The sequence below is a fragment of the Gemmatimonadota bacterium genome (assembly GCA_022560615.1).
Taxonomy (GTDB): Bacteria; Gemmatimonadota; Gemmatimonadetes; order Longimicrobiales; family Gaopeijiaceae; genus UBA1138.
Genome location: JADFSR010000007.1, coordinates 55,693 through 113,363, shown reverse-complemented (window position 1 = coordinate 113,363; position 57,671 = coordinate 55,693). Strand labels below are relative to the sequence as shown.

Sequence of the window (57,671 nt, the reverse complement as noted above, 5' to 3'; positions counted from 1 at the left end):
CGGGGTGGGTCCCGGAGCCGGCCTGGTAATAGCCCCGCAGCGGGGTGGTGTAGTCGGCGTACCCGACCGTGGGCCGCATGCAAAAGAGCTGATGCAGCGAGAGCTCGCCGTGAAAGATATTGCCGTCCGTGAGCCCCATGTCCCGATCGATGTCCCAGGGCGTCAGCACCTGCCGGTGCAGAATCGCGTCCGGGAGGTTGGGGGCGTACTGGGCGAGCGTGTCGACGACCGCGTCTCCGAATGCCTCACGCTTGGTCTCGTCCCAACCGCCGCGCAGATCCGACGGCGCGTACTGCACGAAGATCGACATGACGTGCTTGCCCGGAGGCGCCATGCCAGCGTCGATCATGGAGGGGATGATGATGTCCATGTACGGACGGCTGGAGAAGTCACCGTACTTGGCCTCGTCGTACGCGCGCTCCAGATAGTCGACGCTCGGGCTGATCGAGATCGCGCCCTTGTGCAGCGGGCCCACGCCCGGCTTGCACGTGAAGTTCGGGAGCTCGCTGAGCGACAGGTTCACTTTGCCGGAAGAGCCGCGAATCTTGAAGCGCTCGATGTCGCGAACGAAGTCGTCGGGCAGGTGTCTCGCGTCGACTAGGCCCAGGAACGTGCGCTTCGGGTCCAGGGCCGAGACTACGACAGAGGTGGCATACTCCCTACCGTCGTCCAGAACGACACCCGTCGCCTTACCGTTCTTCACCGTGACGTGAGCGACCCCGGCTTCGGTGATGATCTCCGCGCCGTGCGATCGAGCCGCGCTCGCGATCGACTCGCTCACGGCACCGGTCCCACCCTTGGGGAAGCCCCAGGCGCGCATCGCTCCGTCGATCTCACCCATGTAGTGGTGGAGGAGCACGTACGCGGTGCCGGGTGACCGCGGCCCGAGGAAGGTGCCGATGATCCCACTCGACGACATCGTCGCTTTCAACGCCTCGGTCTCGAACCACTCGTCCAGATAGTCCGCCGAGCTCATGGTCATGAGTTTGTACAGCACGTGGAACTGCTCGTGGCCGAGGCCCCGGAAGTGCTTCCCGAGCCTGAGGAATCCCATGAGGTCCTTGGGACTCATCGACGTCGGATCGGGGGGTACCATGGCGAGGATCGGCTTCACCGCCACCGCGAGCTGATACATCAGCTTGCCGAAGTCGTCGTACGCGTCGGCGTCCCGCGCAGAGTGCCGGTAGATCTCCCGCCGCGTCAGATCGTGATCCCCCCAACGCACGAGATAGTCGTCGTTCGGAAGCGGCGTGAAGGTGCTCTCGAGCGGCAATATCCGCAGCCCGTGCTTCGGCAACTCGAGGTCACGGATGATCTCGGGTCGCAGCAGGCTCACCACATAGGAGCACACCGAGTACTTGAACCCCGGATAGATCTCCTCCGTGACCGCGGCGCCCCCGAGCACGTGCCGCTTCTCCAACACCAGCACCTTCTTGCCCGCCCGCGCGAGGTAGGCCGCGGTGACCAAGCCGTTGTGACCACCCCCGACGATGATCGCGTCGTACCGGCTCGCGCTCATCCTGACACCTCCCCTCCCACCTTCGGGGTGCCGCGTTTCCGCTCCGGGTTGAAGAACTGTGACTCGACCACCCGAGCCATCGCCTTCTTCCGGTAGTGCTCGACGGTGACCTCCATGTGCAGGTCGGTGCCGACGCCGGCGTACCTGGTCTGAATGTGCGCGAGCGCGATGTACTTCTTGAGCAGTGGGGACCAGCAACCGCTCGTGGCGTACCCGACCTGCGTGCTGCCGCTATAGACCGGAACGCTCGTCCGCCAGCCCTCGGAGGGAAGCTGGGGCGGAAGGCCGACCTCTCCGTACAGCGCTTCGAGAGAATCCCAACTGACGTCGAGCCCCCGGAACTCCCACTCGGGCCCCCGCTCCTTCTCGGCGATCAGCGCAGCGCGTCCGACGAACCCCGCTTTGTCGAGCTTGACCGTCCAGCCGAGTCCCAGCTCGAAGGGAGACGACTTCCGGTCCTCGATGATCGCGCGATGCGCGGGCACGTAGTCGACGCCGATCAGAACCAGGCCCGCCTCGACGCGGGCGATGTCGAGCGCGAGCATGCCCGCGGGGAGAATGCGATGCGCGTCCCCTGCCTCGATCAGCCCATCCCAGAGCGCTTCCGCGTTGGCGGGCTCGGTCCAGATCTCGTAGCCGAGGTCACCTGTGTACCCGGTTCGCGTGATCTCGACGGGCACACCCCCGATCTCACCTTTCGTGAGTCGGAAGAAGCGCAGGTCATCCGCCACTCCATTCGCGGCGTCGTGCAGAATCCGACGGGCGTTGGGACCCTGGAGCGCCAGCGCGGCCAGATCGTCCGAGATGTCCCGAATCGAGACGTGCATACCGAGGGCATTGTCCTGCAGCCAGCGCAGGTTCGGTTCGGCCGAAGTGAGCCGGAACGAGTCGTCGGCGAGCCGAGCCAGCGTGCCGTCGTCCATCACCTTTCCGTCCTCGTCACACCAGGGTGTATAGAGCACCTGATGCAGCTTGCATTTGGTGACGTCGCGGGTCACGACGCGGTCCAGAAGTCGCTCGGCGTCCGGCCCCTCGATCCGGTACTTGTAGAGCGGCGAGACGTCGATCAGCGCGGCCGAATTACGGATCGCCCAGTACTCGCGGTCGTGGTGGAGCTCGTACGAGCTCGCCGCGAGATACCCCGACCAGCGGCGCCAATTCTGCGCCTGGATCAGGCGTGCCGTACGCGAATGGAACGGGGTGGTTCTCAACATGGCTGCGGAGTCTATGCCGCTTCTGTGACGTCGGAAAGGCCGGTAATTTCCGCGAGGTTGCCGCACCACCCACGTGCTCAGGACACGCCATGTCGACCCGCACCGCCCAGGGCGCGAAGACCCTCGCGCGAAGGTACTACACCGGTCAGGAGGTCTATGAGACCGAGACCCGGAACGTCTTCTTCGAGCGCTGGATCTACGCTGGACGCGCGAGTTCGCTCGCGGGTCCGGGCAGCTACTTCCTGTGCGAGATCGAGTCGGAGAGCGTCATCGTGCTCAAAGACTCCGAGGGCGAGCTCCGGGCGCACCACAACGTGTGCCGGCACCGCGGGACGCGCCTGCTCACCGAGCCTGAGGGCCAGCTCCCGAAATCCATTCGGTGCCCGTACCACGCCTGGACGTACGCGCTCGATGGCACGCTCATCGGTGCGCCATTCATGGACGAAGTGGACTCGTTCTGCGCAGACGACTACCCACTCAACTCCGTGTCGGTGGCCGTCTGGGAGGGCTGCGTCTTCATCAGTCTCGCCAAGAAGCCCGAGCCCTTCGAGCAGGCGTTCGCGCCGCTCATCGACAGATTCGGCTCGTGGACGATGGACGAGCTGGAGATCGCGCACAGCATCAGCTACGACATCCCCGCGAACTGGAAGTTGATCTTCCAGAACTACTCGGAGTGCTATCACTGTCCGAGCCTCCATCCGGTCCTGAACAAGCTCACGCCGTTCAGGAACTCCTCGAACGACCTGGTGGAAGGACCGTTTCTCGGTGGCCCCATGCGGATGTCGATCGACGGCGGCAGCATGACCATGAGCGGACAGACGTGCGCACCGTCACTCGGCAACCTCGATGGCGAGGCACTCAACTGCGTCCAGTACTACACGGTTTATCCGAACATGCTGTTGAGCCTGTTTCCCGACTACGTGCTCATCCACCGTATCGAGCGCTTGGCGCCGGACCAGTCGCGCGTGATCTGCGACTGGCTCTTCCATCCCGAAGCGATGGCGGCTCCGGGCTTCGACCCGAGCGGCGCGATCGACTTCTGGAGCATGACCAACGAACAGGACTGGGGCGTGAGCGGCCTAGCGCAGAAGGGCATCTCGTCACAGGCCTACACTCCCGGCCCCTACTCCGAGCTGGAGAGCATGGTAGCGGCCTGGGACCGGGAGTATCTGCGGTCGATAGCCTAGCAGCCTAGCGACCGTCCCCGACCGTCTCCTTCTGCTCCAGCCAGGGAATCTCCTGATCGATCCAGCGCGCGGCCTCCTCACCCTTCAGGTAGTGGTCGAACCACTCGAGGATGCGGCGTTGGTAGTCGGCCTGGTTCTCCTCCTGGCTGAGACCGTGGTCTTCACCGTGGTAGACGAGCATCGTGAGCGTCTTTTCCGCGCGACGCGCGACGTTGTACAACTCGATGCTCTGACGCCAATCGACGTTCTGGTCGGAATCACCCACCTCCAAGAGCAGGGGCGTGTTGAGCGATTCGATGTTGAACACGGCTGAGTTCCGCATGAAGGCTTCGGGATCGACGTAGTAGGGCACTTCCATGCGCTCCTGACCGACCTCGATGTGCTCCGACTCGGGAGCCCCCGCGACCCAGAAGATCGAGCCGTACATCGTGACCAGGTTGCTGATGCCCGCTCCCGCCACCGACGCGGCGAATACATCGGTATACGTCGGCACGAACTGCGCCTGGTAGCCGCCCCAGGAGTGACCCACGAGGCCAACCTTCTCGGGGTCGACCATGCCGGTCTCCACCACCGCCGCAACCGCACGCTCGAGCGTCTTCGCGGACGAGACACCCGGATCCCGCGAGTCGAAGAGGATGTCGGGCTGCAGGACGAAGTAGCCTTCGGCCGTCCAAACCGACGAGTTGTAGTAGCTCCGATGCGTCGGGACCGAGTACAGCTTGGCGTTCCGGGACCGAAATTCGTAGATGTACACGATCATCGGATACGTCCGCGATGGGTCGTAGTTCGCCGGATAGAAGAGCGCGCCGTGGAGTCGAACACCGTTGTGGTTCGTGTACGGGATCAGCTCCGTGTACCCCCAGGCGTAGTCTGCTTGGAACGGGTTGGTGCGGGTCACCTGGTGAGCCTCGGCGAAGTCGTCCCCCACGAAGTAGTCGGGTGAGTCGTCGAAGTCCTGCGCGACGTACGCGTACACGTCGGCACTCTTGGCCTTGGTGAGTCGCGCGACGTTGTCGTCCTGGTAGATCAGGCGCTCGACCCGGTCTCCGCGCAGACGGGCGACACCGTGGTACAGGGTCCATTTGCCACGGAGCGTGAGATATACGCCTTCGTCGAGGTCCACCGGATCCGCGTCCGGATCCAGACGCGCGATGCGGTGCACGATCTCCTCGTCGCGCCCGTCGGTGAGACGCCCGGGCATCCCCTCGACCGGCAGCTCCCACACGTCGAACTCATCGTAGACGAGAAGGGACGCGTCCCCGTCGGTCCAACCGCTCACACCGTACGAGGGCAACTCGGGCACGGGGTGATCATCTGCCATGTTCGCGAAGGTCCTGCCCGCGTGGGCCGACAGCGCGATCGTCGACCCGCCTTCGCGGTCGAAGGCGTAGAAGTGACCATCCCGGTAGTAGTGCACGTATCGTCCCATGTGGCTGGCCCCGTAGAGAGAGCCGATCTTCTGCGCGGCAAGCTGGCGCTCGCCGGTGTCTGGGTCGATTGCGTACAGGTCCACCCGTCCCCGGCCGAACATGCCGTCGAACGAGTAGGCGTCATCGTTGGTCGCGAGCACGAGTCGGCCATCGGCAACGACGCGGGGCCGGTCGAGTGTCTCGTCCGTCAGGCGCAGCGTGCGCGCCGAATCGAGATGCCACACGAAGAGGTCGTTCTGCCGCTCGTCGTCCTCCTCGTCACGCTTTTGAGTAGGCAGCGTCCGCTCGTCGCTGGAGCGCCAAATCTCCATCTCCGCGGGGTCGAGGCCGAGACCGTCCGAATCGTCGTCATCGTCGGTGTCCCCTCCGTCTTCCTCGTCGTTCTGGGCCCCTTCTTCTTCTTCTTCTTCGTCGTCGTCGGCATCGGAGTCCGAATCGGCATCGGAGTCCGAGTCGGTCTCGTCCTCGGAAAGCTCCCATTCCTTCACGCCGAAGAAGATCGATCGGCCGTCTTCGGCCCAAGTCAGCGAGCGGAAAGCGACGATGCGTTCGTCGAGCCCGATGGACTCGTGACCCGCCGGGTCGAGCTCGAAGCTCGCCGCCGATCCCGCGAGGTCACGCCACGCTAGCAGTACGTGGCCCGCTTCGTCGTGGTCTTCGTCCTCGAACTCGCGCAGCACCGCCAGGTCGGACGAATCGTCCCTCCAGGTCAGTTGCGCGTACTCGGACTCGCTCGAGTCGAGGCTCCTCACGCGGCCCTCGGAGGCGTCATAGAGCTGAACGCCGTTCCCTACCCCGTCGGCTCCGTGGACCGTAAACACCAGCAGCGCACCGTCATCCTGCCAAGCCCAAGAATCCACGCCCCCGAAGCTGACCCGGTCACCCGCGGTCAGCCCCTCTACGACGATCGTCCGAGTGTCTTCCGCCGGATAGCGCGCCATAGCCAGATGCGTGCCTCCGCCTCCGAATGCGAAGCTCTCGATCTCGGCGATCGTGCGCTGCTCGCTGGTGGCCAGGTTCAGGAGACCCAGATCGTCCCGCACTTCCCCGTCGCCGTCCTCGATCTCCTCCTCTTCCTGCTCGGACTTACCGATCGCGTAGGCCACCCACTGCCCGTCCTCCGAGAAGGCGGGCCGAGCACCGTACGCTACGACGATGACGGAGTCGGAGTTCGTCCGGTGGATACGGAGCTCGTTCTCTCGATTCACGCGGGAAATCGGTACCGCAAGCCACTCTCCGTTCGGGGACAGCGTACCGGAGCCCAGGGACTCCCACTGCCCGTAGTCCTCAGGCTGGACGGGGTCCCGGTCCTGAGCGTGGAGCGGAACCGCTAGCCCAGCGATCAAGAACGAATAGCGCAGCGCTGTGAAAGTGCTCGTCATCATCGTCGTTCGCACCCCTATGTCCGTATGTCCCGTGGTCCTTCGAGTGGCCGCCGTGTGGATGATCGCGGTTCGTCCGGGAAGCCGCCACGATCCCCCACGCTTGTGACCCCACCGACCCGACCGCATGTTGGCGGGACACGATCCAGAGGTCGTCCCCTCCCGCAGGAGCTCGTCATGAAGCCGTCACCGTCCCGCGCGCGCCAGCGGCGTTCCGCCCGGGCTCTCATGTCGGTGGTGGCAGCGTTCACTCTGTCGGCTTGCTCGACGCCCGCTCCCACTGGAGTTGCCGGCATCGCTCCTATGCCCTTGCCCCGACCCGCGAACCCAGCGCCGGAGACGGAGTGGACGACCCACGGCCTCGACCTCGCCGAGACGCGCTTCAGTCCGCTCGATCAGATCGACTCCGACAACGTAGACCGTCTCGGCGTCGCCTGGAGCTGGCGGATACCGAGAACCGGAGCGCGGCTCGAGGCCACGCCGCTGATATCGGATGGTGTCATGTACGCCACGGGACCCATGAGCTTCGTCTACGCGCTCGATGCCCGAACAGGGGAAGAGATCTGGCACTGGGATCCCGCCATCCCCGACGAGCCGGAGGGTGGGCCGAGCGTGTGTTGTGGGAACGTCAACCGTGGCGTCGCGCTTTACGGTGACAAGGTGATCGTGGGACTTCTCGACGGCCGTCTGGTGGCGCTCAATAAAATGGACGGCGCCGTCGAATGGGTCCAGCAAACCACTCCTCCTGGGGACTACAGCATCACCGGAGCACCGCGCGTGGCTCGCGGCAAGGTCATCATCGGGAATGGCGGGGCCGAGTACGGAGTGCGTGGCTACGTAACGGCGTACGACGCCGACACGGGTGAGCAACTCTGGCGCACTTATACCGTTCCCGGGAACCCCGCGGATGGTTTCGAGAGCGAAGCGATGCGGGTGGCGGCAGAGACCTGGAATGGCGAGTGGTGGATCATCGGCGGTGGCGGCACCGCCTGGGACGCGATGGTCTACGACGGCACCGCCAACCTGCTCTATGTCGGCACCGGAAACGGCGCCCCGTGGAACCGTGACATCCGGAGTCCCGGGGGCGGCGACAACCTCTACCTCTCGTCGATCATCGCGCTGAACGCCGACGACGGAGAGATGGTCTGGTACTACCAGACGACTCCGGGGGACGACTGGGATTACACGGCGACCCAGCCGCTGATGCTGCTCGACCTGACGATCGACGGACTCGAGCGCCAGGTCATCGTGCAGGCACCCAAGAACGGATTCTTCTACGTGCTCGATCGCCTTACGGGGGAGCTCCTATCCGCGGAGGCGTTCGCAGACGACCTGACGTGGGCGACGGAGGTCGACCCCGAGTCCGGACGCCCGATCGAGACCCCCGAGGCGCGCTACGGAATGAACCAGAAGGGCGCCTACCTGTCTCCGGGCCCCACTGGCTCTCACAACTGGCGACCGATGGCATGGAATGCCAACACCGGCCTCGTCTACCTACCCGCTCAGAACAACAGCTCGTACTACGAGATGGTGGAGTCGCTCGAATACACGCCGGGTCGGTGGAATACAGGGACGACGATCCGCCAGCGCGCGACGGAAGGGCGACCCGAGCGTCCCGCGCTGACCGGACCGCCGAGACTGTTGCTCGCTTGGGATCCGGTCACGAACAGCGAGGTGTGGCGCGTGCCGGGTAAGGGAGGGAACGGAGGCACGCTGTCCACCGCTGGGAATCTGGTCTTCTGGGGCACAGGGAGCATGATTGTCGCCTACGACGCGCAGAACGGCGAAGAGCTGTGGTCCGCCGAGATCGGCAACGGTACCGCGACACCGGCCACCTACGTGCTCGACGGACGTCAATATGTGACGATCGCAGGCGGAGTCGGGGGCAGAGGCGATCCCCCTCGTGTGTGGACGTTCACGCTCGACGCTCCGAGGGAAACTGACACGGGGAACTGACCCGGAGATCGGCTACGACCCGCCGGCCGGCCAGCTCCCCCGGATGGGGATGCGTGGCGCACACGATGGACGTGGCCGCACCGCAAGTGCCCGACGTGGCACCTCAATCCGTCCCCGGACCCTGGCGCTCGCGCGACAGACTCTCGACTATGCTCAGGGGCGACATCACATACCTCGAAGCTCTGTCCCACCCGGGGCATCGCAGACGTCGCCAAGGAGCACAATTCGATGCCAGAGCAACGCATCGTCCGGCCGATCACGACGCTCGCTGGACTGTTCGCCCTTCTGACGCTCTCGGCGGCGGACGTCGCCGCCCAGCGGTTTGTCCGTGCGGACTCCCTTCGACAAATCCAGTCCGTCGTACCGATGAGCGGCCCCCCGGGCACGCAGATCTCGGTCCGCTCGGACAACCTTCCGCTAGCCGCACGAGTGCACATTGCGGTTGGCATGCTCCACGCCGGCTTCGAGACGATCGGGCTGGCGGCACAAGGGGAGTGGGGGGAGATCAGCGCGTCGGTCCAGATCCCGGCGGGCGCGACGTGGGACCGGCCCCTCTACGTGATCGCTCTCGACGGCGTGTTCAGTCCGATCGGCATCTCGGATCCGTTCCACGTCACCGACGCCAACGGCATGATACGGCGCACGGGGCGCGTCACCGACGAGGGCGGGCCGTGTCTGACGCTACGAGACGAAAACGACCTGCTCTACGCCCTCTCCGGCGAGCTCGGGGCCTTCCGGGCGGGCGACGAAGTGGTGGTGGACGGTACGTACTCGGGAGCGAGCAGCTGTCGGGACGGCAGCACCATCGCGGTAGCGCGCATCGTGGCGAGGGACCGTCGCTGACGTCATCTCCGTCAGAATCCCCCACCGCGTCGTCCGTGACCCTCTGATATTCGGCCTCTGTTCATCGGCAGAGGATGCTGACGCCCGTTTCTATCTGCAACCACGGGGGCCATCACGGCGTCAAAGAAAGACGAGGCACGTCGCAGTATGCACGGGCCGAAGAGCGTACACGAGGTGGGGAAAGCAGGATGCCTGACGATCGACTCGCCACTGTAGCCAAGTCACTCGGGATGTCGCGGACGCTGGAGAGCATGGAGGCGCTGCGTCGAGACATCCGCACGGAGCTCGGTGACCTCCACCCGGACCGAAACGGAGGCGACTTCGCCAGCACCGAATCTCGGGAGCGCTACAACGAGCTCTCGGACGCGCTCGCGGAGCTCGACGGGGATACGGGCACGACGGCGCTGGTTCCAGTCGAGACAGTCGCCCCCATGGTTGCCGCGATTCTCGAGGCGCTCAACAGCTCGGGCCAGCTCGATGCCCGCAAGCCTTCTTCGGTCGCCAAGGGCGACGCGATTCGGGCCGAGGCCAAAGAAGAGGCCGCGTATCGTTTTCGGCTGTCACGCTACACGTCGGGCGTCGTCGGCATGCTCGCCTCGACGATCTGGCTCTTCCCCACGATGGTCAGCGCCTTCGGCGGCGAGGACGCGTCGACCGTGCTCGAGGCGTCGATCCTCGCGCCGATGTTCGCACACGCGCTTTTCGAGCCCATCTCGTTCGGAATCGGCCTCTACGCGTGGATGTTCTTCGCGCTCACATGGTTCATGGAGCAAAACGACCGCTCTCGCATCGATTGGGTCACGACCGACGCGGCGCGCAGCGCCCTCATGCGACGGGCGATCTCGCTCGCGCGAGCCCGCGGTGAGCACGACTCGATCACCAAGGCAGATCTGAGGGACGCCGTGGGTAGTCGTTTCCGCCCGATCTTCGCGCTACGCGCGCTCGGCGTGCGCGACGTGACCGCCTCGTTCCTCGATCGGGTCGTGGGCCACCACATCACCGAGCTCACCGCACAGGGTGCGCTCACGCCCTCGGAGTCGGCATCGCTCAGCCCGCGCTACACGATCGCCGAGTCCGTGACGAGCGAGCTCAACGCCGGAGTCCAATAGAGACTCTGCCTAGAAGATGTTCGCTTCCACGGCCACATCTTCTGTGAAGCGTCCGTGGCGGAAGGCACCCACATCCACGGTATGTGCCTCGCCATCGGCGACCAACTCCGAGACCGCCATCCCCGTCGCCGGTGCGTGCATGATTCCGTGCCCCGAAAAGCCACACGCGTCGATCCACGCGTGGGCACCGGGGTGGAAGCCGATGATTGGGCTGTTGTCCGGGCTCACGCCGTAGTAGCCCCACCAACTGCCTTTCAGATCGATCCCGAGATCTCCCCACCAGGGGAAGCGATCGACACCGGTGAGCAGCACGTGCTCCAACCATTCCTCTTCGACCCCCTCGGTGAAGCCATATTCCTGCTCGAGGTCGTCGAGCCCGAAGAGCACGCGCTTGCCCTCGCTGCGCAGGTAGACGCCCGTGGTGAGATCGATGGTCAACGGGTAGGTGCGGGTGTCCTGGATGGGGGCGCTCAGGAAGATCTGGATGCGCTTCGGGCCCACTGGCACTCCCAGACCGACCAATGAAGCGACGCCCCCGGACCATGCGCCACTCGCGTTGACCACATGGCCGCAGTGGAAGAACTCGTCTCCGCTGCGCAACTCCCACCCCGAGCCACGGGGAGCGATTTCCGTGACTGGCGTCGCGAGTCGATACGCCACACCGAGCTCCTTTCCCATCGTCACCCATGCGTGCGTGGCCAAGTGGGGATCGATCACGCCGTCCCATGGGCCGTACGTCGCACCCGCGAGGTCCTCCGCATTGAAGTCGACATAGCGCTGGGCCTCGTCGGTGTCGAGCACGTCGACCGGAGCACCAAGACTGCGTTGCAAAGCAACCGACTCCAGATGCCGGTCCCATCTGTCGTGCGGTACGAGCAGGAGGTATCCGATGTCCTGGTACCCGATTCTGTGGCCGTGCCTCTGCTCGAACTCCCTGTACACCGGCAGCGAGTGCATCGACAGCCGGATGTTGGCCTCCGTCGTGAATTGCACGCGCACACCGGCCGCGCTCCTCCCGGTCGAGCCCATCGCGGGAGCGACATCCTTCTCCAACACGATGACGCTGAGGCCCCGCGAAGCGAGGTGCCAGGCGCTCGAGGCACCGATGATGCCCGCGCCGATGACGACAACGTCAGCGGTGTTGGTGCTCAGTCCGTCCCCCCCAGCACTCCGAAACGTTGCAGCAGCGGCATCCCGCGCTCGAAGTCGTAGAACGTGAGCTGTTGGATGCGGAGGAGCGAGCGCCGCCATCCGAGGTAGGCGTCCAGGAAGTTGTTCGCGGTGTCGACCTGTCGCCGAAAGCTCTGAAGCAGGTCGAGCGCCGTGATCGAGCCCTGCCGGTAGAGCTCCAGGCTCGACGCGGACAGCTCGGTCGCCAACAGGAGATTTTGCTCCATCGCGACCGCTCGGTCCTCGAACTCTCCGGCGTTGCGCACCTGGTTCTGCACGTCGGACCGGATCGACTGTTCGGCCTGCTCGATGCGCAGCCTCGTCTGATCGAGCCCGATGCGAGACGCATTGATACGGGAGCTGCGCTCCCCCCAATCCCAGATGGGGAGGTAGGCGTTCACGTCGACGGTGTACGTGTTCGTGGGATCGGCCCAAATCTGATCGAAGATCGGGTCCTGCATCTCGCGGCCGTAGCTGAACGCCAGATTCATGCGGAAACCACGCCTACCCTTCGTTTCCTCGAGCCTGATCTCGTTCTCGCGAAAGTCGATGTTGAGTTGGCGTATGCGCGGGGTCAGCTCCATCGCGAACTGCGTCGCCTGCGCGGCATCGATCGTCACCGGCCGCACCGAGATGAGGGGGTCGAGCGTGATCGAATCCGTCTCGGAAAGGTTCAGCCGTGTGCGCAGGCTCGCCGCGTTCAGCCGGAACTCGCTCTCGGACTGCCGCACCTGCTCGGAGGCGTTAGCCAACTCGACCTGGATCTGACCCACCTCGATGGCCCGCGTCGAATCGGTGGCGGCGAGCGTTCGAGATGCGGCAACCGCCGCGGTCAGGTCGTCGACATGGCTGCGGTCGATGAGCTCCTCATACGCGATCTCGAAGAGCTCGAAGTAGTCGTCGGAGAGGTCGTCGACGAGCTCGACCACGTCGCGGTAGAAGCGCAACTGGGTGTCCTCGAGATCCAGCTCCGCGCTCTCGATATCGTTCTTGAGCCCGTTCGGCTGGAAGAGCGGCTGCGTGTAGCGGACGAAGTAGCGGTTGTAGTAACGCAGATCACTATTGCCGTCATTGTCGATCTGGCTGTAGCGGTAGATCCTGTTGTTCAGCGACAGGTAGCCGTCCGTCGGATATCCGAAGAGGATCACGGGCTGACGGATCGAGATCTCGGCCTCGAAGCGACGCGAGTTCTCGTGGATGATCTCCTCTCGTTGTAGCGTCGAGTTCCAACGCGGTGCGGCGACCGATTGGAAGTCCGGCGCCGACACGTTCAAGTCGATCCGCGACTTCAGCCGGGCGCGTTGCGCCTGCAGACTGAGGCGGGTCCGGTCGATGCTCATGTTCAGCTGCCTCACCTGGAAGCTGTTGCTGAGCGCGAGATCGACCATCCGGTCCAGCGTCAAGCGAACGACGTTCGCCTCCTGCGCTGCACTAGGTGTGGTGCCCGTGAAGAAGGCGACCGTGACGAGCACGGTCGTGAAGGTCCGAATACAGCGCGCGCTCAGCTCCATCATCCCAGTCCCCCTGTGTCGGATTGCCGTAACCCACAACGGTCGTTCTTTCGCGGCTCGAGGTGAAGCTCTCGACGACCCTATTGGGACATCTGGCCAATTAGGATGGGGGCGCGGGGGGTCAGTAGTGAACCACGGCCACGTCGGTACGCCCGAAGTCGTCACCCTTGAAGAGCATGGGCTGTCGTTCGGCCATGGCCACGCCGTAGGCCAAGCAGTCCCCATAGTTCAGCACCGCTGGATCGCCGACCCCCTTCCCGAAGCGGGCGTAAGCGAGTCGCGCCAGCTTGGCCGCGGGGATCGACATCTCGACCACGCGGACATTCATTCGCTCGAGCAGCGCATCGAGCGCCACTTCTCCGCCCGGCCCCTTCTTGGCGACCATGACGGCGGCGGCCTCCACCAGCGTTGGAGCTCCCACCAGGCGGACATCGTCGCCGGCTATCGCCCGCACCATCGGTGCCGCCTCCGGCTCTGCAAGGAGGATCGCCACCAGTGCCGACGTATCGAGCACCACGACTAGCCCGGCAGCCCGGTGACACCGTAGCCTAGGATCTCCTCGTTTGTCCGAGGATCCCGATCGGGCAGATCAGATACGAAGAGCTGAAGCTCTTCCACCTCTCTCAGCAAGAGATCGGGCCCAATCACTCGCGTTTCCGCGCTGAGCGTCCGCCGGAGGGCCGTGGTAACGGCATCAGTCAGCGACGAACCGGTCGCCTCCGCGAGCTCTCGAGCAAGACGGTGAGCCTCGTCGCTCTTGATGTTCAGTGCCATGAGTCCCCATCGGAGGTAGATAGGAGGAATATATTCCACCCTTCTACCTTCGGCAATGAACACGTAGGTATGCAATGAACAGGGTATGGAGCCGACCGGCCGCTTCCAAACACGGCACTCCGCTCGTCCCCCGGAGTACCGACTCGGATGAGGAAGCGAACTGGCTCGATCACTCTCGCGGTAGCCTGGCTCGGCGTTGCCTTGTCGGTTGGTCCTTTGCGCGCCGGCGTCCAGCAGACGCTCGCCGACGCCACCGCCACCCCTGAGGCGACCGCCGAGCTCTTCCTCCGCTCCGTACGGCTCATACGCTGGAGCACCGCTGCTCAATTCATCCACCCGGAGACGCTCGACCGATTCCATCAGACCGTCACGATGATCGCCGACTCAGACTCGACCGGCACCGTGCGCGAGTATTTCACAGCCACGGACTCCGCGGCGTATGCCGCGCTCGATCACGCCACCGTCTTCGACCGCGCCATCGGCACGATGATCGACGACATGCCCGGACTCATGCACGCGATCTACGACCGAGATGACGAAGTGATTGGGCATGTCGTGGAAGAGTCGGGCGAGGCGCACGTGGTCTACCGAACCACGGCTCGCATCAGCGGCGCCGTCTCCGAAGTGAAGGTCATGCAGCTGGACCGCGTCCCGGACGGATGGCGCGTCTCTTGGAGCGATGAGCTCGAGGTGCTCGACACCGCGCTGCGGGGCGCGGCGCGGAATCGGCGGCCGCCGGGGCCGTAGAAAGGAGAGAGAAGTATGGCCAAGAAAGCCTCGTTCGACATCACCACCGGCGTCGATCTGCAGGAGGTCGACAACGCAGTGAACATGGCCAGCAAGGAGATCGCCACTCGGTACGACTTCAAGGGCGCGAGCTGCACGCTCGAGTTCGATCGAGCCGCCGCGGTGGTCCGGCTCGATGCCGACGACGCATACCGGATGGAGGCTCTGCTGGGTGTGCTCCGCGAGAAGCTCGCACGCCGCAAGGTGCCGTTGAAGAACATCGACGAGGGCAAGATCGAGATGGGGTCGCTCGGCCGCGCGCGCATAACCGTCGGGCTCAAGCAGGGGATCGATCAGGAGACCGCGAAGAAGATCTCAAAGGACATCCGGGACCACGGCTTCAAGAAGGTCCAGGTCTCGATTCAGGGCGACGAGCTCCGGGTGACCGCCGGGTCGCGCGACACGCTGCAGGAGGTGATCGCGCTCGTTCGCGCCGGGGACTACGGCATGGAGCTGTCGTTCGGGAACTATCGCTAACGCCCGAACCCGCTCGCGACCTGACCAGCCACGAGACCACGCCGTGTTCAGGTGCGCGCTGTTACAAAGCCCCTACGTCGGTAGGTCGCGATCGGTACGCCGCATGACGGAGCGCGACGGCCCCCTCCCCTGAGCGATGCTTTCTGCCGAGGACGCGAACGTCGCGTTCGCAGGCTCGGAGGGAGAGAAGACGATGGGAACAAGACGGGAGACGCGCCCTAGGCTCGTGGACGACTGGGTCAGTCATCCGCCGGGCGGCGCGACGCTCTGGTGCCAACCCACTCCGCTACCGCGGACGAGCGGTGACGAGGGCGGAGTCGAGCGCGAAACAGCTGCCGCGGACGTTACCCCGGAAGACGAAGCGAGAGATGAAGGTGGTCCGCCGTCCCCACATGGCGGAGCGAGTGAAAGCCCAGTGCCCAGAAGGCCATTTCGACCGCTCGGTTCCTCCATTCCGGACGACCATTCGTTCTGAGGTCGAGCGCGTGAACGAAGCCGTCCTCCTGCTCGAAGTGGAGCGACGCTTCGTTCACGGGCAGGCCCATCGCGTAGTAGTCCTCGACGGAACGCCCCGCGTCGGTGATGACGGCACTCGGATCCACGAGGATCAGCGAGCTGGCGGCGACGCGCAGCAGCGGGTGGATCGCCGCGTACTGCGCCTGGATATCCTCGGACTTCACGTTGGCGCTCGCGACGTAGACGAGCGCGTATCCCGAGTACGCGATCGCGATCGCAATGGCGCCTCTCGTGAGCACCCAACGCATGCCCTTTCCCGCTCCGACCTTCCGGCTGAAGGCCCAGGCGTAGCCCACGAGAAGGAGCGTGGTGACGGTCACCGCCAACGCGAGCGCCGGCCAGGTTCCCAGCGCCCATTCGCGGTACGCGAAAACGCCACCACGTATGAGGACCGCAAACGGAAGGACCGCCAGTACCACGAGGCCCACGGCCCACTTCAGCGTCACGAACGGGAGCCTGCGCAGCCGGCTCCGCCGCGCTTTGCGCTGCCCCGACTGCTTCCGCTCCTCGTCCACCAGGCCGGTCAAATCGCCGTAGTCGATTCGCAGATCGCTCATCGGGACATCAGCCGCCCACTGGTGGCACGGCCTCCATCAGCATCTCGAACGCGGCGTTGAGCGCACGTCCGCCGGAGCGACTCGCGCTGTACTTGCCTAGACGCACGACCACCAGGTCGTGTGTCGGAATGATCGTCGTGCTCTGGCCACCCGCGCCACGCATGCCGAAGGCACTCGTCGGCAGCGGCCAGCCTCCATTGCCGTTCACCCACATGAACGCGCCTCCGTACTGGGGCCTTCCGTCTGTGACCCAGGTGGGCGCGAGTGTGCGCGCATACTCCACGTATCCCTCGGGCAAAATGCGCTCTCCGTTCCACATGCCATCCTGTAGATACAGGTTCGCCAGCCGCGCCCAATCGCGGGCCGGCAAGTACTCGTAGCCTTGGGCCAGGAAGTTGCCATAGGGGTCGGTCTCCAGGATCGCGTCACGGATTCCGATCTTGTCGAAGAGGTTGCGCTGCGGGAACGAGTGGTACTCCTCTCCCCTAGCTTCGACGGCCAAACGGATCAGATAGTTGGTCAGCACCGGATCGCTGTTCCGGTACCGCCCCACCGTATTCGGCTCCCACTCCTGTGGTCGCGTCGCAGCCCACGTGAAGGAGTTCGCCGTCCCGGTGTAGAGGTACACGTGGTCGGGATAGCCGAGCGTCGCGTCGTAGTCGGGGTCCTGCGGCGCCCGGATCCGGATGCCGGACGACATGCGCATGATGTCGCCGATGCGGATCGCCTGACGCGGATCTCCTTCGGACTGCCACTCGGGGACCGGCGCGGACTGCCACAGTTCGTAGACGCCCTGCTGAATGAGCACACCCATCAGCGAGCCGGTCAGGCTCTTGCCCATCGACCAGCTCTCGAGCGGGGTGTGCATGTCGATCCCCTCGCCGTAGCGCTCCCCGAGGATGCGGCCCTTGTAGGTCACGACGAGACCGAGCGTCATCGCCTCCGGAGGTCCGAACCCGACGTCGAGTGCCTGCTCGACTTTCGCCATGTCGACCTCGTCCGGCCACGGCTCGTCGGAGAGCAAGTCGCCCATGGGCCACGGCGTGGTCGCGGCTGGCGGGAGGTTCCGCGCTACGTCGGTCGGCGTGAAGTGGACCGAGTCCTCACCGATCGGCGACGTCACGCAGCCCTGGTTCTTGTACTTCTTCGCGGTGCGGGTGACGCCGTCGGGAAGAGTGAGCGAGACGCGCTGCGACGAGAAGTCGACGACCGTGTCGACGACGTGCGCCCGCTCGCTGAACGGGCTCGTAAAGCCCCCCACGTTGGCTGCCGCGTCTGCCGGATCTAGACCCGTGATGAAGACGGCCGAGCAGAGAATCTTCGCGAAGCCGGATGTGTGGTGGTGCAGGGCCTCCCCGGGCGGAGGACTGTACTCGGTGTCGAGCTCGAGTGCCGTCGCGCGGGCGATCAGTCCCTCGGTGGATCCATCCGAGACGGGCACCTCGGGTGCGTCGGCCGAGTTACAAGCCGCCGATAAGCAAGTAAGCGTGGCGAGCGTCGCGGCCGCGAGCAGAGATTGGCGCATTGGGACCTCCTCGTCGTGACGGTGCGACCGTCAACCTGCGGCGACCCGCGGAGCCAGACAAGCGTTTCGCGCGCACGCTCGACCGCCCGTGGTGAGTCGGCCCCAGAAGCCCTATCATGCGCGCCTGGACCGGCGGCGAGGTCGCCGCAGACCGTACTTCGGAGAGACTCATGATCTCGAGACGCCACTTCCTTGGAGCCTCCGCGGCCGCGGCAGCGGGCGCCGCGCTCACTCAGCCCGAAGCGCTGCTCGGGGCCGAGACTCCTCCGCAGGTTATGCCGCCGTCGATCGCACGCCTGAGCTCGTGGGCGGACCGGGCACACCCCATCACGACCGCGGAGCGGGCGGCTCGAGTCGAGAAGGCCAAGCGCCTCATGCGGGAGCACGGCCTCGACGCGCTCGTGCTCACCGGTGGCACGTCGATGGTCTACTTCACCAACGTGAGCTGGGGCGGCGGAGAACGCCTGTTCACAGTCGTCATCCCCGTGCGCGGCGACGCTTTCGTGGTCTGTCCCGCCTTCGAGGAAGAACGCGCACGGGAACAACTCGCTCTCGGACCCTTGGGCGGCTCCGGCGTCTATACCTGGGAAGAGCACGAGAGCCCCTATGAGCTCGTTGCCCAGGGTCTACGTGACCGCGGCATCACGACCGGCAAGGTCGGTGCGGAAGAGACGATGCAGTTCCGTTTCAGCGACGGCATCGCACGCGCTGCGCCGGCGCTCACGGTCGCAGACGCCACTCCGGTCAGCGCAGGCTGCCGCGGCGTGAAGGACGAGCACGAGCTCGCGCTGATGAAGCTCGCAAACGAGCTGACACTCACGGCCTACAAGGCGGCGTATCTCGCGATGGACGAGGGCATGACCCAGCGCGAGTTCGCCGGACTCGTCTCAATGGCTCACCAGCGACTCGGGTTCGCCGGCGGGGCGGGCGTCCAGACCGGTGAATGGTCCGCGCTCCCTCACGGCTCGATCACGCCTCAGGTCATCCGTGAGGGCACTATCCTGCTCATCGACGGTGGGTGCGCCATCGAGGGCTACCGCTCCGACATCAGCCGGACCTTCGTGCTCGGCACCCCGACCGACAAGATGAAACGCGTCTACGACATCGAGTATCGGGCTCAGACCGCAGCGTTCGAAGCAGCGGCCCCCGGAGTGCCCGCCGAAGATGTCGACGCAGCTGCTCGGAAGGTCATCGAGGACGCCGGATACGGTCCGGGGTACAAATTCTTCACGCACCGCGTCGGCCACGGCATCGGCATGGACGGGCACGAGTGGCCGTATCTCGTGAAGGGCAACAAGGTGCCCCTCGCGGTGGGCAATACGTTCAGTGACGAGCCCGGGATCTACATCCCCGGCGAGTTCGGCGTGCGCCTCGAGGACGACATGGTCATCACCCAGGACGGGGCCGAGCTGTTCACACCCCAGAGTCCGTCGCTCGAAGAGCCGTTCGCGAACTGGGAGCACTGATCTAGGATCCAGCTCAGGGCGATCAAACCTCTCGGACGACGCCCGCTCCCCGGGTGACGTCGGCCACGGCGCCTCGAAACGTGTCCAGTGCGGAGGCCGGGACGCCACACGAGTACCGTACCTCTGCTCCGTACTCCTCGGCTTCGACCGTTACGTCCGACTCTTCCATCAGCCGCTGCAGCGCATCGACGTCCGCGTAGCTGACGGTTACCTCAACGAAGGATCGCTCCACCCTCTCCTCGACGGGCAGGGAATCCAACAAGAGCTTCACCCCGCCCGAGTAGGCCCTGGAGAGCCCCCCAGTGCCGAGCTTCACGCCGCCGAAGTAGCGCGTGCTCACCGAGACGATCTCGCCAACGCCTCCGTGGAGGAGCGCGGTGAGCATAGGGCGCCCGGCCGTGCCGTGTGGCTCACCGTCGTCGCTCATGCCGATGTGGGCCGTGCTGCCGGGAGGACCCGCTACGAAAGCCCAACAGTTGTGAGTAGCGTCGGGAAACTCGTCGCGGACGCGCTGGATGAAGGCGTGCGCAGCGTCCGCGTCGGGAGCATGCGCGCCGGACGTGATGAAACGGCTCCTCTGGATCGTCTGCTCGACGCGGTGGACCCGCGCCGGAATCGCATGTCGAGAGGAGTCGGGCGACAACGCTATCGAGGCCTACCGGCGGCTCACCCCGCCGACATCCGGTCGAGGAATTGGCGTTCCGAGACCGTGAGGCTCGCCGCTCCATCGGCGTCGACCTTGCTCAGCAGGCGCACGACCTCTTCGCGGTTCAGCTCGTGCAGCCCGTCGACTGAGATGCCTTTCCATCGGGCCGCCGCGAGCCGGTCACCCACCATGCCCGTAGGCGTGGCGTTCGGGTTGAACTTCGCCTGGAAGGCGCGCTGCGCCGCCCCCTTGTTCCACTCCGACCACTTCAGGAACCCGAATGCGAAGGCGAGGCCACCGAGGTGGGCGAAGTGCGCCGTGTTCGACCCCGCCGACGGGTTGATGCCCGAGTAGAGCGACGCGATCACGAGGATGGTGGCGAGCAACCACGCCTCCACGGGCAGGATCATCCACAGGTAGATCTTCTCCCGCGGCCAGTACATGGCGAAGCCGAGCAGGACGCCATATACGCCGGCCGACGCACCCACCACCAGCGCCAGGGGCGAAAAGATCAGGCTGAACAGCGCCCCCCCGATTCCGGAGAGGAAATACAGCCAAAGAAATACTTTGGCTCCGAGCCGGTCCTCGAGACGCGGCCCAAAGAAGTACAGCCCGATCATGTTGAAGATCAGATGGCGCATACCGCCGTGCAGGAACATGTAGGTCACCAGTGACCAAGGCCGGATCAATACCTCCGGTGGGTACAGGACCATCATCCGGTACACCATCGGCACCGACGCCGACACGAAGTACATCGCGATGTTCGCGATGAGAAGGCGCTTCACCCACGTGGTCATTGGAAACATGCGACCCTCTACCCCACCCGACCCTCAAAGAGTTTCATTCGCGGCCCGACTTCAGGCTCGCACGAGTCAACCCATCCTTGCCGCGGCCGGCAAAGAATAGCGAATAGAGGACTTCGCCACCGAGGGGTCGAACACCGTATCCCTTTGTCCTGTCCTGACTTAAGGACACTAGAATTCGCAACCGTGGGCCGGCCCATCGCTTGCTGTAGAAGCTGACGGAGAACTGCGCCACTACTCCCGCATCAGATGACGACGAACAAGCTCAGACGTCTGGTCTATTCAACCGGCGCGATCGGCGCTCTCGGGGTGCTCGTATCGATTTCGGCGCTCGACCGAGTCATCGAGGCCACGGCGCGAGGGGACGCGGCGATCGAGGTCGGGATGCCCGCGAACGATGAATCGAGTCGCGCGACCCTCCTTCTCGGACTGTCCGCGACGCTGACGCCGCTGCTGATCTTTCTGAACGTCCTTAGCTTCGCGGTCTCCACTGAGGGCGAGCCGACCCACTACCGGGTCCGGCGCGATAACCGCGAAAAGCAGGCGAAGGACAACCGCGGTGTCTCCACCAAGGGCCGGCCCCGCTCTCAGTTCCCCTCACCCTCACCCTCCTCCCCAGGCTCACCCTCATCCTCATCCTCATCCTCGGCCGGTGCGGTCCAGAACTCGTCGTTGTCCGGGGCCTCCGCGGCGACCTCACGCGAGTAGAGCACCGCGTTGAAGAGCAGCTTGAAGGTACCGAACGGCTGAGCCCGCCACTGTGGCTTCAGACCGAGCAGAACGACCCGGCCGTCTCCGTATTTCACGTCGAGCGCCGCCGCGTACCCCTGCACGTGCTCCTCACCGAGGAAGTATCCGGAGAGGAGTGGTGACCCGTTCTCGGGGTACTTCGCGAGCACGTGCCCGTCGAAGTCCTCTGTGGTCGTGAAGACCGGGCTACCGCCGACGAATACTTTCGAGCGCTCGCTCATGCCGCTCATGACGGGGTGGGAGGGATCCACGAGCAACTCCACGATCGCCCCGCCGGCGAAGTACTCGGCCCGCGGCACGTCCTGGATCACGTTCTCGACCGGCAGATGCAGCTCGTCGATCACGAAACCGCTCGAGCGATTGATCGCGACGAGCGTGCCCCCGCTGCGGACGAACGCGTCGAGCTCCCGCACCCCTTCCGGCCCGATGCCTCCCACGTACCGGGGCGGTACGGAGCCGTTCGCGAACCCGTCGACGATCTGCCCGCCGCGCATGTCGGCGAGCACGATCACGTCGTAGCGGGAGCCCAGGTCGCCCGCTCTCACGTCCGCGCTGTAGAGGCTCGTGAACGGGATGCCGTACATCTCGAGGAGCCAGCGTGTCCAGCCTTCGTCCATGCTCGCGTTCCACGAGCGGTACAGACCGATTCGTGGCTGGCTCACCACCACACCTGCCGAACCGCCGCGCGAGGCACGTAGAGCGTACCGGCTTACGAGAGCATTCTGTGCGTTGCCCGACAGACCGGTGATGATCCAGCGGCCGCTCGAGCCGCCCGCACCCTCGGCCCCCGGGGAGCCAGGCTGAAAGCGGGCGCTGCCCCCGTTCCGCCACACCTCGGCAAGCGCCTTGTACGAGTTGTTCTGCGCAGGGTCGAGGAGCAGGGCCCCGCCGCCACCGGTCGCTACGCCCGGCGGCGGCACGATCGCGCGCGCGACCGGGTGGCTGTCGAAACCCACACCGGGAGGCGTGTCCCACGCCTGCGCATCGCCTGGCGCATCCCACGGCAGCGGGTCTGCGCGTACCTCGGCCATAGCGCTGCGCACCTCGTCACCCAACGGCGTACGAGCCTCGACGACCCTCACGTCGAACTGATATGGCAGCGTCCAGCCGGACACGTCGTACGGCTGTTCCGGGGGGCCCTCCGGATACTCGCGCAGATCGGGATAGTCCTGCACCGCAAAGAGTTGGTGCACGAAGTTCGCGTTCGCCTGGTCCATGACGATGACCCAGGTGCCGGCGGGATGGCTGACGCCGTCCACGGTGACCGAGCTGGAGAGCTGCCTGACGTCGATGCCGTTGAACGCGAGTCGACGCAGCATCTCGACGGCCGCCACGGGGTCGCGCTGGTCTTGGGAGATGAAATAGGCGTACGGGGGGCCGGCCCGGTACTTTTCGATGACGTCTCTGGCCGCCTGGAAGCGGTTGAAGAGCAGGTCGTTCTTGTACTTCGCCGCCACGTCGAGCACCGACACCGAAGCGGTCAGCATGTAGTCGACGGCGTCCCTGATGCGCCACCAGCCGCCCTCCCAGGGACTCGCGTACAGCGACTGCGGACGAAGATCGCGCTGATCCTCCGGGAAGTCGTTGATGGTGTAGAAATGAGGCGTCGCGTAGCGGTACAGACCTGTCTCGGTCATAAACGACGCGATGTTGTGGAAGTTGTTCGCGTGGTCCAAGAAGCCGGGGTACCAGGCGTCGAATCCACTCATGTGCACGGCGCCCTTCTGACCACGCTCCTCGAGCGCCTGCGCCATCGCCATCCCGATCAGGTTGACGGTGCGCCACATGAGAGGATGCACATTCGGGCTGATCGGCTCCGCGAAGGGCGGAATCCAGATGCGCGCCGGGAAGGGAGCCGTCTGGTGGTGGTTGTAGATGATCTGCGGCTCCCAATACCGATCCACGCGCGTCACCACCCGCGACTCGATCTGGTTGATCATGTAGCCGTCGCGGTTGTTGTCGTGCCCGATGTACTTCTGATACAGGAACGGCGTGCCCGCGACCTCGTACGGCGTGCCGAGGTTCTCGTAGTACCAATCCGACACCATCGTCTGGCCGTCCGGGTTGATACTGAACCACAGCACGAGGATGACGTTGTCGAGGATCGCGGCGATCTCCGGATCGTCGTCGCCCGTCACGAGGTCGTATGCGAGCTGTATCGTGTGCTGCGCGTGCGCGACCTCGGTGGCGTGCAGCCCCCCGTCGATGTGCACGATCGCCTTGCCCTCTTCGGCGAGCGCTCGCGCGTCGGCCGCGGTCAGGTCGTCGGTGGGGTACGCGAGCTGGTGCGCGATTTCCCGGTAACGCTCTGCGTTCCTGAGATTCTCGGCCGACGAGATCAGCGCGAGGTGCCACGGACGGCCAAAGCTCGTCCGGCCGATCTCGCGTAACTCGACGCGGTCAGAAGCGGCGGCGAGCCGCTGAAAGTACTCCAGCGATTGCTCGTAGTTGGCCAGCTCGAAATCAGAGCCGACCGAATATCCGAGCACCGACTCAGGCGTGGGGATCTGGGTGGCGATGGGAGCGGGAAGCGCCAGCAGGCACGCACCGGCGACGACAGTTAGGACCCGCATTTGGCTTTCCTGCGCTGAGGTCTCGTTCGAGGAGGCAGCAAAGTGTCCTCTCTGCCCGGGAGAAGCTACCTGCAGCAACCGCCCGCCGTGCACGAATTCGACTGAGCCCCAGCAGCCCGTGGCCGATAGCAGCCGCTACTCGTCCTCCTGGTCGTCCACTTCGTCTTCGTCGTCATCATCCCATTCGTCATCATCCCATTCGTCATCGTCCCAATCTTCGTCGTCCTCACAATCTTCGTCGTCCTCACAATCTTCGCCGTCATCGGGCCGGCCCTCGTGGTCATCCTCATCCGCCTCGAGCCTCCCCGGCGCGACATGCTCTTTGCAGATCACCTCGCTCTCTCCTCGGTCGGTATCTGGTATAGCTTGCGCATTTCGATCTGGAAAGTCACGTGACCGATCCCATGGCCCGCCACGAGCTTTCGAACCTTGTTCAGCACACGACTGTGATCGGTGGGATCATCGATCACGCCGTGCGCCGAGATCGCGACGAAGCCGCTCGTCAGGGTCCACACGTGCACGTCGTGTACTTCGTCGAGACCGTAGATGCCGGCGAGCGATGATGACGGCTTGCTGACGACCTCTGACCACTATCCGGGTCGCCCGGCATGCATACCTTGTCCCGCACCCCAGACGTGCTCGACGTCCCCACACCTATGACGCACTCGCCCAACCCACTGCTCTCGGCCGAGTTCAGGATTCCCTTCCACCTGATCAAGGCGGAGCACGTAGAGTCCGGAATTCGCCAGGCTCTCGCGGCGGCGCAGACCGAGATCGATGCTCTCGCTCGGCAGACCGGCACCGCGACCTGGCAGAACACGATCGAACGCCTCGACGAGATCTCGGAGCGGCTGAGTCGATGCATCGTGCCCGCCAGCCATCTCGTCTCCGTTGTCGAGACCCCCGAATTGCGTGAAGCGTACAACGCGGTGTTGCCCGAGATGTCGGCCTTCTGGTCCAGCCTGCCCCTGAACGCTGCACTGTGGAAGCGAGTCAAGACGTTCGCTGAGACGAGCGAGGCATTCGAGTTGACCGGCACGCGAAAGCGCCACCTGACAAAGACGGTTCGCGACTTCCGCCGAGCGGGAGCCGATCTCGGCGCGGAGGACAAAGAGCGTCTGCAAGAGCTGACGGTCGAGCTCGCCAAGCTGCAACAGAAATTCAGTGAAAACGTGCTCGACGCGACGGCGGCGTACGAGCTCAACATCACGGACGAGGGCCGTCTGGCGGGCGTTCCGGACGCGGCGTTGAGGCGGGCACGGGCGAAGGCCGAGGAAGACGGACTCAGCGGGTGGCTTCTCACGCTCGACTACCCTTCGGTAGAGCCGATCCTCAAGCATTGCCAGGACCGGGAGCTTCGCCTCGAGATCCACAACGCGTTCGTCACGCGATGCCGCGAAGGCGAGTTCGACAATCGACCTCTCCTGGCACGCATCCTGCGGCTGCGCGATGAGGTCGCTGAGATCCTCGGCTACACGAGTTTCCCCGACTACGTACTCGAGGACCGCATGGCCGGGAAGGGTGAGCGCGCCATCGAGTTCGAGCGTGAGCTCGTGGGCCGCACGCGGCCGTATTGGCAGCGCGACGTCGATCAGTTGCGCAGCTTCGCCGCTACGCTGGGCATCGACGAAGTGGAGCCGTGGGACGCCAGCTTCGTGATGGAGAGGCTTCGGAAGTCGCGCTTCGACATCGACGACGAGGTGTTGCGCCCGTACTTCCCACTCGACCAGGTACTCGACGGCCTGTTCGCCGTTGTCCGCCGTACCTTCGGATTCCGGGTCGAGAAGCGTGAGATCGAGGAGCTCTGGCACCCGGACGTTGACTACTACGAGATCTTCGACGAGTCCGACGAGCAGCTGGGGGCGTTCTACACGGACTGGTTCCCACGAAAGGAAAAGCGTCCGGGCGCCTGGATGAACGACTTCATCACGGGCGGGCCTCGAGAGGGCGGTTTTTCGCCACATCTCGGAGCGATCTGTGGAAACTTCACGCCGTCCGATGGCGACGGACCCGCGCTGCTGACGCACCGCGAGGTGGAGACCATCTTCCACGAGTTCGGACACCTCCTGCACCACTGCACGTCTCGGGTGGAGGTTTCGGGCCGCGCGGGCATCCACGTCGCTTGGGACTGGGTGGAGCTACCGAGCCAGCTCATGGAAAACTGGACCTGGGAGCGCGAGGCTCTCGATCTCTTCGCTCGGCACCACGAGAACGGTGATCTCCTGCCTGAAGAGTTGTTCGATCGCATGGTTGCGGCACGCCGCTACATGGGCGGCTGGGCGCAGATGCGGCAATTGTCGCTGGGCACGGTCGACCTAGCGCTGCACAACGAGCTGGCGCCGAAGCTGCGCGCGGACGCGGCCGGTGCCCCCAACGAAGCGGTCGACGAGAACCAGGGTCATGAGGTGATGGCATTCGGGGAGTCCCGTTTCGCGGACTTCGCGGTGCAGCCGCGTTTCGCAGAGCTGCACGGCCTTACCACGTTCACACACCTCTTCGCCGGGGAATATGCGGCCGGCTACTACAGCTACCTCTGGTCCGAGGTCTTGGATGCGGATGCGTTCACGCGCTTCAAACAGGAGGGAGTCTTCAACCGCGAGACCGGACGCAGCTACGTCGACTCCATTCTGAGCCGGGGAGATTCTGCCGATCCCGAGGACCTGTTCCGCGAGTTCATGGGACGCGACCCGGACTCCGGAGCTCTCCTGGAGCGGAACCTCGGTCCCCTGGGCGCTTAGAAACAAGCATGAAAAGACTGACGACGGTCGGAGTCCTCGCGCTCCTCGCGATCGGGGCGGCGGCGTGTGACACCAGCGGCATCGCGTACGGCGACGTGAACACCATCATCGCAGTGATGAGTCCGGAGCTGTGGAGCGAGGTGGAGGACGACGTCTACGGGGCTCTAGAGCCCACCATCCGCACGGTACGTGACGAGAAGACGTTCACAGTCACCTACCAGCAGCCCTTCGCGGAGTTCTGGAGGGATCTGCGGCGCTTCCGCCAGATCCTGCTCGTGGGGAGCGCTACCGATGCGGTAGTGGTCGAGGCGCTGGATCGCGCGCACGAGCGGATCAGCCAACCGGGCGTACATCAGCTCGGCGACGTCTGGGCTCACGGCCAGTCGATCACGCTCGTCTTGCTCCCGGAGGGTGGAGGAGCGGACGATCTGCGTCCACATCTCGCGGACGTGAACGAGCTGCTCGATGGTCAGTACCGCCAGTGGGTGCGCAACCGCATGTATATGTCCGGCGTGGACTCGGCGCTCGCGGACACGCTGCATGCCGAGGCCGGCTTCGCGCTACTGCTTCCCGAGGTGTACCGATGGAGCAGTGCTGATTCGGTCTATGTCTTCCGCAACGACAACCCCGATCCCGCCGAGCTCATCCGGGAGATCGTCGTGACGTGGCGGACACCCATCCCCTCGGACCTGCAACCAGAGGACATCCTCGAGTGGCGGGAGCAGGTCGTCGCCGGCTACTACTCGGAGCCACAGGTGAACGCGCTGGACAACGCACATGCGGAACCCTTTGAGTACCGCGGACGCTACGCGTATCAGATCCATGCCGAGTGGACGAATCCACCCGACCGCGGCTGGCCCGCAGGAGGCCCGTTCATCACGCGCGCGGTGCTGTGCGAGAACCAGAACCGCATGTACCTGATCGATTCTTGGCTCTACGCGCCGGGCAAGAAGAAGTACGAGTATATGATCCAACTCGAGACGATTCTGGACACGTTCCGGTGCGGAGCCGCCTGACGGGTCGACGATGTGGTCGTGCCGCCCAGATCGAGGTCGCGCGATGACCCAAGTGGCCCAAGCCCCTTCATCCTGGTCGCCGCCCGCCCTGCTCAGCCTGTTGGCCGCGCTCTCCCTGCCCCTCGGCGCTGCGGCTCAGAGCGCGAGCACATCAGCGATCCGGGGCACGGTCCGGACTGCGGACGGCGCCGCGGTCGTGGGCGCAGAGGTCCAGTTGACGCTCGAGTCTACGGGGCGCGCGCTACGAACGGCTGACAGGCGCTGACGGGCGCTTCGCGCTCCGACTGCTCCCGCCGGGCGGGCCGTACTTGCTTACGGTTTCGGGACTCGGATTCGGAACGGTTCAGGAGGGGGACATCCGGCTGCGGCTAGGAGAGATCCTCGACCTCGATATCACCGTCCAGCAGCAAGCGATCCCATTGGCGGGGCTGCGCGTCGAACTGGAGCGCGATGCAGTCTTCCGCATACCCCAGATCGGTCCGGCGACCTTCGTCGACCGGAGAACGGTCACGTCGCTGCCGCTCCTTTCGCGGGACCTGACCGAGCTCTCCGTGCTGTCTCCACTCGTAAGGACCTCGGACGGCGGCTTCAGCGTAGCCGGTCAGAACGACCGCTACAACGCGGTCCTCATCGACGGCTCGCTCACGAAGGACGTGTTCGGTCTGACGGCCGCGGGGACGCCCGGCGGACGAGCGGGCGCGCGCTTGATTCCGCTAGAGGCGGTCGCGCAGTACGAGGTTCTCGTCGCGCCGTTCGATACCCGATTCTCCGGTTTCACCGGTGGAGTCATGAACGCCGTGACACACACGGGAACCAACCGATGGGAGGCCGCAGGATTCGCGTATCTGCGCAACCCCGCGCTCACGGGCGACCTGACGGTCCCGGGTTTCACCGTTGAGCCGTCCGGAGTGTCGCGCGACCTGTACGGCTTCAGCCTCGGCGGGCCCCTCATCCGTGACCGGCTCCATCTCTTCGTCGCCGGCGAGCTCGAACAGCGCGGCCAGCCACCGAACGGATTCAATCTTGGCCGGGACAACCCGATCTTGACCCGCGTCAGCCAAAGCACCATCGACTCACTCAGTTTCGCGTTCGGCTCCACGTACGGGCTCGACATCGGTGACGCAAGCGACTATGTCCTGGAGCGGACGCTCGGCAATCTCTTTGCGCGCCTGGATTGGCGGATCAACCCTCAGCACCGGGTCAGTGTACGTCACATCTTCGCCGGTGCGGACGATGACGGGGCGCCCAACCGAACGGCGTTCGAGTCGTACGAACTCTCTTCGAACACCGTCGAGCTCTCATCGCGCAGCTACGCGACCACGTTGCAGGCGCTGTCCACGTTCGGACGGTGGTCGAACGAGGCGCATGCCACAGTGCAAAGGGTCACGGACGCGAGCGCTCCCCTCGCGAACTGGCCGCAGGTCGAGGTTGAGACACACTCGGCCTTCGACGGCATCGGTGTGAATCGAGCGGTGCGCGTCGGGTCCCGCTACTTCAGTCAGGCTGACGACCTGAAGCAGACGATGCTCCAACTCAGCGACAACCTCTCCGCCGAGTGGGGTGACCACACCGTGACGTTCGGCGTCGCGGCAGCGCGCTTTTCGATCGACCAGCTCTACCTGCCCGGCTCCGCAGGCTACTACCGCTTCGGGACGATCACCGACGTCGTGAACAACACGCCGCTCTACTACGAGCGCACTTTGCTCGAGAGCGGCGAGCCGTCACGTGTCGCGTTCGACGTCTGGGAACTGGCAGGGCACGTGCAAGACGAACTGCAGGCGACCCGCAACCTCACGCTCTCGTATGGGCTCAGGCTCGACATACCTGTCATGCCGGTGCGGCCCGACGAGAATATCGAGGTGCAGAGACTCTTCGGGAAAAGCACGAACGTGGTGCCCACGCGACAGTTGCTCTTCAGCCCCAGGGTCGGCTTTCGCTGGCAGAGCGACGGCGACCGCGTAACACAGCTACGCGGTGGCTTGGGACTGTTCGTGGGACGTCCACCTTTTGTGTGGGTGGCCAACGCCTACGCGAACACCCACTTGCGCACGGCGACGCTCGTCTGCGACGGGGGTCCGAACATCGAGGACAACCTAGGCGACAACCGCGCGCCGGCCTTCGACCCCGGTGCGCCCCCCTCGTCTTGCGTGGCAGGCACGCCGGGCTCGCTCCGCCGCACCGTCACTCTCTTCGACGAGAACTTCCAGTTCCCCCAGGACATCAAGGTCTCGCTCGGCATCGATCGGCAGATCACCGACCGCCTGAGCGCGACCGTGGGCTTCATCTTCTCGCGCGCGCTCAATCAGGTCTTCGTCGAGGACATCAACATCGGCCCGGCCGTCGTGGATCAACAGCACCCCGCATACACGCTCGGCTACGGCGGGCGCCCGAACTTCGGGACTCCGAGCGCGCTTGGGTACACACCGACACGGATCAACCCGGAGTTCGCGCAGGTCCTACACGTCACTAACCGCTCCGACGACTACGCATACTCGTTCTTGGGAGAGGTGCGCGGGCAGGTCACGGACCGCATCCGTTTCCAGGCCGGCTACGCGTACGCTCGTTCCTACGATCGGGCGAGCCTCACCTTCAACGACATCCTGTCGAACTTCGGAGCGAACGGCGTGCAGGGTCACCCGAACCGCCCCGAACTGGAGACCTCTCGCTTCGACCGACCCCACAAGGTGGTATTGGCGATCTTCGGGAATCCGATTCCAGGCCTCGACGACTCCGAGCTGTCGCTGCTCTACACGGGAGAATCCGGTCTACCCTACTCCTACGTATACCGCGGCGACGTGAACGGGGACGGCTATCCGGGCTTCGGGCCGGCGTTCGACCGGAACAACGACCTGCTCTACGTGCCGGAGGTGCTGAGCGAGGTGCCGATGATCGGGATCGTCTCGACGACCCTGCTCGGCAGTGCGATCGCGACCGAGCCTTGTCTGGGCGCATACGCGGGCACGACGATGCCGCGCAACGCATGCCGGGCACCATGGCGTAACCGGCTGGACGTGCGCATCTCCCACACAGTGCCGATCGGCCGCACCGACGTCCGCATCGAAGCGGATCTCGTCAACGTGCTCAACTTTCTCGGCTCGGACTGGGGACTCGTACGAGAGGCACCGAACACGATTCCGGTTCTCGAGCTCTATGAGCGGGACCCGTTCACGAATGTGCTGTACGCGAACTGGGCCGGAGGCATCACCACCCGCGTCAACGATCAGGGGGAAATCACTGCCCTGGATCCTATTCGTGAACTCGTCCCCCGAGTCGCAGTGGCAGGCGCAGATCGGTCTGAAGGTGACCTGGAGATAGGGCTCTACTCCTCTCGGCCATTCGCTTCATTCGGAACGGGCCCAAAGTGTCGCCTTGACAACACTTTACAATAAAACCTCGCCCGCAAGGCCCGTCTTTCCCCTCGCCGTCTGGCGCCGACTCCAGCGTGCGCTAGAATACTCTCGTCGCCGTCTCAGCACTCGCCGCCCAGACCCGCTGCATTGAGCTTCGTCCACCTCCATACGCACTCGGAATACTCTCTTCTCGACGGTGCCAACCGCATTGGCGACCTCGTCCGGAGGGCCAAAGAGCTCGAGATGCCTGGCCTGGCCCTCACGGACCACGGCTGCATGTTCGGAGCGTGGACCTTCCACAAGACGGCGAGCAAAGAAGGCATCACGCCCATCGTCGGCATGGAGGCGTATGTCGCCCCGGGTGACCGCCGCGACCGTTCCCGCTCTGGCCAAGGTGAGCGCGCCTACTACCACCTGATCCTGCTGGCTCGTGATCAGGTGGGATACAAGAACCTGGTGAAGCTCTCCTCCATCGGGTATACGGAGGGCTTTTACCACCGTCCAAGGGTCGATCGCGAGGTGCTCGCCAGGTACAGCGAGGGCCTCATCGTCTCGTCCGCGTGCATGGCGAGTGAGGTCGCGCGCCACCTCACGGCGGACAACTGGGACGGCGCGAGGGAGGCGGCAGAGTGGTACGCGAACCTTTTCGACGGGCGCTACTACCTCGAGGTGCAGGCGCACGACTCGGAAGGCCAGGCCGAGCTCAACCAGAACATCTTCAAGCTCGCCGAAGAGCTCGGGCTCCCCGTGGTCGCGACGAACGACGCGCACTTCCTGCGGCCGGAAGACCACGAGGCACACGACATCCTGCTGTGCATCGGGCTCGGAAAGGATCGCGACGATCCCGCGCGCATGCGCTACGACGAGGGCCTCTACTTCAAGAGCGCCGAGGAGATGGCGTCGCGTTTCCCGGACCGCCCGGACGTTATCGAGAACACGCTCAAGATCGCGGACGAAGTCGATCTCAAGTTCGAGAAGACGTACCTCCTCCCTGCATTCCCGCTCCCCGAAGGGCACTCGGACGAGAACGAATTCCTCGAGCACCTCGCGCTCGAAGGCGCGAAACGGCGGTTCGGCGACCCCCTCCCGACCGAAGCGCAGGAGCGCTTCGACTACGAGATGGAGGTCATCAAGGGCACCGGGTACGCCGGCTACTTCCTGATCACCCAAGACTTCATCCGCTGGGCTCGCGATCATGACATTCCGGTCGGGCCCGGCCGCGGGTCTGCCGCCGGCTCACTGGTCGCGTACGCCCTCGGCATCACGAACCTGGATCCTCTCGAGTTCGACCTGCTCTTCGAGCGCTTCTTGAACCCCGAGCGGATCTCGATGCCGGATATCGACATCGACTTCTGCTACGAGCGACGCGGCGAGGTAATCGAGTACACCCGCCAGAAGTACGGCAAGGACGCGGTCGGGCAGATCATCACGTTCGGCACCATGAAGAGCCGCGCGGTCATCCGCGACGTCGGCCGTGCTCTGGGTTTCGAGCCGTCCGAGACGGACCGGATCGCGAAGCTGATCCCGAACCAGCCCGGCCAGGCGTTCACGGTCCAGGAGGCGGTCGACGGCCTCAAAGAGGTGAAGGACTTCTACAACCTCGACGAACGCCACAAGCAGCTCTTCGACTACTCGATCACGCTCGAAGGGCTGGCGCGCCACGCGTCGGTGCACGCGGCCGGCGTCGTCATCGCCCCGGGCCCGATCGACGATTACGTGCCCGTCTCCGTGCCGACCGGGAAGAACGGCGGGAACGGTGACGACGCGATGGTCGTCACGCAGTACGACATGAACTGCCTCGATGACGTGGGCATGCTCAAGATGGACTTCCTCGGCTTGAGGACTCTCACCGTCATCCACGACGCCGTGGTGATGCTGAAGGCGAAGCACGGCAAGCTCGAGAATCCGGACACCGGCGACGTCTACGACACCATCGACGACATCCCGCTCGACGACCCCGCCGTGTACAAGATGCTGGCCCGCGGCGGCAACTCCGGCGTCTTCCAGTTCGAGTCGAATCTCGCGAACGACAAGCTGCGCGCGATGAAGTGCGACCGCTTCGAGGATCTCATCGCCACAAACGCGCTCATCCGGCCGGGGCCACTCGACTCGGGCATGACGGACGTCTTCATCGACAGGAAGCTCGGGCGCAAGGACGTCACCTACCCGCATCCGGATCTCGAGAAGGTCCTGGAGCCGACGTACGGCGTCATCGTGTATCAGGAACAGGTGATGCGCATCGCTTCCGAGCTCGCCGGCTTCACGCTCGGCGAAGCGGACGTACTCCGGAAAGCGGTCGGTAAGAAGATCGCCTCGCTCATCAAAGAGGAGCTCGGCAAGTTCGTCGAGCGCGCCGTCGCGCGCGGGGTCGATAAGCGTATCGCGTTAGAACTCTCCAGCCAGATCGAGACGTTCGGCAGATACGGCTTCAACCGAAGTCATTCTGCGGCATACTCGCTCGTCTCCTACCAAACCGCGTGGCTGAAGGCACACCACCCGGCCGAGTTCATGGCGGCACTGCTCTCGTCGGTGCTCGACAATACCGACAGCGTCGTGAAGTACATCAGCGCGTGTCGCGACCTGCCACGCTACCTTCCGAAGCTCGAGGAGGCGCTGGAGGTCCTGCCTCCGGACGTGAACGAGTCGGGGTGGAAGTTCACCGTGACCGAGGCTGGCAAGATCCGCTTCGGGCTCGGTGCGGTGCGCGGTGTAGGACAAAGCGCGGCGCACTCGGTGCTCGACGCGCGCCAACACGGGCGCTTTACGTCGCTCTTCGACTTCCTGGAGCGCATCGATATCCGCGCGCTGAACAAGCGAGCCTGCGAGGCGCTCATCGCAGCGGGCGCCCTCGACGACTTCGGCCACCGCTCGCAGCTACTTGCGGGGCTCGACGCCTCGTACGGAGAAGTCCAGGTCCGCCAGGCGGAGATCGAGGCTGGGCAGGCATCTCTCTTCGGGGACGCGTCCGAACTTCCCAGCTCCGCGCCAAGCCTACCCAACATTCCCGAGTGGTCGGAGCCAGACCGCCTCGCGCGGGAGAAGGCGGCGCTGGGCTTCTTCATCTCGGGCCACCCGCTCGACCGTTTTCGGGAGGTGGTGCGCGCGTTCGAGCCGGTCTCGACGGCTTCTCTGCAGGATCAACTCGGGCAGCCGGTCGACCTGCCGTGCGTGGTCACGTCGGTCAGCCGGCAGATCTCCCGGCGCGACAACTCGGAGTGGGGGAAGATCACCGTGGAGGACTTCCACGGAACCGCCACGGTGCTCGCCTTCCGCGACGTGTGGCAGACGTACAAGGAGGTCCTCGTCCAGGATGCCGTGCTCCTCCTCTCCGGCAAGGTGAGCGGGCGGGAGCGCGACGAAGAGGATCCACCAATCTTCCTCGACTCCGCGCGGCTCCTCGAGCAGGTCACGGACGCCGGCGAGCTCGCCGTGCAGATCGAGTTGGAGCTGGGGTCCGACGTCGCGGTGGAGGCATTCGAACGGGCGAAGCAGGTTCTCATGGAACACCCTGGCCCCTCGCCGGTCTGGGTCCTGGTGGGCAGCGACAACGGTGAGCCCGCCCCGCGGCTACGGTCGCGCTCGCTTCGCGTGGCCCCGAACGCAGAGACGCTAGAGGCGCTGCAGAAGCTGTTCGGGCGCGGAAATGTTCGGTTGGTCAGGACGGTCCGGTCATGACCAGGGACGAGATTCTCTCCGCACTCGGTATCGGAGAAGTGAACCCCGGTGGATTCGCCGGCGAATGGGTAGGATCCGGGCCGGATCTCGAGGTCTACTCGCCCATCGATGGCTCCCGCCTCGCGACGGTTCAGCAGGTCACCGAGCACGAGTACGACGTGATCGTCGACGAGGCATACGCGGCATTCCTCGAGTGGCGCAAAGTGCCGGCTCCGAGGCGCGGAGAGATCGTACGCCAGCTCGGCAACAAGCTGCGCGAGAAAAAGCAGACGCTCGGCGAGCTCGTCACCCTCGAGATGGGAAAGATCAAAGCTGAGGGTCAGGGCGAGGTCCAGGAGATGATCGACATCTGCGACTTCGCGGTGGGTCTCTCCCGTCAGCTCTATGGCCTCACCATGACGAGCGAACGGCCCGACCACCACATGCGCGAGCAGTGGCATCCGCTCGGGGTCGTCGGGGTGATCAGCGCATTCAACTTCCCCGTGGCGGTGTGGAGCTGGAACGCGGCGCTCGCGGCCGTGTGCGGTGACTCCACGGTGTGGAAGCCGGCTTCGGGCACGCCCCTCACTGCGATCGCGGTCACGAAGATCGCCGCCGAAGTGTGCGTGGAAAACGACGTCGATCCTGCGATCTTCTCGCTCACGGTCGGCAAGGGCTCGACGGTGGGCGACCGACTCCTCCACGACAAACGCATCCCGCTCGTCTCAGCGACAGGTTCGTGCGCCGTCGGCAAGCGCGTGGGCGAGGTGGTCGGGAAGCGACTCGGGCGCACAATCCTCGAGCTCGGCGGCAACAACGCCATCATCGTGACGGCGCATGCGAACTTGGATCTCGCGCTGCCGGCGATCCTCTTCGGCTCGGTCGGCACGGCGGGCCAGCGCTGCACCAGCACGCGTCGAATCATCGTGCACCGCTCGGTTCGCGACGAGCTCGTCACCCGCCTCGTGAACGCGTACGAGGGTGTAAGAATCGGCAACCCACTCCATGACGACACGCTCATGGGCCCCCTCGTCAACGCGCAGGCCGTCGACGACCTCCTGGCGGCACGTCAGAAGGTCCAGGATGAGGGGGGCGAGATCCTTTACGGCGGCGAGTGCCTAGAGGGCGACGAATACCCGGGCGGGTTGTATGTCACGCCTTGCATCGCAGCGGCGCAGAACCAGTACCAGATCGTTCAGGACGAGACGTTCGCGCCCATCCTCTACATCATCGAGTACGGCTCGGCCGACGTGACACCGGCCGAGGCAGTCGCACAAATGGACGAGGCACTCGATATGCACAACGACGTTCCGCAGGGGCTCTCCTCCTCGATCTTCACGGACAACTTCCGCGAGGCCGAGTATTTCCTCTCGCACCGTGGCTCGGACTGCGGCATCGCCAACGTGAACATCGGCACCTCAGGTGCCGAGATCGGTGGCGCGTTCGGTGGTGAGAAGGAGACCGGTGGTGGACGTGAGTCCGGCTCGGACGCGTGGAAAGCGTACATGCGTCGGCAGACGAATACGGTGAATTGGAGCACCGAGCTGCCGCTGGCCCAAGGCATATCGTTCGACGTGGGCTAGTGTGTAGCCCTGTCCCGAGAGCTCATCTTGCGCTGCGACACGCCCCACTGCAACATAATCGGTTGCGCAATGTAATCAGTTGCGCAACAATATGCCTTGCATATATGTTCCCCCATGAGCACCGCCATACCTGCCCGTCGTCCCCCCGACGAACGGCTGTCCATAGAGCGAGCGCGCTCCGCTTGGCATTTACAGGTATGCCGGGCTGGGCTGGGATCTGATCGAGCGGTCGCGGCTATTCTCGATGTCTCTCCGTCTCAGATTTCTCGCTGGCGGCGGGGCCAGGTCCCCGACCCCGACAACTCGGATCGCCTGGCGGGCCTGTCTTTAGTGGTGGAGATGCTCGATCGCTGGCTCGAGCAGGAGGCTGTAGAGGGCTGGCTCAGCGGGTCCAACGCCCATCTCCAGGACCGAGCTCCCGCCTTCCTGATTCGGCGAGGGCATGTGGCGGACGTCATCGGCGCCATCGAGGCGGAGAAGGCTGGTGTCTACGCCTGACAGGACCCAGTTGGAGCTGTGGCGGGTCTTCCCCTGGGACGCGTCAGCCAAGAGCGGCGCCCGCTTCTCTCCCTCCCATGTGCCGGCGCCGACCGGGCGTGGCCGGTTCGATCTTCCCAGGGAGCTTTCCCACGTGCTCTACCTCGCCGAGTCCCCGGAGCATGCGGTGGCTGAGATGATCCAGCCGTGGCGTGGAAAACGAATCGGAACGGCGCACCTCGTACGAGCGATGCTCCCGTTGGCGCTGGTTCGCGTCGCCGTGGACATCTCCGGCACCTCCATCGCGGATCTGTGCGATCCTGAGGTCCTCTTGAGGACCGGTGTCGCCCCTGATCGCTCCGCGTCTCGGCGCCGGGACGCGACGCAACCTCTGGCTCGACGTGTGTGGGATGGGGGATTTGCCGGTCTGCGCTGGTGGTCGAGCTTTTGGGGTGATTGGCACACCTGCACCCTCTTCACCGCGCGTGCGGCAGCCGGCATTTCCTTCGACGAGCCCGAGCGCTTGGCGATGACTCACGCAGCCGTGACCGGGGCCGCCGAGTGGCTCGGCATCGAGCTGGCGGGCTGAGGCGCAGCCACACAGGAGGTCGTGGCGCCTGAGATCCTGCGCGCCGCCGTTGCGGGAAACTGGTCGTCGGCCTGAGGGTAACGCTGTATTGGGCACGCACTGAATCCGGCCAGATGGCGGTTCGCCGGGTATCCTAGGTTGGGAGTTACTCATCACAGGGATGTCGCCCATGGCCAACACCCATTCCAGCCCTCATCCCAGCCGCTCGCAGGCGCTCGAATCGTGCGTCGAGGATGAGGTCCTCGAATGGTACCGCATGAGCCCGGATGAACGGTGGGTGGCGAGTAGCCACCTGTGGGCCACATTCCGCACACTAGGAGGTAGTCTTGAGCCCGAACCCGACCTCCAAAGCCCTTTCGACGATGCGGGAGCACGGCGTTCAGGCGCTCCTGATGGGCGGCCAAGCGTGCGTGCTCTACGGCGCAGCGGAGTTTAGTCGGGACACCGATTTCGCGGTACTGGCCTCACCGGAGAACCTTGCCTGTCTTCAAAGCGCCATGGGCCATCTCAACGCTGCGGTGATTGCGGTGCCGCCGTTCGATATCAGCTATCTCGAACGTGGTCACGCAGTTCATTTTCGGAGCCAACACCCCGAGGCGATGGGTCTGCGCATCGATGTGATGACGCGGATGCGCGGCGTCGACGAGTTCGACGTGCTGTGGAATCGGCGTACCACTTTCGACCTAACCGGGCTCGGCGCGGTCGAGACTTTGGCGCTCGAGGATCTTGTTGCTTCGAAGAAAACGCAACGTGACAAGGACTGGCCGATGCTGCGCCGGCTCGTTGAGGCGCACTACCATCAGAACTACGCGTCGCCCACCCCGCCGCAGATCGAGTTCTGGTTTAGAGAACTCCGTACTCCGGAGATCCTGGTAGAGAGCGCCGCCAGGTTCCCTGACGAGATCCGCGACCTGGCGTCCGAGCGCCCCCTCCTGCATGAGGTTCTCTCTGGCGACCTCGATCACATCCGTGCTCAACTCAACGCGGAGGAGGTTCTCGTACGCACGCTGGATCGCGCGTACTGGGCGCCACTAAAGGCCGAACTCGAAGAGCTCGGCGGAGTAGGTCGCGCTGAGGCGTACGGCTGAAGGCTACGAGCTCGGCTCCATCCGCTCCCGAGTCGGCGTGATCCGGTCGATCCGGAACGAAGCAAGTCGGTAGATCACGTCGTCTCCGGCCGCTCTGGCCCAGCGTTCGGACGTACCGGTCCCGATGGTCACCTCGGCGAGCACGTTCCCGTCCGCGTCGAGCGCAACGGTCGTCCCACCGCGCTCGCTCTGCGCAAGCGAATCGGCTTCGCTGAGGATCCCGGCGGCGATGAGGTTGGCGAGCTCGGACAGCACCCCCCTCGCGGTGTTGCTGTTCGTCTCGGCGCCTCCCTCGAACGTCCAGAGACTGTCACCCCGCACGAGCACGTATGGTTCTCCGTCCCGCTCGATCTCGACGCGTGCGACCGCGCTCGTATCGATGCGGATGATGCGCCTGTTCTGCCAGTCCGCGAGCCGGCGCCGCACGTGCGAGCGCAGATCTCCTTCGGCTACATAGACTTCGTCCTGTCCCGGCAGACGCACGTACGACGTACCGAAACGAGGGCCTTGGTCGCCGACCACGAGCGCGCGGGTCTCCCCGCCGACATCGATTTCGAGCGTCGCCGCGCTGTCGTCGGCGACACCCATGCGGCCGTGGTTAGCGGGGTTGCTCGCGACGAGTCCGCCCACCTGGAGCCCGGTGACCACGTTCCAAAAGCGGGTGACCGTTCCCGAGTCGGCACGGAGGTCGTTGACGGTCCAGGCGCCCGCGCCTCCGGCCAAGACGACCTCGCCGGACGCGCTCGACATGCGAACCTCGGTCACGGTAGCCTCCGTAACGCCGTCGAAGACTGCCGCGATCTCTCCGCTGGCACTCGGAACGCCGCCGCCGCCGCCTGACAGCAGCGTCGCGATCGCCCACACTGCCACGACCACGACAAGAGCACCGACGAGCTGCTTCAGCGTGCGTTCGCTCATGCCACGATCCCTCCCCAGCGGGCTTCCGCCCTGCGTCGGCGCCCGGTGATTCGGACCGCGCCGAAGAGCACGAAGGCGAGCGGAATCCCGATGAGATTGCCCCACTTCAGGAACGTGCGCGTGAAGTCGGACTGAAATACCAGGTTCGGGGGCGTACGATTCTTCGACCGGATGCGAATCAGCGCCTCGTCCTGTGCGAGCCAATCGATCGAGTTCGCGAGAAAGACCAGGTTCGTCGGGTTCGACTGCATGAACTGCGCTTCGGCGAACGACGCGTCGCCGACCACGACCAAACGGCCGGACGCCTCTCCCTCGGCCGGTGTGACCGCCACAGCGACCGTGCGAACCCTGAGCTCCTCAGGCGGGCGACTCCAATCCTGGTCGGGTATGATCGGCGCCATGGGGCCCTGCACGGCGCCTGCCGCGGTCGTGGTCCAGAGCGGCGTCACACGTGTGCTATCGCGCACCTCGAGCTCGGTCGCCCACGCGACGGTGAGGGAGTGGAGTCCGCTCGTGATCGCATGATCCGAACCGGGAACCGTGATCGGCCACAACGGATACGGTGCGATCACACTGAACAGGCCACGCCGTCCCAGATTTACGTGCTCACTCGACTGAAGATCCATCAGCATGCTGCCCGTAAAGCCGATCCCGTTCTCCTCCAGCAAAGGTTCCAGACCCGAGCGGACTGGCATGGCCTGTGCAGACTGCGGGCTCAGCTGAACGGCTTCCAGCAGCAACAGCGCCGCGCCACCCGCGGCAACGAAGTCACGCACGCGCTGCACCGCCATGCTGTCCAACATCTGTGTGGGGCCGGCGACGACGAGCACCTCGGTCGAGTCCCGGGAGATCGCCGCCGCCGAGTCACCCGCGATGTCGATGGAACGGAAGTCGTACCTGTCTGCGAGGCTCTGCGCGAGCCCCGGGATCTCCGCAGCGGTCTTGGCCCCGAACCCCCGCACGAACGCGACACCGGCCCTGCTTTCGTTCGTCATGCGGTAGATAGCCGACGCGATCCGGAACTCGAGGTCGTCCGTGCGCAGAATGATCGGCATGACTTCCTGCTCGTCGGCGTACACGATCGCCAGACCGTAATAGCCACGCCGGATCTGGAATTCATCTTCGCGCAATACGTTGAACTCGACCGGGAAGATCCCGAACGAGGAGGCCTCGCTCGCAGCGTCCTCGTCGTCGTCCGGATCCACGTCGGTAACGACGAGGTTGCCGTTGGACGCACGCCGCATGTCCGCGAGCAGGTCTCGCACATCCCTCAGCTGGAGTTGGAGCTCCGCGGGCAGTTCGGCTGACGCGAAGAGCTTGATCTGCACGAGGTCGTCCAACTCCCCGAGCAACTCCCGGGAACCGTCCGCGAGCGTATACAGGTTGCCCGCGGTGAGATCGAGGCGACCACGCACGTGACTTCCGAGCAAGTTCAGCGCGATCACCAGCGCGGCAACGACCGCCGAACCGACCCGGAGTCGCTTGAACTCGTCGCGCTCCGGGCTCAGGCGCTCCCGGCTGACCGCGCCGACGGCGAGCATCAGGAAGAGCCCCGTCGTGGACACGAAGTAGAGCACGTCCCGAAGATCGACCACTCCTCGTGCGACGTTCTCGAAATGACCGAGCACCGAGAGCCGCGCGAGAGCCCCAGAAATCGACGGTGGAAGCCCGATCTGTACGACCGGCAGGCCGATCAGAAAGAGCGCGAAGCTCAGCGCGGCCGCGATGATGAACGCCGTGATCTGATCGCGCGTGATGCTGGACGCCCAGAGCCCGATCGCCACGAACTGCCCCACCAGGAGCCCAGCCCCCAGGTACTGTGCAAGGACGATGCCCGCGTCCGCCTCGGAGACCATCAACATACCGATCGAGGTCGGCACCGTACCGGCTAGAGCGATGAGCACGAAGGCCCAGTTGCCGAAGAACTTGCCGAGCACGAACTCGCTCTCGGAGAGCGGCTGGGCCATGAGCCACTCGAGCGTGTTGCCGCGACGCTCTTCAGCCACCGCGCGCATGGTCGCCGCCGGTACGAAGACCGCGAAGAGCAACGGCAGCAAGTCGAAAAGGGGCCGCATGGTCGCGGTCCCGGACGCATACATCGTCCGGAACGCAAGGAAGAGCGAGAGGCCCAGAAAGGCTACGATCAGAACGTACGCCGTCGGCTGATCGAAGTAGCCGCGCAGCTCGCGCCGCGCGATGGTCCACGTTCCCCGCATCACACGTCTACCTCGCTCTCGCTGGCTTCCTCACCGACGTTCTCGACATCGGCCTCAGACTCACCCTCGGGGTGTCCGACGTCCCGTCGGCCGGTCGAGCCCGCGGCGCCGTCCGACGTCAGATTTCGGAAGACCTGCTCCAGGGTCGCCCGCTCGCGATGGAGCTCCCACAGGGTCCAGCTGCTGTCCCGCGCGAGCTCGAAGATGCGAGGCCTCAGGTCCTCCTCACCGTGAGAGTCGAGCACCACGCGCACGCGGCCGTCCACTTCCTCAGAGGAGTGACCAGAGACCCCGGGCAGCCCCGCCAGCGCGTCGGCGACTCCCGAGCCCACGGCCTCGACCACGTAGCGCACGGCCCCGGCCAGGCTGGCGAGCAGCTCCTCCACGCTCCCATCGGCGGCCAGTCGACCCTCGTTGAGAATGACGAGCCGCGAGCATGTCGCCTCGACCTCCTGCATCACGTGCGTGCTCAGCAGCACCGTGCGCTCGCGGCCGAGGCTCCCGACCAGACGGCGGATCTCCACACGCTGGTTCGGGTCGAGCCCCTCCGTCGGCTCATCGAGTATGAGCACCTCGGGCCGGTGCAGGATCGCGCCTGCGAGACCGATGCGCTGCCGATACCCCTTCGAGCACTCCCCAATGGGCCGATAGAAGACCTCGCTCACGCCGGTCTCGTCGACCGCGTCCGCGATGCCCGAGCGCGCCTCATCCAGGGAAAGCCCCCGCAACTCCGCGACGTGCTCGAGGTACTCCGCGACGAGCATCTCGTGGTAGAGCGGGTTCGCCTCGGGCAGATACCCGACCCGGCGCTTTGCCTCGGTGAGGTCGTCAGCTATCGGTGCGCCGTCGAACAGCACTGCGCCCTCGTCCGGCTGAAGCGTGCCGGTGATCATGCGCATGGTCGTGGTCTTGCCGGCTCCGTTCGGGCCGAGGAAGCCGACGACCTCCCCGCGGTCGACCGTGAAGCTCAAGTCGTCGACCGCGGTCACCGCACCGTACCGTTTTGTAACGCCCTCAACTGAGATCATCTACACTCCATATGCAGCGAACCAAGTCAGCGTTTCGCCCAAAGATCGCCACGTCCGTCGCCACGAAAGCGCTCGATACTACACGTACTCCATGGGCTTGTCCACTGCGACTTTCGACGCGATCGCGAGCCGCTTCGTTGCCCGCGCGGAGGGAGGAGCAGCGCCGCCGTGCGTCGCGTCTCGATCAGCCGACTTCGCGTGCGATCTCTGCAAACCGGCCTGCCATCTTGGGACCGGCGCCCTCGTCCTCATGCTTGAAGAAGATGAAGGCGCGTTCCCACTCCGGGGCGGCCACACTCCGAGCCCATCGCTCGAGGTCGCCATCGTCGTACGTGGGCCTGCGCAGACGCAGGTATCCCCAGGGGGCTGTGTGCACGATGGGCTCGTCGTCTCCCGACTCTTCGGTATCCGCGCAAACCAACGCCATCCCACGGTCGCGCAGCAGATCATACACTTCGTCGTCGTACCAGCTGTCGTGGCGAAACTCCCAAGCGGCGGGGGTGCCCTCCGGCAGCATCCCCAAGAATCCGGAGAAGCGCTCGATGTCCTTCTTGAAGTTCGGAGGCAGCTGGAAGAGCAACACGCCCATGCGATCCCCGAGAGAGCCGAGCGTCGACAGCAAGTACTCAGTCGCTTCCTGCGACGCGGCTTTGAGGCGCGCGAAGTGGGTGATCTTGCGAGACGCCTTGATCGAGAACCTGAAGCCGTCCGGCACCTGCTCGGCCCAGCTCTCCAGCACCGATGTCTTCGGCAGGCGATAGAACGTGGCGTTGATCTCGACTGCGCCCAGGCGCTCCCCGTAGTAGGAGAGCATGTCTTTGTTGGACAGATCTTCGGGGTAGAAGCTGCCCTTCCACTCCCTATAGCTGTAACCGCTCGTACCGATGTGTAGCTCCACATCCACCTCCGTGATCGAGAGGATGCCTGTGAGAGGCGCCGTGAGGCAAGCGACCCGGGAAGCCTTGCGCGCCGAGCGCTCGAGACGAACGCTTCGATGCACGCAGTCTCATGATCGTCGGCTGAGCCGGCTTGGAGCGTGACTATGAAGAGCTCTATCCTCCCCGCCTTCGCGCTGGCCCTCGGCGTCCTGCTCACCGGTCACGACGATCTGCTCGCCCAGAAGCGGCGCCTCGGATCCCTGGACTTCCTGAACTCGGGGACGCCCGAAGCGCAGGCTTCCTTCCTAGACGGCGTGCTACTTCTCCACTCCTTCGAGTTCGGTGATGCAGCGACCGAGTTCAGGAAGGCCCAGGAGATCGATCCCGACTTCGCGCTGGCATACTGGGGCGAGGCAATGACGTACAACCACCCGCTCTGGCGGCAACAGGACAAGCCGGCCGCGCTGGTCGCGCTCGGGCGGTATGCGGCGAGTGCCCAAGCCCGTCAGTCGAGGGCTCCCACCCAACCGTGAAGCGGCGTATCTCGCGACGCTCGACGTGCTGTACGGAGAGGGCACCAAGACTGAACGCGACGTCGCCTACATGGGGGCCATGGAGCGGCTCATGAGCGCGTATCCCGACGACCTCGAGGCGCGCGCGTTTTACTCGCTCGCGATTCTCGGGAGCACGGACGGCGAGCGAGACTTCACGACGTACATGCGAGCTGCTGCGGTGGCGCAGTCGATCGTCGGTCTGAATCCGAACCACCCTGGTGCGGTGCACTACATCATCCATGCGTTCGACGACCCTGTGCACGCGCCTCTGGGTCTACCGGCCGCTCGTGCCTACTCGGGCATCGCGCCCGATGCTGGACATGCCCAGCACATGACGTCGCACATCTTCTTGGCGTCGGGCATGTGGGACGATGTCGTGGCGGCGAACGTCCGTGCGCGCGATGTCCAGAACGGTCGCAACGCCGAGCTCGGCCAGCCCTCGAACCCGTGCGGGCACTACACGTCGTGGCTCCACTACGGTTGGCTCCAACAGGGCAAGATAGACCACGCCGAGCGGGGCGTAACTGAGTGCCTACAGCGCGTACTCTCGGGAGCCAACCTCGGCGAGGTGAACTACTTCGTGAACATGCGCGCCCGTCACGTACTCGACCTGGGCGACTGGGATGCAGCAGAACGCTTGAGCGCGGACGTAGATCACCCCGGCTACGACTTCATCACGGGCATCGCGGCCATCAGGAAGGGGGATCGAGATACCGCGCAGGAGATGCTCATCAAGCTGGGCTCCCGCCCCACCACCGAGAATCCGCGGCTTCGCATCGCCCACATGGAGTTGGCGGCGCTCATCGCCTTCGACGGAGGCGACGTGGATCAGGCTATTGGACTGCTCACTGAGGCGGCCGTGCTGGAGGAGACCCTCCCGATCGAGTTCGGTCCTCCGGCGAGCCTGCAACCACCGCACGAGTTGCTCGGCGCGGTCTACCTGATGAGTGATCGTCCCGCGGAGGCAGTGCTCGTTTTCCGGAAAGCGCTCGAACTTGCGCCGCGGCGCACCAGCTCGCTGGTCGGGCTATCCACGGCCGCGACCGAGGCGGGAGAAGATGCCGCGGCGGCGGACGCCATGGCGCGGCTCGAAGCGATCTGGAAGGACGCCGATCAGGCCTTCCTGCAGCGCTTCGGCTGGCCCTCGGGGTCGCGCGACTAGCCGCTCCGGCCCAGAAGATAGGACCTTCCGGGTGGCGTTTGCCGGCCCGACCCCCGAAACTTGGACCGCGCGCCGGCCGTCGTGGTATGGATCGGGCGGGCGCCCAAGTCTTCATTTCACAGGACGGTCTCGCATGGGCCCAGAAGTCTGGGTCAGCCTCGCAGTGGTATTCGTAGCGGGTGGAGCCATCGGCTCCGCCGGCACGCTGCTGACGCAGTGGATCCTCCGCAAGGTGGACTTGGCGTCCCCACCCGGGGAGCTCGGGGCACCGGAGTACCGCGTGATGCGCAAAGAGCTCGCGGAGCTGGGACGTCAGATGCGCAATGTGGACGCGCGACTGGACTTCACGGAGCAGCTACTGGGCGGTGCGCTCCCGCTCGCTCCACCGCCTAGCCGACTAGCCCCGCTCGAGGAGGAGCCAGAGGCTGAGGGAAGCGCAGGGGAGGGCGACCCGGGGTAGAGCGCGTGCGCCGGCGCTCATCCTTCGGGCTCACCAGCCATCGAGGTCCTCGTGAATACGCCACCACCGCGCACGAGGGGGCGACCCGGCATTTCGCCCGTTGCCGAGCCCTCCCGGATGGCGAACACGCCGTTCACGAGCACGTGAACCGTGCCCTCCGAGTACTGGTGTGGGTCCTCGTACGTCGCCATGTCCTGCACCCGAGTCATGTCCAGCACCACGATATCGGCGGCCATGCCCACGCGCAGATAGCCACGATCGGTCCAGCCGAGAAAATCAGCCGCTAGGCCGGTCATCGAGCGCACGGTGTACGGCAGCGTGATGAGCCGCTCGTCGATCACGAGGTCCTTCAGCTTCTTGGTGAAGGAGCCGAACGCCCTCGGGTGCGTCACCGGTCGCGTCGGACCGGGGTCCCTGCCATCGGTACACGTCATCATCCAGTCGACGCCGGCGAGGTAACGGGTGTTCTCCGGATCGTAGAGGTCGAGGTTCATGACCGAGGCATTACCGGTCCGCAGAATCCGTCGGGCCGCCTCGGGCGCGGTGAGTCCCCATTCCGTCGCCACGTCCGCCAGCGTCTTGCCATTCAGGTCGGGCCGCTCGTCCACGAGGAGGATGTGGTCGGCCCCACCCCGGATCGCGAGCATCTCCCGGGTCTGACGATCGATGATCGAGAGTGTGTCGGGATCGTCGAAGCGGCGGATCATCGCGGTGTCGCCTCCGGCGACGACCCAACTCGGGACGGTGTACGAGCGCAGGTTCGACTGGGTGGCCGTATACGAATGGTGGGCTCCCGCGACTTCGACGCCGCGCGCCCGAGCCTCTTCGATGAGCGCCGCCCCCTCGGGGGCCCGGCCGTAGTTGTGAGCGCCCTGGACGTTGAAGTGGCTGAAGATGACCTTGGTGCCGGCTTCCTCCCCGATGCGAATCCCCTCGGCGATCGACCTCAGATACCCGAACGATGGGTACGACGCTCCGAGATCTCGGTCATGGGTGTCGTAGATCGCCCCTTCGTACTCGGCGGCGACGCGATTGAGCTCGATGACCTCTTCGGTCTCGGCGTAGTTGCCAGGTAGGTAAAACAGCCCGGACGACAGCCCGTAGGCCCCCTCCTCCATGCCCTTCCGCACGAAAGCACGCATGGCGTCGAGCTCCCCGGCGGTAGGCGGTCGGTCCTCCATGCCGATCGCGGCCCGACGCGCCGCGTTATGCCCCACGAAGAGCAGCGCGTTCACGCCGATACCGTCGCTCGCCCACCTTCCGAGGCGGGCGGCGACCTCTTTCCCGCCTCCGCCGTCGACGCCCAGCACGACCGAGGTAATGCCCTGATAGAGGAACGCGCGCGCGTCCCGCCCGTGGTCCGTGTCCAACTCGGCGTGCGAGTGCATGTCGATGAAGCCCGGCGCAACCGTCAGGCCGCGGACGTCCACCGTGTCCGCCGCGGTGATGCCGGCCGCGGCCGCGTCACCCACGAAGGAGATCCGACCACCCGAGACAGCGACGTCGGCCGTGGCGGCATCCGAGCCCGAGCCGTCGAGAACCGAGCCCCCCACGAGAAGCACGTCGACGAAGTCGGCGTCAGCTGCGCACGCACTGAAGACGGGCGCGAGCAAGGCGAGGGCGGTGAAACGGAGCGTCTTCATCGAGTTCACTTCCGGACGGAATGGTGAATTCGTGATAGTAAGACACGAGTGCCCCGGCCCGCTACACGGCGGACCGGGGCGCTCAGCGACGCTGGAACCGAGCTACTTCGAGCGCTTCTTACGCGCCTTCTTCGGCTTCCGCCCCTGATTGGGATGCTCGAGGAACTTCCACGTCTCGCCACGCCGAAGCATGTAGATGGTGCTGGGCGATACGCCCAGCTTCCGAGCCCAATCGGCTCCGGACTTGCGCCATCTGTCGGCCTTCTCGTCCCAGTCGTCCAGGACTCTTCGGGCCTGCTTCTCGGTCAACTCGGCATGCGGAGAGTTTGCTCCGCGGAGCCACACGTTCGATCCGTACCACCGATCCACCTTTTGGATCGGACCACCGATCTTCCGTCCCGTGTGTCCGAGGCAATAGTGGCGCACCTGATCCACAGAGAACGGCGGATGCATCCGCGAGATCTCCGCGTACAGGTAGCCCTCCTCGGCGAGATCCCTCCACACTCTCACGAGGGGCCCGTCGGGCTTGGCCATGCGTCTACTCTCCTGCAAGGGGGGATAGTGTCGAATAGGTTGTTGTCGCCCATATCCCCGGGCGAAGAAGGAAGTTCCGCATCAATCGCGCCGTATGCAACCATCCGACGTTGAAGCACGCCGACGTTCCCAAAAAAACGTTCTGCCACTTGGCCTGCCAAGATCCGGCACAGCCTAGGCGCCGCCCGACTCCCCGCTCCCGGACTTCATCCGATGGGCAAAGCGTTGACGGAACTTCCCGAGCTTGGGTGCCACGACGACCCGGCAATACGGCTGCTCCCCGTTCCTCCGGAAATACTCGTCGTGGTACTCCTCCGCGGGATAGAAGGAAGCGAGCGGCTCCACCGTCGTGACGATCGGGCTATCCCAGGGACCGTCACGGTCGAGCTCCCTGATCACCTCGAGCGCGATATCGCGCTGCGTTTCATCCTCGTAGAAGATGGCGGAGCGGTACTGCGTGCCAACGTCGTTGCCCTGACGGTTGAGCGTCGTCGGGTCGTGCACACCGAAGAAGATCTCGAGCAGTTCACCGTAAGAGATGACTTCGGGCTCGAACTCGACCTGTACGACTTCGGCGTGACCGGTGGTGCCGGTGCACACCTGCTCGTACGTCGGGTTGGGCACGGCACCGCCCACGTACCCGGACTTAACCAGGCTGACGCCCTCCACGAGCTCGAACACGGCTTCGATGCACCAAAAACAGCCGCCCGCCAGCGTCGCACGTTCCACGCCTGTCACCTAGGAGATCACCTTCTTCTCGTCCTTCTTCTCGTCCTTCTCGTCGTCCTTCGGGCGCTCCCACGGCGTCCACTCTATGCCTCGCACGTACTTCTGGATCCAGCGGATCTCCTCCACGTCACGGGTGCGTTGGTGGCGCGGCTCGCGGAAGCCGTGCGGCTCCCTGGGAAAGCGTATGTAGCGGGCGATCTTGCCCTGATCCTTGAGAGCCTGAAAGAACATCATGCTTTGCGGCTCCGTGTCGGTCCGGTCGTTCATCCCGTGTAGGATGAGCGTTGGCGTCGTGACGTTCGCGACGTGCGTGAGAGCCGACCGCTCACGCCACTCGTCCGGATTCTCCCACGGGGTACCGCCGATGTACCAGAGCCGGACGTCGTGGTTGAAGCCCGGCCCGTACTCGGACGTCCAATCCGAAACCATCGCGCCTATGGACGCACCTTTGAAGCGGTCCGTCTGCGTGACCGTCCAGCCGCCGAGGATGCCGCCATAACTCCAACCGCGCAGCCCCAGCTGATCGGGATCGGCGATGCCCCGAGCGATGACCTCGTCGACACCGGTCATGAGATCCGCGTAGTCTCCACCTCCGATGTCCTGCGCGTTCCCGCTCAGCAGCTCGTCGTCGTAGCCAGAGCTCCCGCGCACGTTGGGGAAGAGCTGAGCATAGCCAAGTCCCGCCCACACGTGGTTCTGTGTCGAGAACGCATTCCGGAAGACCCCCGCCGGTCCGCCGTGGATGTGCAGCAAAAGCGGCAACGCTTCGTCGCGGTCGTCGTTGGGCAGCATGAGAATGCCCTCGATCGCGGTTCCATCCTCGCTGGTCCACTGAATCAGCTCGCCCTTCCCCAGCGCGATCTCCTCTTCGATCCATGGGTTTGCGTCCGTGAGGCGAACGCCGCCCGTGCCGTCGGTCGGTCCGGTCCACACGTCGGTCGGCGTGTCGAAGCTCTGAAAGACGTATGCCATGTGCGTGCGATCCCGCGTGAACGAACTCGGCGAGAGCGAGCCGAACGCGGACGTCACTTTGACGACGTCGCCTGATGCGACATCGAGGCGGAACAGGTTGTTGTTGGTGCCCTGCAGCCCGCTGAACAGGATGCCGGACGCGTCCGGAGTCCACACGAAGGTGCCGATATTGCCGTCGAATGCTCCCGAGACCATGCGCTTGTCGCCACTCTCGGGATCCATGACCCAGATCTTGTCGAGCACGAGCTCCCACTCGCCGTCGGTCCGAGCGGTGTATGCAAAGCGCCGACCGTCCGGAGCCCAGAGCAATCGACTCTCCGGTGCGCGGTTCTCGGTGAGCCGACGGATCTCGCCGCTTTCAACGTCCAAGAGCCGGATCTCCGAGAGATTCCGCTGGTTTCGCCGATTCTCGCTGCGCGAAGTGAAGACGATGCGGTCGCCTGCGGGTGAGACCGCGAACGAGGCGATGCGGTGATCGACCTCGGTGAGGCGCTTCTCCTCTTCCGACGCCACATCGATGACCCAGAGGTTGTTCCAGGTCCCGTCGCGCTGGCCGTTGGCGCCCTCGTCCACGAAGATCGCGTCGTCTCCGTCCTTGCGAGCCTTCTCTTCCTCCTCGCTCCGAGCCTCCGGCGCCACGAAGAAAATCTTCGACCCGTCTTGGGACCATTGATGCGAACCCACGGATGCCTTGTGCTTGCTCAACTGCTGAGCCTCGCCACCGTCGGTGCGGATGAGGAACAGCTGCGTCTTGTCGTCGATGGAACGTGTGAACGAGAGCGTACTCCCGTCGGGCGAGAACTGGAACCCGTTGCCGCCCTCTTCTCCAATGAAGCGGTAGGGCTCGCCGCCCTCCGTCGGAACCCGCCACCAGGTCGTCTTGCGTTCGTTCTCGTCCCAGTCGAGCTCGGACTTCGAAAAGAGAACCCAGCTACCGTCGGGAGAGATGGTGGCTCCGCCGACTCGGACCATGTCGAGGCCGTCGTCGGTGGTCATCGCACGGCGCTCCTGCGCAGAGGCAGGAACGACCAGCAAGAGCATCACGGGGAGTAGCGCGAGCTTCCGCATGGGGTCTCCTAGTTACTTCTCCTAGTTACCTGGAAGCAGCAGGGTCTATCTTCCAAAGCCGCCGCACAAGACTCTCCGAGGGGGAGCGAGCAGATGTCGACCGCCCGCTACGTCATCGCTGTGCTTCTCGTGATCAGTCTCCCGCCCGCGATCGTGTGGTGGTACGTGATCCACCCGTTCGTCGGTTTCTGGCGGAAGATCGGCAAACCGATCACATACACCGTGATGACCGTGCTCTTCCTCGGCAGCGTCGTGGGGCTGTTCGCGGTCCGTGACGCGTTGGTGCTCACCGACCTCGGCACGAGTTGGATCATGGTCGGCGTGGCCGCGGTCCTCATCATCCCTGCGATCTGGCTCGCGATCCTGCGCGCGAAGTACCTGAGCTTTGGGATTCTCGCGGGAGTCCCTGAACTCGACGCGGACGGCTCGGGCGGCAAGCTGCTCAACCAGGGGATCTACGCCGTCATCCGTCACCCACGGTACGTGGAGATCGCGCTCGGCACGCTCGCGTACGCGGCATTCGCCAACTACCTCGGCGGCTACATCCTCGCCCTGCTCACGATCCCGGGCATCCATGCGGTCGTCGTGATCGAGGAGAAGGAGCTCGCCGAGCGATTCGGCGAGGAGTACGAGGCGTATAGGGCGAGCGTGCCACGATACATTCCCACGCGAGACGCGTAGCTCGACTGCCGTCAGCGAGGGCCGGAAACGATGTCGACGTCTCCAACGTCCGCGATGGGGTTGTACCCGATCCTCAGGTAGATCGCGTTCGACGTCGGGTTCGAGAGGTCGGTGTACAACACGCAGAAGCTCAGGCCTTGCTCGAGCAAGAAGGCATGCCCCGCATGCCGGTTTCCCAGCCGCCGCCCTTCAGCGCGATCCACGCCGACGCGACGGCTTCGGCGGAGTCGTCCGGTCCGAGTACAGCGGGGATCTGATCGTAGACTTCGGCGATCCTCTCGACGATGTCCCCGGCCGCCTCCAACGGGATCGAGGTGATCAGCAGTTTGTGAGGGGGGTGCGGATCGCACATCCCACGACGTCACCGTCCTGCTCCACCGTGCCGAAGAGCACGTCGGCACCGGCGGTTCCGGCGTCCCTACGCGCATAAGCCAGACTCAAGTGGAGGTTGTGCTCGGCCTCACGGGCCAGGAGCCATGACTCTGCCCGCTCTAGGAAGTCTCCCGGGCTCGCATGACGGACCAGCGCTCGTAGGTCACCGTGTCACCCCCCCCCCGGGAATCGACCCGTATCTGTCCGTCCTCATCGTCAAAGGCGCTCGACGACCTCGGCCTCTGCGGTCGCCAGCACGGACGCCATGACCCCTAGCGACGTGACAACGTCGTCCCGACTTACGTCGCGGTGAGTCACTGCCCGCAGACCGTGCTCACCATTGGGCAGCATGTGGACACCACGTTCATGGCAACATGTGGCGAAAAGGCCCGCGTCCATCACCGTGATCTCGAAGCGCACGATGTTGGACTGCACGGAAGCGAGGTCGACACTCATCCCATCCATGCCGGCGATCCCCTCCGCGAGCAACCGGGCGTGCTCGACGTCCTGGGCCAAATCCTGCCGGTGATGCTCGAGTGCGTGCAGCGCACCGGCAGCGATGATGCCCGCCTGCCGGAACCCGCCACCGAACTGTTGCTTGAAGCGCCGAGCGCGCGTGATCAACTCTCTCGTGCCAGCGAGCGCCGAGCCCACCGGCGCGCCGAGCGCCTTGCTGAAGCACACATTCACAGTGTCGAACGGCGCCGCATAGTCTCGTTCAGACACACCCGAAGCTGCTGTCGCGTGCCACAGACGGGCTCCGTCCAGATGCGTCGCGAGCGCGTGACGCCGCGCTGCTTCACAGACTGCCTGCACATCCGCGAGCGGCCACACCGCGCCCCCACCTCCGTTGTGAGTGTTCTCCACGCACAGCAGCCTCGCTTGCGGGCTGAGCGTCGAAGGGTTGAACGGATGGTCCGGCTCGAGAGACGCGTCCACATCGTCCGTGCTGAATATCCCACGGGCGCCTGTCAGCGGCTTCATGGTCACACCGCTGAGTGCCGCCGCGGCGCCCCCTTCCGCTCGGATGATGTGCGCGGCCCGGTCGATGAGCACCAGGTCGCCGGGTTCGGTGTGCGTCCGGATCGCGATCTGATTCGACATGCTGCCCGTCGGCACGAAGACCGCGTCCTCTTTGCCCAGCAGCTCTGCGGTGCGCGCCTCCAACGCCTTCACCGTCGGGTCGTCTCCGTACACGTCGTCGCCTACCTCGGCCGCCGCCATCGCGGCGCGCATCGCTTCGGTCGGCTTCGTGACGGTATCGCTTCTCAAGTCGATCATGACGGTCACTCGGGGTCGGGTCTGCGGCGGGACGCGTAGCATCCCAAGACGCTCCGCCAGCCGCAAGGTTTGTGCCTTGACGCGGCTCGGCCTCCGGCGCACATGGAGAGTCGGACATACCAACCCGGAGCCTCCTGTGACCCGTAGATTCGCCAGCACCGCCTGCTCGCTCATCCTGCTTCCCATGCTCCTGGCGATGTGCGGAGGCGACGCCGACGATGCCGAGCCGAGCCAGCCTCCAAACCCGCTGCTTCGGCCTGCTCGGTTCACCGAGACCGCGCCGGCGACGTTCCGAGCGCGTTTCGAGACGAGCGTCGGTGAGTTCGTCCTCGAGCTGCACCGCGACTGGGCTCCCCTGGGTGTTGATCGCTTCTACAACCTCGCCAAGAACGGTTTCTTCGACGACTCGCGAGCATACCGCGTCATTGACGGCTTCATGGCGCAGTTCGGCATCAATGCGGATCCGTACGTCAGCCAGGCCTGGAAGACGCAGTTCATCGTCGACGATCCCGTCGTGGAAACGAACAGCCGGGGCCGCGTCACCTTCGCCAAGGGTGGTTTGCACACGCGCACGACCGAGGTCTTCGTCAACTATCGGGACAACGCGGGGCTCGACGAAGAAGGCTTCTCCCCCATCGGTGAGGTCATCGAGGGCATGGAGGTGGTCGACGCCTTCTACGCCGAGTACGGCGACGGGCCACCCCGGGGCTCAGGCCCGTACGCGGCAATGGCGCAGGCGCGGGGCAACGAATACCTGGACGCCGAATTCGGGGAGCTGACGAAGATTATCCGCGTGACGGTCGAGGAGGGGGGGTGAAGACCGGATAGATCTCGCGGTGCTCGAGAAGCAGGCGCTCGACCGCGATCACGTAGGACAGTGCATCACCGAGGCGGTCCGCTACTTCGTGCCGGTCGAATGTAGCAACCGTGGCGGGACCGGTACTGATGGTCGATCCCTCGAGGATACGCAGCGCCGACTCGCGTATCACGGCGGGGTCTCCATTCGGAAAAGTCCCGAGCAGCTGTCCGATCGCATCTTCGACATCCGTGCTGATCGCACCCGCGACGAAGCCACCGCCGAAGATGCCGACGAGCCCTCCCACGATCGCCACGGCGAGCAGCGCAGCGCCGATGCCGAGCAACACCGCGGAGTTCAGACCCGGAATGCGGGAGATGACGGGCATGAAGACGAACGCAACAATCGCGATGATCGCGGCCACGCACCCCGCGGACGAGCGGTCGCCCGACGGTGGCCGCTCACGGAGCTCGGCCAGCGTCTCGAAGACCAGCCTGGGATCGAGCGCGGTGGGGTCGAACGGTAGGTCTGTGGCCATGGTGGGTGTCGCGGAACGTCCTGACTAGCAACTAGCGGCCGGAGCTGCCCGGCACGAACTCCACGATGTCGGCACGCCAGGTCTCAGGATCTCCGTTCACCCCGTGCGGAACGGAAACAACCTCCAGCCAGAGTGGCGTCACCTGGATGAGGAGCACGCTCTCGTCCCGGTCCGTGTAGAAGGGAGTCCACGACTCCTTCCAATGGCGCGCCTTTTGTGCTGGTTCGTCGATCAAGCGCGCGGTACCGACGAGGGTGACGTAGCCGGGTCCGTCCGCGTCGAGGTAGTAGAGGGCGACCCGCGGCTCGGCGCGGATCTGGCTGACCTTCCGGCTGCGCGGGTTCGTCGCGAGCCAGACCGTCATGTCGTCGTCGGGAGCCGCTGCGTCCATAGCTCGCACGGCCGGCCGGCCCTCTTCATCGACCGTCGCAAGCGCCACGTAGCGCGCAGCGCTCATGATGTCCCTGGACGCGGAGAGAAGCTCCGCCCGACCGAGCGTCTGAGCCTCCGAAGACCCGGGCGCTGACAAAAGCGAAGCGACCAAGAGTCCCACAAGCGTGATCATTCGCCACACGACCATCGTGCTCACCCCGCTGCCGCCACACCCACATGTATACGACCGTTGACCAGCGCGTTGAAGAACAGCTTGAAAGTGCCGTGGGTCTGCGCCCGATGCTGTGCCCGAAACCCGATCAGCAACACCGTGCCCTCACCGTGTTCCACGGAGACGACCGCCGCCTTGTCGGCGATGGCTTCCTCGCCGAGCAACCAACCGCTCTGAAGGATGTCCCGATCGATGTAGGTGACGATCCGGTGCACGTCCGAGCTTCGTGCCCCCGCCACCGTCTCGTAGACCTGACCACCAGCCAAGTACGTAGCCAGCGCATTCTCGGGCATGCCGTACGCGAACGGGCTCGACGTGTCGACGTCGACCTTGAGCGTCGAGCCAGGGGCCCAGAACTCGTTGCCCCACATCCCTGCGACCGCGTTACGGATCGGAAGCTCGAACTCGTCTATCGGTAGATCACCGGCCTGCGCGAACGTGACCAGCGTGCCGCCGTTCTCCACGAACGCCTCGAGTTCGTCAATGCCCGCTTGCCCGAACCCACTCCGGTACTCGGGCGGCGTCTGGTTCGGGTCGCCACCGCGACCGCCGCCGCCCTCACGCATTCCGGTCATCATGTCCTTGCTGTCGGCGGGTAGGACGATGACGTCCCACTTCTCGTGCAGGTCACCTTCCAGGATATGGCGATCGAAGAGGCTCGTGTACTCGAACTCGAAGTCCTCGAGCAGCAAACGCGTCCAACCCTCGTCCATGTTTCCGCCGTAATAGCGCTGATACATGCCGATCCGCTGCCGGCTCAGAGGATGGCTCACGCCGGAGGCGTCAGTATCGAGTGACATGAAGTCCACACCGGTCTCCGTGGCGATCTCCCGAATCGTGGCCGCGGCTGTGCCCGCACCGACGATGAAGTCACCCGCCTTCACACCGGCCCCGTCCTGGTCCACACGCCAGACGTTCGCGCCCGCATCGAAGAGTAGGTTTACGGCCGTGAACGCATCGTTCAGAGCGCCGTCGATCACATACCCGTGCTGACCCAGAGAGACCTCGCCCCTCGGCTCGACGAGGTCGCGGACCACCGTGAGCGGAGCCTCGATCGCTGTCCCGACCGGATCGACGTCCACACCCATGAACTCGGAGATCACGTCCCCGGACATGTCGTACGGGCGGATCGGGCTTCCATCTCGATCGCGCGTGAAGCTGTTGTCGGGGTAGTAGGTCTGCCCGAGCAGCCAACGGATCAGTCCGCGCTTCGGCTGCGCCATCGACACCACGTACGAGCCCGCATCGTAGACGTAGCGTTCGTGCGTGAAGCCGACATCCGAACGCTCCACGGTGATGCCCTGTAGAAGCAGCTTGTTCACCATCTTCATCATGGTGAGCGGGTCGTGCTGATCGGCGGAAATCACATACGCCTTGGTAGCGCCCTCCATGCCCCTGCGTGTCTGCCGGCTCGCCTTGTTGTACGCATTCCGCAAAACGGTCTCGCGGTTCTTAGCCGCTAGTTCCAATGGCGAAAAGGTTGCGATGATCTGGCGGTCCACAATATCTCGCACGTGCCACCAGCCTCCGGGCCACGGGCTCGGGAACGTGGTCTGCTCTGCGTACTCGGGTAGCTGGCGCGATCCACCCAACTGATCTGGATGCACGTACAGAGGCGTCGCGAGTCGGGCGCTCGCCGATTCCGTAAGCATGCCAGCGATGTTGTGGAACGGCGTAATCCAGTGGAAGCCGAAGTGACCCCAGCCGGAGTAGATCGCCGCTCCGATCGCGCCGTCGAGCTCCGCCTCCTCCATCTTGTACGCCATGTGCGCGCCGTACCACGCCATCTCGCGCCACACCAACGGATCGCCCTCAGGTCGAATCGGCTCGGCGTACGGAGGCAAATAGATGCGGGCCGTGTACGGGCCCATCTGGTGATGATCGATGTAGGCCTGTGGAACCCACTCCCGGAACAAGATCTCGGCGCCATAATACGACTCGATCGTGTTCTGCATGAACGCGTCACGGTTGTTGTCGTGGCCGATGAAGTGGTGATAGAGCTCCGGGGGTCCCGACCCCTCGTATTCGGTACCGACCCAGCGGTTGTACCAGTCGGTCACGATGATATTGCCGTCCGGATTGAACGCAGGAATCAGGATGGAGACGGTGTTGTCCAGGATCTCGTTGATCCCGTCGTCATCTCTGGTGGCGAAGTCGTACATGACTTCCGCCGCGGACTGACTCCCAGCGACTTCGGTCGAGTGCAGCCCGTACGACTGAACGAAGACGACCTTGCTGTTCTCGATCGCGTTGTCGATCTCCGCCTGTGAGTGCTCTCGCGGGTCCTGTAGGATCGCGTTCATGCGCTTGATCTCGTCGAGATTCGCCAGGTTCTCGGGCGATGACACGAAGATCGATAGAAACGGATTCCCCAACGTGCTCGGGCCCATGTGCACGACCTGCACCCGGTCGCTGCGCTCGCCGATCATGTCGTAGTACTCGACGAGCTTGTCCCAGCGAGCCAGCTGACGGTCCGCACCCATCTGATGACCGAAGAACTGCTCAGGCGACGGGATCTGCTGAGCTGCGGTCCACGCCGGAAAACAAA

General features: G+C 64.9%; 48 protein-coding genes (2 of these 48 only partly in view). 21 read left to right on the top strand and 27 right to left on the bottom strand.

The annotated features are described in order from the left end of the window. Positions 1-1,519, bottom strand: the 5' portion of a protein-coding gene (locus tag IIB36_06700) for an NAD(P)/FAD-dependent oxidoreductase (protein ID MCH7531443.1). It extends 68 nt beyond the left edge of the window; 1,519 of the gene's 1,587 nt are visible here — the first part of the coding sequence; it begins with the start codon at positions 1,517-1,519; its stop codon lies beyond the left edge, outside the window. After that, positions 1,516-2,733 (bottom strand): aminomethyl transferase family protein, encoded by a 1,218-nt coding sequence (locus IIB36_06695; GenBank protein MCH7531442.1) that lies wholly within the window; start codon positions 2,731-2,733, stop codon positions 1,516-1,518. The genes IIB36_06700 and IIB36_06695 overlap by 4 nt, the downstream gene beginning before the upstream one ends. Positions 2,734-2,822: 89 nt before the next feature. On the opposite strand from IIB36_06695, the gene IIB36_06690 reads away from it, so the two are divergent. Continuing rightward, the gene (locus IIB36_06690; protein MCH7531441.1) at positions 2,823-3,920 is read left to right on the top strand and encodes an aromatic ring-hydroxylating dioxygenase subunit alpha; all 1,098 of its coding nucleotides are present in this window, start codon (positions 2,823-2,825) and stop codon (positions 3,918-3,920) included. Between the two features lie 4 nt (positions 3,921-3,924). Here the strand turns inward: IIB36_06690 and IIB36_06685 are convergent, their stop codons facing one another. Then, the gene (locus IIB36_06685) at positions 3,925-6,735 is read right to left on the bottom strand and encodes a S9 family peptidase (protein ID MCH7531440.1); all 2,811 of its coding nucleotides are present in this window, start codon (positions 6,733-6,735) and stop codon (positions 3,925-3,927) included. A 174-nt stretch (positions 6,736-6,909) separates the two neighbouring features. Here IIB36_06685 and IIB36_06680 point away from each other — a divergent pair, with 174 nt between their 5' ends. The 3 genes from IIB36_06680 (at position 6,910) to IIB36_06670 (ending at position 10,640) form a co-directional block, all read left to right on the top strand. Further along, entirely contained in the window at positions 6,910-8,688 is a 1,779-nt protein-coding gene (locus tag IIB36_06680; protein MCH7531439.1) for a PQQ-dependent dehydrogenase, methanol/ethanol family, read from the top strand. A gap of 228 nt (positions 8,689-8,916) precedes the next feature. Further along, positions 8,917-9,531, top strand: a complete 615-nt coding sequence (locus IIB36_06675) for a hypothetical protein (protein MCH7531438.1) — start codon at positions 8,917-8,919, stop codon at positions 9,529-9,531. A gap of 188 nt (positions 9,532-9,719) precedes the next feature. Next, on the top strand, positions 9,720-10,640 hold the full coding sequence (locus tag IIB36_06670) for a hypothetical protein (protein ID MCH7531437.1): 921 nt from the start codon (positions 9,720-9,722) through the stop codon (positions 10,638-10,640). 9 nt (positions 10,641-10,649) lie between these two features. Here IIB36_06670 and IIB36_06665 read toward each other — a convergent pair whose 3' ends face one another. From IIB36_06665 to IIB36_06650, 4 genes are all read right to left on the bottom strand, one after another. Then, positions 10,650-11,891 carry an FAD-binding oxidoreductase gene (locus tag IIB36_06665; GenBank protein MCH7531436.1) on the bottom strand — a complete coding sequence of 414 codons (1,242 nt, stop codon included), beginning with the start codon at positions 11,889-11,891 and terminating at the stop codon, positions 10,650-10,652. Continuing rightward, the gene (locus IIB36_06660) at positions 11,789-13,324 is read right to left on the bottom strand and encodes a TolC family protein (protein ID MCH7531435.1); all 1,536 of its coding nucleotides are present in this window, start codon (positions 13,322-13,324) and stop codon (positions 11,789-11,791) included. The genes IIB36_06665 and IIB36_06660 overlap by 103 nt, the downstream gene beginning before the upstream one ends. A gap of 118 nt (positions 13,325-13,442) precedes the next feature. Then, positions 13,443-13,814, bottom strand: a complete 372-nt coding sequence (locus IIB36_06655) for a type II toxin-antitoxin system VapC family toxin (protein ID MCH7531434.1) — start codon at positions 13,812-13,814, stop codon at positions 13,443-13,445. A 26-nt stretch (positions 13,815-13,840) separates the two neighbouring features. Further along, on the bottom strand, positions 13,841-14,095 hold the full coding sequence (locus IIB36_06650; protein ID MCH7531433.1) for a type II toxin-antitoxin system VapB family antitoxin: 255 nt from the start codon (positions 14,093-14,095) through the stop codon (positions 13,841-13,843). A gap of 147 nt (positions 14,096-14,242) precedes the next feature. On the opposite strand from IIB36_06650, the gene IIB36_06645 reads away from it, so the two are divergent. Together IIB36_06645 and IIB36_06640 are read left to right on the top strand one after the other, a co-directional pair. Next, a complete protein-coding gene (locus IIB36_06645; protein MCH7531432.1) occupies positions 14,243-14,842 on the top strand; it encodes a hypothetical protein in 600 nt (199 codons plus the stop codon). Between the two features lie 15 nt (positions 14,843-14,857). After that, positions 14,858-15,358 (top strand): YajQ family cyclic di-GMP-binding protein, encoded by a 501-nt coding sequence (locus tag IIB36_06640; GenBank protein ID MCH7531431.1) that lies wholly within the window; start codon positions 14,858-14,860, stop codon positions 15,356-15,358. A 344-nt stretch (positions 15,359-15,702) separates the two neighbouring features. On the opposite strand, the gene IIB36_06635 is transcribed toward IIB36_06640, so the two are convergent. Further along, a complete protein-coding gene (locus IIB36_06635; GenBank protein MCH7531430.1) occupies positions 15,703-16,431 on the bottom strand; it encodes a hypothetical protein in 729 nt (242 codons plus the stop codon). Between the two features lie 7 nt (positions 16,432-16,438). Continuing rightward, the gene (locus IIB36_06630; protein ID MCH7531429.1) at positions 16,439-17,956 is read right to left on the bottom strand and encodes a serine hydrolase; all 1,518 of its coding nucleotides are present in this window, start codon (positions 17,954-17,956) and stop codon (positions 16,439-16,441) included. Positions 17,957-18,126: 170 nt separating this feature from the next. On the opposite strand from IIB36_06630, the gene IIB36_06625 reads away from it, so the two are divergent. After that, positions 18,127-19,422 (top strand): aminopeptidase P family protein, encoded by a 1,296-nt coding sequence (locus IIB36_06625; protein ID MCH7531428.1) that lies wholly within the window; start codon positions 18,127-18,129, stop codon positions 19,420-19,422. 22 nt (positions 19,423-19,444) lie between these two features. Here the strand turns inward: IIB36_06625 and IIB36_06620 are convergent, their stop codons facing one another. The 5 genes from IIB36_06620 to IIB36_06600 form a co-directional block, all read right to left on the bottom strand. Beyond that, on the bottom strand, positions 19,445-20,065 hold the full coding sequence (locus tag IIB36_06620; protein MCH7531427.1) for a YigZ family protein: 621 nt from the start codon (positions 20,063-20,065) through the stop codon (positions 19,445-19,447). A gap of 23 nt (positions 20,066-20,088) precedes the next feature. Beyond that, positions 20,089-20,874 (bottom strand): rhomboid family intramembrane serine protease, encoded by a 786-nt coding sequence (locus IIB36_06615; protein MCH7531426.1) that lies wholly within the window; start codon positions 20,872-20,874, stop codon positions 20,089-20,091. A 584-nt stretch (positions 20,875-21,458) separates the two neighbouring features. Next, positions 21,459-24,194 carry a hypothetical protein gene (locus IIB36_06610; protein ID MCH7531425.1) on the bottom strand — a complete coding sequence of 912 codons (2,736 nt, stop codon included), beginning with the start codon at positions 24,192-24,194 and terminating at the stop codon, positions 21,459-21,461. A gap of 135 nt (positions 24,195-24,329) precedes the next feature. Continuing rightward, the gene (locus tag IIB36_06605) at positions 24,330-24,527 is read right to left on the bottom strand and encodes a hypothetical protein (GenBank protein MCH7531424.1); all 198 of its coding nucleotides are present in this window, start codon (positions 24,525-24,527) and stop codon (positions 24,330-24,332) included. Then, positions 24,524-24,709, bottom strand: a complete 186-nt coding sequence (locus tag IIB36_06600; protein ID MCH7531423.1) for a hypothetical protein — start codon at positions 24,707-24,709, stop codon at positions 24,524-24,526. The genes IIB36_06605 and IIB36_06600 overlap by 4 nt, the downstream gene beginning before the upstream one ends. 141 nt (positions 24,710-24,850) lie before the next feature. On the opposite strand from IIB36_06600, the gene IIB36_06595 reads away from it, so the two are divergent. The 9 genes from IIB36_06595 (at position 24,851) to IIB36_06555 (ending at position 38,689) form a co-directional block, all read left to right on the top strand. Beyond that, positions 24,851-26,932, top strand: coding sequence for a M3 family metallopeptidase (locus IIB36_06595; GenBank protein ID MCH7531422.1), 2,082 nt, complete (start codon positions 24,851-24,853; stop codon positions 26,930-26,932). Between the two features lie 8 nt (positions 26,933-26,940). After that, a complete protein-coding gene (locus IIB36_06590) occupies positions 26,941-27,948 on the top strand; it encodes a DUF4837 family protein (protein ID MCH7531421.1) in 1,008 nt (335 codons plus the stop codon). A gap of 43 nt (positions 27,949-27,991) precedes the next feature. Beyond that, positions 27,992-28,213 (top strand): hypothetical protein, encoded by a 222-nt coding sequence (locus tag IIB36_06585; GenBank protein ID MCH7531420.1) that lies wholly within the window; start codon positions 27,992-27,994, stop codon positions 28,211-28,213. Next, on the top strand, positions 28,200-31,337 hold the full coding sequence (locus IIB36_06580; protein ID MCH7531419.1) for a hypothetical protein: 3,138 nt from the start codon (positions 28,200-28,202) through the stop codon (positions 31,335-31,337). Before IIB36_06585 ends, IIB36_06580 begins: the two co-directional genes overlap by 14 nt. 108 nt (positions 31,338-31,445) lie before the next feature. Beyond that, positions 31,446-34,973 carry a DNA polymerase III subunit alpha gene (gene dnaE, locus IIB36_06575; protein ID MCH7531418.1) on the top strand — a complete coding sequence of 1,176 codons (3,528 nt, stop codon included), beginning with the start codon at positions 31,446-31,448 and terminating at the stop codon, positions 34,971-34,973. Beyond that, the gene (locus IIB36_06570) at positions 34,970-36,535 is read left to right on the top strand and encodes an aldehyde dehydrogenase family protein (protein ID MCH7531417.1); all 1,566 of its coding nucleotides are present in this window, start codon (positions 34,970-34,972) and stop codon (positions 36,533-36,535) included. Before dnaE ends, IIB36_06570 begins: the two co-directional genes overlap by 4 nt. Before the next feature lie 339 nt (positions 36,536-36,874). Beyond that, entirely contained in the window at positions 36,875-37,033 is a 159-nt protein-coding gene (locus IIB36_06565) for a hypothetical protein (GenBank protein MCH7531416.1), read from the top strand. Continuing rightward, a complete protein-coding gene (locus IIB36_06560; protein ID MCH7531415.1) occupies positions 37,020-37,601 on the top strand; it encodes an RES family NAD+ phosphorylase in 582 nt (193 codons plus the stop codon). Before IIB36_06565 ends, IIB36_06560 begins: the two co-directional genes overlap by 14 nt. A 326-nt stretch (positions 37,602-37,927) precedes the next feature. Then, positions 37,928-38,689, top strand: a complete 762-nt coding sequence (locus tag IIB36_06555; GenBank protein ID MCH7531414.1) for a hypothetical protein — start codon at positions 37,928-37,930, stop codon at positions 38,687-38,689. A gap of 3 nt (positions 38,690-38,692) precedes the next feature. Here the strand turns inward: IIB36_06555 and IIB36_06550 are convergent, their stop codons facing one another. The 4 genes from IIB36_06550 to IIB36_06535 form a co-directional block, all read right to left on the bottom strand. Further along, positions 38,693-39,607 (bottom strand): DUF4340 domain-containing protein, encoded by a 915-nt coding sequence (locus IIB36_06550; GenBank protein ID MCH7531413.1) that lies wholly within the window; start codon positions 39,605-39,607, stop codon positions 38,693-38,695. Next, on the bottom strand, positions 39,604-41,823 hold the full coding sequence (locus IIB36_06545) for a Gldg family protein (GenBank protein MCH7531412.1): 2,220 nt from the start codon (positions 41,821-41,823) through the stop codon (positions 39,604-39,606). The genes IIB36_06550 and IIB36_06545 overlap by 4 nt, the downstream gene beginning before the upstream one ends. Next, positions 41,823-42,851, bottom strand: coding sequence for an ATP-binding cassette domain-containing protein (locus IIB36_06540; GenBank protein MCH7531411.1), 1,029 nt, complete (start codon positions 42,849-42,851; stop codon positions 41,823-41,825). The genes IIB36_06545 and IIB36_06540 overlap by 1 nt, the downstream gene beginning before the upstream one ends. A gap of 184 nt (positions 42,852-43,035) precedes the next feature. Beyond that, entirely contained in the window at positions 43,036-43,749 is a 714-nt protein-coding gene (locus tag IIB36_06535) for a DUF72 domain-containing protein (protein MCH7531410.1), read from the bottom strand. A gap of 144 nt (positions 43,750-43,893) precedes the next feature. Between IIB36_06535 and IIB36_06530 the strand changes: the two genes are divergently transcribed. The 3 genes from IIB36_06530 to IIB36_06520 all read left to right on the top strand — a co-directional run bounded on the left by IIB36_06530 (position 43,894) and on the right by IIB36_06520 (position 45,905). Further along, positions 43,894-44,262, top strand: coding sequence for a hypothetical protein (locus tag IIB36_06530; GenBank protein ID MCH7531409.1), 369 nt, complete (start codon positions 43,894-43,896; stop codon positions 44,260-44,262). After that, positions 44,222-45,445: a hypothetical protein gene (locus IIB36_06525; protein MCH7531408.1), complete on the top strand. Its 1,224-nt coding sequence runs from the start codon at positions 44,222-44,224 to the stop codon at positions 45,443-45,445. Before IIB36_06530 ends, IIB36_06525 begins: the two co-directional genes overlap by 41 nt. A 133-nt stretch (positions 45,446-45,578) precedes the next feature. Beyond that, positions 45,579-45,905 (top strand): hypothetical protein, encoded by a 327-nt coding sequence (locus IIB36_06520; GenBank protein MCH7531407.1) that lies wholly within the window; start codon positions 45,579-45,581, stop codon positions 45,903-45,905. A gap of 17 nt (positions 45,906-45,922) precedes the next feature. On the opposite strand, the gene IIB36_06515 is transcribed toward IIB36_06520, so the two are convergent. The 4 genes from IIB36_06515 to IIB36_06500 form a co-directional block, all read right to left on the bottom strand. Then, entirely contained in the window at positions 45,923-47,548 is a 1,626-nt protein-coding gene (locus IIB36_06515) for an amidohydrolase family protein (GenBank protein MCH7531406.1), read from the bottom strand. 102 nt (positions 47,549-47,650) lie between these two features. Beyond that, on the bottom strand, positions 47,651-48,082 hold the full coding sequence (locus tag IIB36_06510) for a hypothetical protein (protein MCH7531405.1): 432 nt from the start codon (positions 48,080-48,082) through the stop codon (positions 47,651-47,653). Between the two features lie 174 nt (positions 48,083-48,256). Then, on the bottom strand, positions 48,257-48,820 hold the full coding sequence (msrA, locus tag IIB36_06505) for a peptide-methionine (S)-S-oxide reductase MsrA (protein MCH7531404.1): 564 nt from the start codon (positions 48,818-48,820) through the stop codon (positions 48,257-48,259). Continuing rightward, entirely contained in the window at positions 48,821-50,851 is a 2,031-nt protein-coding gene (locus IIB36_06500; protein MCH7531403.1) for a S9 family peptidase, read from the bottom strand. Positions 50,852-50,944: 93 nt separating this feature from the next. On the opposite strand from IIB36_06500, the gene IIB36_06495 reads away from it, so the two are divergent. Further along, positions 50,945-51,532, top strand: coding sequence for an isoprenylcysteine carboxylmethyltransferase family protein (locus IIB36_06495; GenBank protein MCH7531402.1), 588 nt, complete (start codon positions 50,945-50,947; stop codon positions 51,530-51,532). A 130-nt stretch (positions 51,533-51,662) separates the two neighbouring features. Here IIB36_06495 and IIB36_06490 read toward each other — a convergent pair whose 3' ends face one another. Both IIB36_06490 and IIB36_06485 read right to left on the bottom strand, forming a co-directional pair. Further along, a complete protein-coding gene (locus IIB36_06490; GenBank protein MCH7531401.1) occupies positions 51,663-51,884 on the bottom strand; it encodes a hypothetical protein in 222 nt (73 codons plus the stop codon). A 236-nt stretch (positions 51,885-52,120) separates the two neighbouring features. Beyond that, a complete protein-coding gene (locus IIB36_06485; protein MCH7531400.1) occupies positions 52,121-53,227 on the bottom strand; it encodes an aminotransferase class I/II-fold pyridoxal phosphate-dependent enzyme in 1,107 nt (368 codons plus the stop codon). A 154-nt stretch (positions 53,228-53,381) separates the two neighbouring features. On the opposite strand from IIB36_06485, the gene IIB36_06480 reads away from it, so the two are divergent. Continuing rightward, positions 53,382-54,002: a peptidylprolyl isomerase gene (locus tag IIB36_06480; protein ID MCH7531399.1), complete on the top strand. Its 621-nt coding sequence runs from the start codon at positions 53,382-53,384 to the stop codon at positions 54,000-54,002. On the opposite strand, the gene IIB36_06475 is transcribed toward IIB36_06480, so the two are convergent. The 3 genes in view from IIB36_06475 to IIB36_06465 are tightly spaced (at most 31 nt apart) and all read right to left on the bottom strand, a layout consistent with a single transcriptional unit that may run on beyond the window. Next, positions 53,971-54,519 (bottom strand): hypothetical protein, encoded by a 549-nt coding sequence (locus IIB36_06475; GenBank protein ID MCH7531398.1) that lies wholly within the window; start codon positions 54,517-54,519, stop codon positions 53,971-53,973. The two genes, IIB36_06480 and IIB36_06475, sit on opposite strands and share 32 nt — an antisense overlap. Before the next feature lie 31 nt (positions 54,520-54,550). After that, entirely contained in the window at positions 54,551-55,108 is a 558-nt protein-coding gene (locus IIB36_06470) for a pyridoxamine 5'-phosphate oxidase family protein (GenBank protein MCH7531397.1), read from the bottom strand. Continuing rightward, positions 55,105-57,671, bottom strand: the 3' portion of a protein-coding gene (locus tag IIB36_06465) for a peptidase M14 family protein (GenBank protein MCH7531396.1). The gene runs 55 nt beyond the window's last position; the window shows 2,567 of its 2,622 coding nt (coding positions 56-2,622); its start codon lies beyond the right edge, outside the window; the stop codon is at positions 55,105-55,107. Before IIB36_06465 ends, IIB36_06470 begins: the two co-directional genes overlap by 4 nt.

Coding starts and splice junctions, on each gene's coding strand:
- IIB36_06695 (MCH7531442.1), bottom strand. CDS start 2,733: ATGTTGAGAACCACCCCGTTCCATTCGCGTACGGCACGCCTGATCCAG.
- IIB36_06690 (MCH7531441.1), top strand. CDS start 2,823: ATGTCGACCCGCACCGCCCAGGGCGCGAAGACCCTCGCGCGAAGGTAC.
- IIB36_06685 (MCH7531440.1), bottom strand. CDS start 6,735: ATGATGACGAGCACTTTCACAGCGCTGCGCTATTCGTTCTTGATCGCT.
- IIB36_06680 (MCH7531439.1), top strand. CDS start 6,910: ATGAAGCCGTCACCGTCCCGCGCGCGCCAGCGGCGTTCCGCCCGGGCT.
- IIB36_06675 (MCH7531438.1), top strand. CDS start 8,917: ATGCCAGAGCAACGCATCGTCCGGCCGATCACGACGCTCGCTGGACTG.
- IIB36_06670 (MCH7531437.1), top strand. CDS start 9,720: ATGCCTGACGATCGACTCGCCACTGTAGCCAAGTCACTCGGGATGTCG.
- IIB36_06665 (MCH7531436.1), bottom strand. CDS start 11,891: ATGGCGGCGCTCGCTCCTCCGCATCCAACAGCTCACGTTCTACGACTT.
- IIB36_06660 (MCH7531435.1), bottom strand. CDS start 13,324: ATGATGGAGCTGAGCGCGCGCTGTATTCGGACCTTCACGACCGTGCTC.
- IIB36_06650 (MCH7531433.1), bottom strand. CDS start 14,095: ATGGCACTGAACATCAAGAGCGACGAGGCTCACCGTCTTGCTCGAGAG.
- IIB36_06645 (MCH7531432.1), top strand. CDS start 14,243: ATGAGGAAGCGAACTGGCTCGATCACTCTCGCGGTAGCCTGGCTCGGC.
- IIB36_06640 (MCH7531431.1), top strand. CDS start 14,858: ATGGCCAAGAAAGCCTCGTTCGACATCACCACCGGCGTCGATCTGCAG.
- IIB36_06635 (MCH7531430.1), bottom strand. CDS start 16,431: ATGAGCGATCTGCGAATCGACTACGGCGATTTGACCGGCCTGGTGGAC.
- IIB36_06630 (MCH7531429.1), bottom strand. CDS start 17,956: ATGCGCCAATCTCTGCTCGCGGCCGCGACGCTCGCCACGCTTACTTGC.
- IIB36_06625 (MCH7531428.1), top strand. CDS start 18,127: ATGATCTCGAGACGCCACTTCCTTGGAGCCTCCGCGGCCGCGGCAGCG.
- IIB36_06615 (MCH7531426.1), bottom strand. CDS start 20,874: ATGTTTCCAATGACCACGTGGGTGAAGCGCCTTCTCATCGCGAACATC.
- IIB36_06610 (MCH7531425.1), bottom strand. CDS start 24,194: ATGCGGGTCCTAACTGTCGTCGCCGGTGCGTGCCTGCTGGCGCTTCCC.
- IIB36_06595 (MCH7531422.1), top strand. CDS start 24,851: ATGACGCACTCGCCCAACCCACTGCTCTCGGCCGAGTTCAGGATTCCC.
- IIB36_06590 (MCH7531421.1), top strand. CDS start 26,941: ATGAAAAGACTGACGACGGTCGGAGTCCTCGCGCTCCTCGCGATCGGG.
- IIB36_06585 (MCH7531420.1), top strand. CDS start 27,992: ATGACCCAAGTGGCCCAAGCCCCTTCATCCTGGTCGCCGCCCGCCCTG.
- IIB36_06570 (MCH7531417.1), top strand. CDS start 34,970: ATGACCAGGGACGAGATTCTCTCCGCACTCGGTATCGGAGAAGTGAAC.
- IIB36_06565 (MCH7531416.1), top strand. CDS start 36,875: ATGCTCGATCGCTGGCTCGAGCAGGAGGCTGTAGAGGGCTGGCTCAGC.
- IIB36_06550 (MCH7531413.1), bottom strand. CDS start 39,607: ATGAGCGAACGCACGCTGAAGCAGCTCGTCGGTGCTCTTGTCGTGGTC.
- IIB36_06545 (MCH7531412.1), bottom strand. CDS start 41,823: ATGCGGGGAACGTGGACCATCGCGCGGCGCGAGCTGCGCGGCTACTTC.
- IIB36_06540 (MCH7531411.1), bottom strand. CDS start 42,851: ATGATCTCAGTTGAGGGCGTTACAAAACGGTACGGTGCGGTGACCGCG.
- IIB36_06530 (MCH7531409.1), top strand. CDS start 43,894: ATGAAGAGCTCTATCCTCCCCGCCTTCGCGCTGGCCCTCGGCGTCCTG.
- IIB36_06520 (MCH7531407.1), top strand. CDS start 45,579: ATGGGCCCAGAAGTCTGGGTCAGCCTCGCAGTGGTATTCGTAGCGGGT.
- IIB36_06515 (MCH7531406.1), bottom strand. CDS start 47,548: ATGAAGACGCTCCGTTTCACCGCCCTCGCCTTGCTCGCGCCCGTCTTC.
- IIB36_06510 (MCH7531405.1), bottom strand. CDS start 48,082: ATGGCCAAGCCCGACGGGCCCCTCGTGAGAGTGTGGAGGGATCTCGCC.
- IIB36_06500 (MCH7531403.1), bottom strand. CDS start 50,851: ATGCGGAAGCTCGCGCTACTCCCCGTGATGCTCTTGCTGGTCGTTCCT.
- IIB36_06495 (MCH7531402.1), top strand. CDS start 50,945: ATGTCGACCGCCCGCTACGTCATCGCTGTGCTTCTCGTGATCAGTCTC.
- IIB36_06490 (MCH7531401.1), bottom strand. CDS start 51,884: ATGTGCGATCCGCACCCCCCTCACAAACTGCTGATCACCTCGATCCCG.
- IIB36_06485 (MCH7531400.1), bottom strand. CDS start 53,227: ATGCTACGCGTCCCGCCGCAGACCCGACCCCGAGTGACCGTCATGATC.
- IIB36_06480 (MCH7531399.1), top strand. CDS start 53,382: ATGTGCGGAGGCGACGCCGACGATGCCGAGCCGAGCCAGCCTCCAAAC.
- IIB36_06475 (MCH7531398.1), bottom strand. CDS start 54,519: ATGGCCACAGACCTACCGTTCGACCCCACCGCGCTCGATCCCAGGCTG.